Source organism: Clostridium sp. FP1, assembly GCF_011065975.2.
GTDB lineage: Bacteria > Bacillota > Clostridia > Clostridiales > Clostridiaceae > Clostridium_AD > Clostridium_AD tagluense.
Genome location: NZ_JAAMNJ020000001.1, coordinates 2,908,230 through 2,965,900 on the forward strand (window position 1 = coordinate 2,908,230; position 57,671 = coordinate 2,965,900).

The window sequence follows — 57,671 nt, forward strand, 5'->3', positions numbered from 1 at the left end:
ATAACCTTTTGCTGATTTCCACCACTTAAATTTTTAATTAATTGCTGGGCACTAGGCGTTTTTATAGAAAGCTTTTTTATATATTCTTGGACTTCTTTACCTTCTTCTACTTTATTTATACGTTTAGCTCCATTTTCATATTTTTTAAGATTAGCTAAGGTCATATTGCTTGCAACTGACATACCCAGAATAAGACCTTCTTTTTTTCTATCTTCTGAAAGATAGCAAATTCCATTTTTAATAGCATCTTTAGGTGAACAAATATTAACTTCGCAGCCATCAACAAATATTCTACCTGAAGATTTTTTATATTCTCCAAATATAGTTTTTGCCGTTTCTGTCCTACCTGAACCCATAAGTCCTGAGATTCCTAGAATTTCACCACTCTTTGCTTCAAAACTAACATTGCGAACCTTTTTAGCAAAGCACAAGTTCTCAACTTTAAGAATAGCTTGCCCCTTAGATGATTCCTTATATGGAAACTGTTCTTCTAGTTTTCTACCAACCATCATTGATATTAAATCTTCTTTAGTAATGTCTTTTGTCTTAACCTCGCCAATATATTTACCATCTCTTAGAACTGTTATCCTATCACAGATTTGAAATATTTCATCCATTCTATGAGAGATGTATACAATACACATGTTTTTACTTTTAAGATTGTTAATTACTTTAAAAAGATTATCTGTTTCAACATCAGTTAATGCAGTTGTAGGTTCATCCATTATTATTATTTTCGAGTTTTTGGAAAGAGCCTTTGCTATTTCTATTAGCTGCATTTCACCTACATTTAAATCTTTAACCAAAGTATCCACATCAATAGTGAACCCAATATCTTTAAGTAAAATTTCTGATTTTTCTTTTAGCTCTTTTTTATTTATTCTTCTTGTGATTCCACTAAATCCTTCATTTCCTAAAAATATATTTTCCCATATACTTAAATTAGAAAGAAGACTTAGTTCTTGATGAATAATCCCAATTCCATGTTTCTCCGCATCTTTTATACCTTTTAGATCTACTTCAGAACCTCCAATAATAATACTTCCTGTATCTTTATTATAGACTCCACTTAAAATTTTCATTAAAGTAGATTTTCCTGCCCCATTCTCTCCAAGTAGAGCAAGAACTTCTCCACTGTACGCTTCTATTTTAACATCTTCAAGAGCTTTTACTCCCGGAAAGTATTTTGAAACATTTTTCATCTGAAGTAGAGGCTGCATGTTATTCATTGAATCTCCTCCTCAAAACTTACTTATATTGAACTATAGTTAGAATACAACTCCTGATTTTAGTATTACATTTGCATAGGGTGTTTGTTCACCTGTTCTTACTACTGCTTTACACTCTTTTAACTGAGATTTTAGTTCTTCGTGAGTTATAAATGTAATTTTTACATCTCCAACTGCTATTTTTATATCATTAAATAATTGAGGACTAACTTCAAAGGTCTCTTTAGCAACTATTACTTCCTCTATCTGAAGTTCTGTTAGTATAGATGTTAAAGTTTCAAGAAAGCCTGGTATATTTTTAATTAATGCAATATCTATTCTTTTAGTTCCATCTGGTATTGGTAGACCGCAGTCCCCTATAGCTAAGGTATCAGTGTGTCCCATTTTAGATATTACTTCAGATATTTGTGAATTTAGTAATGCAGTTTTTCTCATGACTATACCTCCTTCTTGTAATTCCTTGATGCATAATTATACGGGAAGTCCAATTATTAATTGTACACTTCACCGTAAATATCTATTACCTCTTTATAGCTTGGTATTGAGGGTTGTGCTCCTGATCTTTGAACTACTATTGAAGAAACTTTATTAGCAAAAACTATAGCCTTTTTAAGATTTTCATAGTTTAATTCTTCAGACCCTAATTTACTTGCTACTGCCCCAATAAAACTATCACCTGCAGCCGTTGTATCAATAGCATTAACCAAAATTGCTGGAATTAATTCTGCCTTTTCTTTAGTTATTAATGCTGCACCTTTTGAACCTAGAGTTATTATTACGTAATTCACTCCCATTTTTATGAAATTTGCAGCAGCTTTTTTAGCACTTTCTAAGTCTTCAACTAAAATTCCTGTAAGTTCACAGGCTTCTGTTTCATTAGGAATTATTATATCTGTACATTTCAATAAATTCTCATCTATTTTTTTTGCTGGAGCTGGGTTTAGTATTGTTATAATTCCTTGAGATCTTGCATAATTGAAAGCAGCGATTGTAATCTCACTAGGCGTTTCAAATTGTGCTACTATTGCATCACAAGCCTTTATAATTGAATAGCTTTGCTTTATCTCATCTATATTAATACTCATATTAGCACCAGCTACTACAACTATTGAATTATTACCTTCACAGTTAACATTAATTATAGCTGTGCCCGTAGTTTCTTTATTATCTTTAAAAACGTAGTCGGTATTTATGCCATCGTTTTCAAGCTTGCCAACCAAAAATTCACCATTGCTATCTAAGCCAACCTTGCCTATCATGTAAACTTCTGAACCCATCCGTCTAGAAGCAACTGCTTGATTTGCTCCTTTTCCTCCAGGCATAGTTGTTAAACTTTTTGCAAAAATAGTTTCACCAATCTTAGGCATGTTTTCTACTTTTAATACTATATCTAGATTTAGACTTCCAAGTATGCATATTTTACTCATATACTACATCACCTCTTATTTACTTAACCGATTAACTGAACCGGTTAAACATATTGTATACGTTTAAATAATCTTTGTCAATAACTAATTCATTTTTTTTATTTCAATTGTTAAAGTTAAAATAACCACCTTAAATAAATTCATCCAATATGGATAGTTTTTATTTAAGATGGTTACTTTATACTTAATATTGCAGTACCGCAGGCAATTATTTAATGAAAATTCAATATAAGCGCTATTGAAACTGATAAAATGTGAACTATGTTAATTAGCGCAAAGTTTTTAACGGAATAAACAAAGGTTTTACTTTTAATGGGATTTTGGTAGAATATTTTTATATTTTTATTCAATGGTATTATAGTCAAAATTACCAGCAAAGAAATGGCTGGACAAATTTTCAATATAACTAAAATTATAATGTCTAGGTACCCAATATAATATAAGATTTTAAATAGCTTTAATGCATTTTTTACACCTAAATAGTGTGGCAATGTGTATCTATTATTTAATATATCCTCTTTAACATCACAAATGTTATTAGCAAGCATTATGTTTGCTATTCCGCACATTGTAGGTATGGAAATCAAGAAGATATAAAATACTTCCACTAGGTTTAGGCTTAAGGTTAACATATTATTAGCATACATGAAAGAAACTATATTTTTATCAAATATATGAATATATAGCGATAAAAATAAAATTATAAAGCCCATGAATACTCCTGAAAATATTTCGCCAAAAGGGGTACGTGAAATTGGAATAGGCCCATAGGTATATAATATTCCCGCTAAAAATGAAATAACTCCAATTAAGAGAACAATTACATTAGTATTTAAAGTTAATAAAATTCCAAAAGAAATTGCTATTAAAAGCAAAATGAAAATTATAGTTAAGGCTGTAGATTCACTGAAACCATATCCAGGAATTTCATTTTTATTTTCCTGACTTTTTAAAGCTTTCTTGTAATCAATATAATTGTTAATGGCTGTTGTCGCCATATCAAATGCTAATAGAGATATACTCATAATAATAAAATTTTTAGAATTAAAGCTTTTATACCGATATAGTGAATAAAGTGTTCCCAATATAAATGGTATCATACTGGCCAATTTTGTTTTAATCTCAATAAATTGAAAGAAACTAGTTAAAGACAATTTTAAACCCTCCTATTCAATAATAAACTTCTGAAATAAACATTTGTAATGCAAATTCCTTAGGAAGTTAATTATAGCATATTTAAAAAAGTATAATATATAAAGCTAGCTATACTTTGTTTGACTTTGGAAATAATCCATGATAATATATTTGTAAACCTTATTCAATATTAAGGTTTACAATGTCTAGCATAACATATCTACCTAGATAGATATTAGTATTAGGTTAATTTATAACTTTTTAAGGAGGAATTTATTTTGAAATTATCTACAAGAGATTTAATAATTACTGCATTATTTACATCACTAACAGCAGTGGGAGGCTTTATTTCAATGCCGATAGGCCCAATTCCTGTAACACTTCAAACTCTTTTTGTTGTTTTATCTGGACTTATATTAGGTGCTAAGCTCGGTGCACTATCTCAAATTAACTATGTTATTTTAGGCTTGATTGGAGTGCCTATTTTCGCATCTGGAACTGGAGGGCTAACTGCTGTAGTTAGCCCTACCTTTGGATTTCTATTGTCTTTTATTGTTGCAGCTTATGTAATTGGCAAGCTTACAGAAAAAAACAAGTCTCTTTCTAAAATAATATTTTCTGTTGTTTCAGGAAGTTTTGTAATCTATATTATAGGGGTACCTTACTTTTATTTTATTTTTACAAACTACTTAGGAAAAAGCATAAATTTTTATGCAGCTCTTAAATATGCTTGCATACCATTTATACCTGGGGATATTATAAAATCAATTATAGCTATAATCCTAGCAAAGCAATTAATTCCTAGGTTGTCAAAATATCTAAATTCAAAGTAATATGTATTACTATTCCCAGGTTGTCCATATCTCTGGTACATAACCCACTGTGGCTTCTTTACCATTCCTTACTATAGGAGTCTTAAAAAGTTGTGGGTTTTTCAACAGAATATCTTCTTTAGTTTCCTCTCCTCTAATTTGATCTAAATTTAATTTTTTATAATCCTTTGATTTTGTGTTAATTAAGTTATTTAAACCTATGGATTTTTTTACACTTTGCAGTTCACCCTTGCTCAGTCCTTTAATATTTAAATCTATGAATTGATATTTTATAGTTCTTTCCTTAAAATATCGTTCTGTTTTTTGTGTATCAAAACACTTTTTGGTTCCAAAACATTGAATATTCATTTGTTTAATCTCCTTAAAATGTATTTGTGTGTGTTTTATGCTACCATTAATTATAGCATTGATTTCAATTAATTATTAAGACACCCTAAAAAAACAACTATAATATTATTATAGCCATTATAACTGTTGCTACTATTCCAAAAGTAACAGGTATAAAATTTTTCCTAGCTACCTCATAGGCTTCAACCTTACATATTCCTGCTGCGGCAACCACGCTCCAAGGAATTATAGTTCCACCACCTATCCAAATAGTGATGATTTGACCAAAGGCTGCCACCTTTTCTTTGTCTATAACAATGGCGGTTGAAAAGGTGTTAGCTAAAGTTCCAACAAGAGGAAGGCCCGCAAAACCTGAACCACTAAGCCCAAGAAGTGTGCTTACTGCTGTTTGTATACCTATCACAGAATATTTGGATAGGGGCACCTTACTGGCTGCATATATTCCTATATCAGTTAAAATACCACTAGCACCATTACCCAGAATAGCAGTTGCTGTATTTTCACTTCCTAGAAAAAAGAAAGCACCGATAATAATAATTGGTGCAAATATACTTATGCCAAAAGTAAAACCACTTTTAACATATTTAGTAACCTCGCCTAAGGATGTTTTAATATCAGTATGAACTATAGATGAAATTATCATTATTATTGCGGCTGTTCCACCTATTAAAGCTGTAGATTCTGAGCCTATTAAGCCTAATCTGGTTATGAATATTATATCTATTATAAATGCTAAAGGAGTAGCTATTGCTATGACTTTTGGTCCAATGGACTGTTTTTGCACTAATCCTTTAGTTTCAGTTATTTTATCATTAACCACAATTTCTGTACTTTTGTCTTTTCTCATAAGTATAAATGCTGTAGTTATAGTAACTATACTCATTACCCCCCAAAAGGGAATACAATCTTTAATAATTCCTAATGGACTTGCCAAATTCGCAGTCTTGGCCGTTATGGATGGTGCTACTTGAAGAATGAAATCGCTAGATAAGGCAACTCCATTGCCAAATATACATAAAACTACCGCAGCCCATACAGGAGGTACTCCAGATTTTACTGCTACAGGTACCATTAAAGCACCTATAAAAACCACAGCAGGTGTTGGCCAAATAAACAATGAAACCATAGTCATAGTTATACCTAGAACAAAAAAAGACATAGTTTTGTTTATCATTAATTTCTTCAAAGGTTTTATAATTATCTCATCTGAACCAATGTCAGTTAAGGCACTAGACATTGCATTAACTAATGCAATAAGGACAACTACTTCAATAAATTCTTTTCCAGATACAACTATCGCCTTATATATAATCTGCAGAGCTTCTAAAACATCACCTGTAAAAATATACCCTATTATCCCAATGCCTAAAACACATGGAAGTATAACATCCTTTTTAAGTGTAATTATCACAATAATTATTACAATGATGATTATATATGCATAATGGATTGTACTTAAATTTACCATGTGTTTTTATTCCTCCTGTATATTTATAAAATAATCAATTTGTATTGTTTCCGAAAAGGGTTAAAAACATGCAATATATAATAAATCAACCTTTCAAATATATTTCATGACTTTAATTATTATTTATGATAGACTTATGACTAATAAAAAATATTTCACAATAAAATTATATTTTCAAAACGAGGAGGCAAAGATGTTAAAAATTTGGGGGAAATTAATTTATGATAATAGAATTATTGAAGATGAAGTGTCAGTATCGGAAATCCAAGACAGTTATCAAGAAAATTTAAAAGCGTGCATAACAGAGTTATGTTATAAATTTGATATATCAACACCTTACTGGCTAAAATCAAATGTTAATGAATATAATAAAAGACATAAAACTAGTTTTGATGAAAATAATTTTATAGAAGAAATTTATTTTGATAAATTTCTGATAGAAGAATTAAAAGAAAATGAAAAATAGTGCCCTCACAGGCACTATTTTAATTTTACTCATATCTGAGGGCATCAATTGGATCTAATTCTGCTGCTTTTTTAGCTGGATAGATACCAAAAAAAACACCTACTGCTGAAGAGAATAAAATAGAACCAACTATGGATGCCAAAGATATCACTGGCGTTATTCCTGTAAAACTTCCTATTATTTCAGCTCCAACAATGCCTAAAATCATTCCCATTATACCTCCTATTAAGGATAGAATAACTGACTCTATTAAAAACTGCATTAGTATTATTTTAGTTGTTGCTCCTACTGCTTTTCTTATGCCTATCTCCCTTGTTCTTTCAGTCACTGACACAAGCATTATGTTCATTACACCAATACCACCAACCAGTAGAGATATAGCTGCAACTGCGCTTATAAAAGCTGTGAATATTCCAAGGACACTGTTAATTTGCTCAAGAACTGCGAGTGCATTGTCTGCTGAATATATTTCCTTGCCGCGGTTATTGTGTCTTGATTCTAACATTTTTATTGTCCCATTTCCTACGGATTCACTATTATCTTGTGAATCTGCAACTACTGTTATTGAACTTATTTTAAATTCCTTGGACTGTAGGGTACTTAAGAAGGTTACTGGTGCCGTTATTATAATAGGTTTACCAGAATTTCCGCCTTTTCCAAAAGGAGAGGATATTCCTTTTTCAACACCTATAATAGTCATCTTTTTCATTAATGCATTTTGACCTATTTTTATACTTTGACCTACTACATCAGAATAACCAAACAATGTAATTGCATCAGCTTCGTCAATTATGCCTACTGTGGCTGCTTGCTCATATTCCTTTTCATTAAAATATCTTCCAAAAATAATTTCTGTGTTATTTATATATGCAAGATCTGGAGAGCCTCCCCTCATAAAAGCGTTTTTACTTTTCTTATCAGAAAAAACAGTACCTTGAAGTTGAAAGGCAGGACTTGCATATTTAATACTCTCAATTTTTTGTTTTATCTGTTTAACATCCTCTAAGGTTATATAATCTGTTGATTGAGGATTTTCTCCACTTACTTTAACTGTAAGTGAAGAGGCCCCCAATTTTTCGAATTCACCTGTGATAGCTTTTTGACCTCCTTGACCAAGAGATACAATTGTTATAACTGAACTTATACCAATTATTATTCCAAGCATGGTAAGGAAAGATCGCATTTTATTAGCCTTTATACTTTCTAATGCTGTTTTTACACTTTCAAATATATTCATACTTTCACTCCCTCTATAAAAGGATTCTATGCTTAACAATAGAATCGGATACAATTTCACCGTCTCTAAACCTTATTATTCTATTTGTATGCTCTGCAATATCAGTTTCATGGGTTACCATAAGGATTGTAGCTCCTTCATTATTTAAATCTTCAAATATCTTCATTATATCTTCTGAAGATTTAGAATCAAGGTTCCCAGTAGGCTCATCGGCCATGATCACCGCTGGAGAATTAACTATGGCCCTTGCGATAGCAGCTCTTTGCTTTTGTCCTCCTGATATTTGATTTGGCAAATGACGTGCTCTATCTGATAGCCCTACTTTTTCAAGTGCATAAAGAGCTTTCTCTTTACGCTCCCTCGCAGGTATACCCGCGTACATCATAGGAAGCTGAACATTGTCAAGCAAGCTAATTCTTGGAATAAGATTAAATGACTGGAATACAAATCCTATTTCTTTATTTCTTATATAGGCAAGTTCATCACCGCTGAGAATTGAAATATCACGTCCATTTAAAATATACTTACCACTATTCATTTTATCGAGACAGCCAAGTATATTCATCAAAGTAGATTTCCCAGAGCCAGAAGCCCCCATTATTGATGTAAACTCTCCCTTTTCAATTTTAAGACTAATATTTTTAAGGGCTGTGAATTCAAGATCTCCAGTTTTGTATATTTTTATAAGGTTTTTTACCTCTAACATTTATATTCCTCCTTGTATTCCCTGGGTACAAAACAATTGTCTTTTACTTTAATTCTTTGCCTCTTTTACAATTATGCCTCCCACAATTGAAGTTGAAGGATTCAATATAACTTTTTCATCTTTTTTTACCCCTTTATTTATTTGAACTTCAGTATCTGACTGGAATCCAATAGTTACCTGTCTTTCATGCACTATATTTTTTTCAACAACATATACTAAACTTTTACCACCTTTTTCTACCTTTAATGATTCTGAAGGTATTTTAACAGCGTTTGCAGCTTTACCTACTAATATGTCTATGTCTACATCAAAATCTATCTTTAAATCTGGAGCTTTATCTAGAATAGATATTTCTACTGCTAAGGTTGTTTCACTTCCGGTTACCCCCACTGTTTTAGTCGCTGCGGGGTCTATAAATGAAACACTACCTTTATAGGTTTTTTCTCCATTTTTAATTATTACTTCTTGACCAATTTTAACTTTACTTGCATCATATTTTCCAAGTGAGGCGATTGCTTTTAAGTTCTCTATATCTTGAACTACTACCACGGCTTCCATACCATTCCCTATGGCACCTTCTATAGCCGTAAGGGTTGTTACAACTCCGGCATTCGTAGATATAATCGTGCTTTTATTTTCTACTAGCTTTTGCTTAGCCGAATTCAAGGATAATTCTGCTAGCTTTACAGAATTATCTGTTTGCTTTAACTTCTCCGAGGAAAAGGGCGATAAGGCACTCTTTTGTTGTTTTAAACTTTCCAATTTTACTTTGTCCGTTGGATTTGTGCTTTTTTCTAATGTTGCAATTTCTTTAGACAAATTTGCAATTTTATTTTTAATATCATCATTTTGATTATACAAATCTTTTTTAGCAAGTAATGCATTATCATATTGAATTTGAGCTTGACTAACTGTGGAAGCTAAATCTATAGTATCATAAGTTACTAGGATATCACCTATTTTAACCTTGTCTCCTACTGATACATTAACTTTTCTAATTTTAGATTGAAGACCAAAATATTCTTTACTACTCTTTGAATTCACTTTTGCGGTGGTAGATATATAAGATTTAAGTTCGCCTACCGCAGCTATTGAAGTTTTTACAGTTACAATTTTACTAGCCTTCTTTTTTTCACTTATTAGAAAAACACCACTTAAAATACCTACTACAATTAATGCATAAATTACTGTTTTCTTTTTCATCATTAGTCCTCCTTATATGCTTCTGAATATAGATAAAATCTATTACTTATTATCTATCTTGTATTTATTTAGTACAGATAATACTCCTTAAATTTTATTTTTCTAAACCCACCCTAATATTTATATTATACAATACTGTTATAAACTCTTTCTAAAGCATTTCTTGAATTTTTCTAAGATATACATAAACGAAAAAATATATTTCAATTTAATAATAAACAGCAGTAGAACTTAATAATTGTTCCACTGCTGTTTATTATTCTTCATCTTTATCATAAAAATCTAAATACGAATAATTTTCTCCGCTTTTTTGCCAACCTAAAATAGAATCCATATTTACATTTTGTGCAGCTCTAAAAATAGATTTATCAACATCACTAAAATTTTTCTTTAAATCTTTAACTAAAGCTTTAATTTCATGGCGCTTGTTTCCTATCTTTTTAGCTGCAACCATGCAGGCACAATTAAGTGGCCAAATACCACTGTTTTGAGTGAAATCTTCAATATATTGTTCTTCAATATAATAAAGAGGACGAATCAATTCCATTCCCTTAAAATTTTGTGCTTTTAATTTTGGAAGCATAGTCTTAAAGTTTCCTGAATAAAGAATATTTAACATAGTAGTTTCAACAACATCATTAAAATGGTGTCCAAGGGCAAGTTTATTGCAACCTAGCTCTTCTGCCTTTGCATATAAAGCTCCACGACGCATTTTAGCGCACATATAACAAGGATAATCTTTTGCTATGTTATCAATTATATGGAAAACACTTGATTCAAATATTTTCACCGGGATATTTAAGTGCTTACAATTATCAATTAATAATTCTTTTATATTTTCATGATAACCAGGATCCATTGCAATAAACTCTAATTCAAAATTAACACCGCCGTAATGTTGTAACTCTTGAAATAATTTAGCCATTATTAGACTATCCTTACCGCCAGAGATAGCCACAGCGATTTTATCACCCTGGCAAACTAACTTATAATCCACTATAGCTTTAGTGAATTTTGACCAAATATTTTTTCTATAGGTTGTAATAAGACTACGTTCTATTTCAGCTATTGGTTTTCTTTCATTAAATGGAACTCTTATTTCACAACCTTCTCCTGCAATACTACTCATAAAATCACCCCTCTAATACATTAGAATATTATAGCATATTTAAGAAGAGTTTGTCTTTGAAAAGTGTAATGGAATTTATAGTATGTTTTTTTCTAATTTTTTAATGTGAATTCTGCATTTGTGATTTTGAATTTATCTTTTAACCCGGCGGTAGTGTATACCTGCTTATCCTTAGTTATAAAAATACCTTCTACTCCAGGCATGGTATTTATGAATTTCATACCGTCTTCTAATCCCAATGAAAACACACTAGTAGAAAGAGCATCTCCATCAATTGATTTTTCACTTACTATGGACACTCCTGCTATAGAATTATCACAAGGATATCCTGTGCTAGTACTTAAAATATGGTGATATTTCTTACCATCTTTCTCAAAATATCTTTCATAAATACCCGAAGTAACAATGGATTTATTTTCTACTTGGATCATTCCGATAATATCACCTCTTTGCGTAAAAGGATCTTGAATTCCTATTTTCCAAGGAGTTCCAGTAATATTTTTACCCATAGCAAATACGTTACCCCCAAGGTTTATAATAGCATGTTCTACGCCATTGTCTTTTAAAACCTTTGATACTTCATCAGCAGTATATCCCTTAGCTATAGCCCCTAAATCTATTATCATACCTTTATTTTTAAGAAATGCTGTTTTATTTTTTTCATCTAATATTAAGTTTTTATAATTTATCAGTGCTTTTTTTTCTTGAATTTCACCTTTTGAAGGCACCCTTGCTGCATCAGTACCTATTCCCCATAATTTTACAAGGGGGCCTACAGTTATATCCATTTTTCCACCTGTTAATCCTGCAAATTTCAAACCTTCTTTAAGAACCTCAACGGTTCCATCAGAAATTTTAATTGGCTTTTCTCCGGCTGCATTATTTATATCTATAACCTCACTAGCCTCTTTATTGATGCTCATTTTATCTTCAATTTCACGAATTCTTTTGAAAGCACTATCTAGTACTTTAGTAGAAGATTTATCATAGATTTTAATTGTACACACAGTTCCCATTAAAAACTCAGTACTAGAAATTGGTTCTACTGGCTTTGTAACTTTTTTAGAACAAGCAGATAGCGTTATTGCTAGTACAATAGATATTGCAATAATCTTGAATTTTTTATTCTTTGACGAAAAAATCATAATTATACACCTCTTTTTCCCATTTAATCAATTACATTTGGCTTAAAGTTTATTATAATATCAGTAATGTTTTTTTATCAATAAGAAGGACCTTAGACCTGAGTCTAAAGTCCTTCAAGATAAATTTAATAAATAATTAACTTATTATATAATTTTTATTAAAAATAGTCAATTTATTATCTTTAGATTATTCTACTGTCACTATATCTCTTATCGTAAACATCATTCTATAACCTTCAATAGTAGATTTATTTTGCCATTCAGCTGCAATATTTTTTGATACAAATAGATAATAGGTTTCCGAAGATTTATACTTTATAAGTGGTGTAACTTTCCCATACTTCTTATCATAACTTACACTTAATTCAACATCCACTTTATTTCCTAAACTATCTAAAACATATACTGTATCTCCATTAAAATTTAAATCTTTAATACTTATATTAAATTTAATTGTCCATTCTTTGTCTTCTAATACGTTAGTAAAATTTTTAAATTCCTTCCAATTTTTGTTTTGAATATTTGATGGAAGACTGTTTAGAGCAATATGATTTAAGGGCATTGCCATAGTATCTTTATATTTTAAAGGAGTACCTAGAACATATTTAATAAATACACTATCCGAAACCTTTAGATCCTTAACTATTTTAGGATTTGATGAATAATAATATTGATAGTTACCTTTTTCATCTAAAATAGTAACATAGGTGTTTTTGTCTATAGTTTCGATTTTTTTAAGAATTCCCCTCATAGAATCAATCCCTATAGGAGGCTGTACTTTTTCCATGGTAAGATTATTAAAATTTTCGTCTTTTTGGTTTTTAACGGTTATATTTGGTGTTATGCCTATTGCCTTTACAATTGTATAAGGCTGGGTTGTAACTTGTGTTACCATCGTTTCTTTTGTTGGAATTAATTCTTTAACAAATACATTAGTTTTCCCTTCATTATCTTCAATCCCTTTAACTTCAATAGAATATCCACCCGTAGGTTTAGTACCGCTCATTACTGCAATGTAAATATAACCAGTTGAATCATCTACGGTAAAAACAAAGCCTTTTGTATCTTTATTTTTATTAACCATTTCCATTAGAATCTGTGGGGAATCTTTTTCACTTATTACTTCAAAGTTTATTTTATTAACTGTAATACTTTGTTTAGGAACATCACTTATTACATTTGAATTTAATGCAGAAACAGGCAGTGATGTAAAAGTAAATGACATAGTCAATATTAGCCCAACTATTATTTTACTCTTCATAAATTTTACCTCCAATTTTATAAATATTCTTTATCTATTAGACGATAGTATAATACGTAATGTTTCATAATTTAATAATAAAGTGATAGTTTTATAAAAATTATAATAGTTGCATCAATATCTATTGTATATAAATATTGGACTATCTGTTTAACAAGGTATATCCTATATTTGTAACTACTAAAATTGTTAATTTATATGGTAGGTTTTACTAACTAATAGAGTTATGAGGGAGTGATTTATTTGGATTACGAAATTCTAAAAACAAGCACTCAAGAAACTAGAGATAACTGTTTAAAGAGTGAATTAGGAGAAGAAAAGAGCAAAGTACTAGATAAATATTGCCTTATATGTAATGAAAATTTGTATTGGCAAAGAGTCAAAGATAAGTACCCTACTCAGGAATATTTTAGCTATAAATTTACTAAAAAAGCTTCAACTTTAGGCATAATATTCCAGATTTATAGACTTTGTTATGCAAAAGTAAAGTATTTTGAAAAAAACTGGGATGATTATTGTGCCTGTGTCTATCATTGGAAAAAAGGTTTTATAGAAACCGAAATATACAACATGGAATTTATTAAGCATAGAAGTACTGGTATTGTTATTGATCTGAGAAATTTATGCAATATTAACAAAATAGAAGAATTTATTAAATTATGTAACTATTTAGAAGCCAGAGATGTTTTAGAAAAAGATTGTACTATTATTGGACTGGATTAAAGTAGTAATAAGTGCTAGAGTCTCTAGCACTTATTACATTTAGAAATTGTACCTCTAAATGAGAGACTTATCTATTTTAACTATTATTAATATATTTCTATCTATCGAATAAACCGCCAGTTTTTTTAGTGCTTCTTGCTGCTTTTTTTTGTTTTCCAATTACCTTATCTGGTCTTGAAATTCCACCTTGCTCAGAACTTTTCTTTTTCTTTTCCTCAATAATCTTTTTCATCATTTCAATATTATTACTTGACATAAATTTTTCCTCCTTTTGTAGCAAATCAAAGTATGTTAGATACTATAGAATTTATGTTTAAGTTTATAATTTATACATTTTTATTTTCTATATTTTTATTCACTACACAAACTCAACTTGTTGTTTTCCCTACTAATCAGTTTATCTTAATTCACTCAAGATTTCAATATAATATTTAAATGTAACAGTACTTATTTTATAAAAATGATGATTTACCTTCTCAAATACCTTTATCCTATCCTTGCCACAATGCTGCCTAACTTAATTAATACATTTTTATATTCCACTTTTATAATTTCATTATCAAATAACTCTTCATAACTTACTTTATCCATATCAAAGTCTAATGCTTTTGAGAAATTGGTTGCATAAAGTTTTTTAATAAACATCTCACAATCTTCTTTTATTAAAGTATAATGCCTATCATCAAAATGATACCCATTTGTATCATTTTTCAATTTTTCTATAATTCCATATAACTGATAGATATAGCTCATTTCTTTTAAATTAAAGATTTTAGTTAAAGCTACAATAGCCTCAGCATAATTAAAGTTCATAGGTACAGGATAAATACTAGTTTTATTATTACCATCAAATTCTTTTAACATTCTTAAACTTTGAAATAAGGAAGTACATATGTCTAATTGAATAATAGTGGCATACTCATTGAGTTTAAGCTCTTTATCTTGCTCTTGATATTCTCTTTTGGTTTTTTCAATTTTACTTTGTGTTTCAATTGATTTGCAAGTAGAATTTTTGGCTATAAACCAACTGAAAATTCCGCCTAAAATAGCACCAATTATAATAGAGATAGATGATATAAGATGAGCAGGTATAAATGGCAAAAATTCGTGCATTCCAATTTCTCCTTTTCAAAAAAATATTTTCTACATTATATTTTCCATATAAATATATTTTATTCTTATAGCCTTTGCTAATTTTTTTGACAAGACAATGATAATTAGAGTATTGTTTATATATAAAGCATAAACTTTATGGATAATTAAGTTTATGCTTTAAAGTAATTTTATTGAAGGAGACTAAAAGCACATGATTACACCAAATGATAATAGAGGACAAATAAGAAATAATATACCTATAGGAATTACTGTAGACGTTGTTTTAAAAAAAGACCAACGAACTAATACACTAACAAGAGGTGTAGTAAAGAGGCTTTTAACCAACTCTGCTGTGCATCATAGGGGGATAAAGGTTATGCTAGAAGATGGCCAGGTAGGTAGAGTGCAAGCTATTATATCAAAATAACAAGTAATGGTTTAAAGTTAAAAGCCAATTTACTATTGTAAATTTCTAATAGTAAATTGGCTTTTGCATTTTATTTTAAAATTGTACTTGCATTTTGGATTAAAATAATATATAATAATAAAGTTACCTAGTAGAAACAAGGAATTTTTTAAAACTATAAACTACTCCCCAATACGTAGTAAAAAAAACGGATCATTAAAACCCTTAACAAGAGAAGACATGAATTTTAAAATTTCAATTCTTACCCTCTTCATTTTAAAATCTCTTAATGAATCCCTTATTAAAAATTTTGTTGAATAATGTACTGATAACGCTTATAACATAACACAATTTGTTATAGCAAGATTTATGATTAAATTAAAGGGCAAAACAGTTATTAGTTGTTTTGTGACCTTGTATACCAGTAAGGAGGTATTTATATGAAAAAAGACGAATTATTTGAAATTACAGAAGAAGTAATTGATGAATGTTTAGAATGTTTAGACTAACAATAAAAAAGCAAATCTATCACTGTCCCAGTCTAGTGAAGGTTTCTTTTTTTTCTATAAAATTATTTGTAAAAATTTAGGTGTTTAATTTTTATAATAAATAATTTAAATAAATATTACTACAAATAGAGGAAATTTCTCTTTAGTATAGAATATGTCTAAGTATAGAATACTTACTTATAGGGAGGGCATAAAAATGTTAACGATTTCTTTTATTAGTGGTGACAAAGAATTACTTGATTTAAAACAATCCGAAGCTGATTTATTTAAAAGCTGGTTTTACAATTTTGAAAACTCCAGACCTCATGAGGTTAATACAATGGGTAAGAAATACTTGTTTAACAAAAAGGCAATAGCTTATATTGAAATAGAGCCTTAGAGTTTGGTATTATATCAAAGCAATTAATAATTTACAATATGAATTTGAATAAAGCAAAAAAACCTGCAAATCTTGTGATTGCAGGTTTTTCCATTTCTATATATTGTCACTTTAGGTACACTCTACTCCAAAAAATTCTTGATTAATCATTATCTACATAATATATAGGTAGAAATGGAAGGTATACTTACTTCATTAATACAAGTTTTTGTTCCCTTGCTTACGCCTGTTTTATCCACTTCATATTCATTGGCTAAAACTTTCCATTCATTAGAATCTGGTAACACTATTTTTATTTCTCCGTTATTAGAATTATGAATTATAATTAATTTACTAAAATCCTCTTTGAAGTTTGAAGTTAGTTGGTATGCCACAGAATTATAAGGTGATTCAAGGAATACCAAGGATTTTATTACCTCATAATCATTGTCTAAGGTCATAACCTTTTGGCTTTTTCTTAAAGAGATTAACCCCTTAATATATTCATAAGTTTCCATGTATTCAGCTTTTCTACTCCAGCCTATTTCATTCACAGCGTCACCAGAATTATAGCTATTGTGGTCTCCTTGTTTGGTCCTTAGTATTTCTGTTCCTCCTTGAATAAAAGGCACGCCTTGACAAGTAAGGATTATAGCTAGTGCCAATCTATTCATTTTTTCTCTTTCTAAAGGAGTATTATTAGGATTGCTTTTTTCAAATTTATCATATAAGCATAAATTGTCATGTGAACTTACATAGTTTATTGATTCTCCAGGTTCTTGCGCAAAATTACATATTTCGTTGCTATATCTAATGCCACCAACAATACCTTTCTTAATTTCTGACTCTAGACCACCTCCACCATTTACAAAGCCTGCCCAGTTGCCGTCATTATCTCCCTTTATTGCATTTCTCATATCATCATTAAATAAAGATACTTGCAGACCCCTTTGGCTTCCTTTTCTTACTTGTTTTGACAGGTCTAATGATGATTCTCCACCTGTCCATGGCTCGCCGTAGATAATAATATTCGGATTAATAATTTTTGCTTGCCTGACTACTTCTTTCATTGTATCAATATCATGTAGAGCCATTAAATCAAATCTAAATCCATCTATCTTGTATTCGCTGGCCCAAAACATAATACTATCTACTATAAATTTTCTTACCATTAATTTTTCTGAGGCTATTTCATTTCCGCACCCTGAACCATTAGTATAGTTTCCGTTCTCACTTCTATAATAATATCCCGGAACCAAAATATCCATTGGTGAATTATCAATAGCAACAGAGTGATTATATACAACATCCATAACTACACTAATACCATTTTCATGCAAAGCTTGAATCATAGTCTTAAATTCTCTAATTCGCATTGTGCCATCATTTGAATTCGAAGCATAAGAGCCCTCTGGAACATTATATAGATAAGGATCATATCCCCAGTTATATCCACCCACAGTTTCATCCACACTTGCAAAATCATAAACAGGCATTAAATGAACATGAGTTATTCCTAAATCTATAAGATGGGCAAGTCCTGTAACAATACCCTCAGGGGTTTTAGTATCTTTCTCAGCAAAACCCAAATATTGACCTTTATTTTTAATTCCTGAGTCCCCCCATACTGAAAAATCCCTAATATGAATTTCATATATTATTGCCTGGGTTCTATTAATCGGTAATGCTCTTAAATGATTTTCCCAATTCACGGGATTTATAGAACTAAAATCAACAATCATCCCTTTTTTACCATTGGCACTGCATCCTTTAGTATAGATATCCGGTGTTTCTTTTTCGACACCATTATTTAATACTAAATAATTATAATATTTATTTTTAAAATCGCCCTGAAGATTAAGTTCCCAAACGCCTTTTTGTCCTTTAGTCATGACATGTCTTTGTCCCAGGTTATCACTAAAAGTTTCATACAGGACTACTGTGATTTTTTCCACAGTAGGTGCCCAAACCTTAAAGATTGTATACTGAGGAGTATAAACTGCACCTAAATCGTTTCCATCGTAAGTGAATTCTATGTTTTCTAATACATTTTCCATTAGTTAATCTCTCTCCTTAAAAAATAATAAAAGAACTATATTCTAAATAATATGTATATATTTAAAAAATAACCCCAGAAGTCTAGAGTTATTTAGTTGATTCTCTTTCAACTAATTTTGTATCAATGATATAATTGGTTATATATTCTTTCTCATTCTCTAATTTGTTTATTAATAGCTTAACTGCAAAATAACCTAATTCTTCAGAATTAATATCAACTGAAGATAGAGCAGGATTCCTGTAGGCAGTCAATGGAGTATTATTAAACCCAACAATTGAAATGTGCTCTTGCGACATCTCGTTTATAGCTTTTGAGGCACCAAATGCTATTAAATCATCAGTGGTAACAACAGCTGTAGGACTTGAGTTCTCCAAAATTCTTTTCATAGCATCATAACCACTAGTTTCTGTAAATTCTGCTACTTGTATCATATTTTCATCTATTTTTACGCCAATATTCTCCATAGCTTTCCTATAACCTTCTAACCTATTTATAGTTACATTAAGTGTAGGTGAACCTCCTATAAATGCAATTTTTCTTTCACCCTTTTGTATTAGATAATTAACAACACTGTACATGGCGTGAAAGTTATCATTATCAACCCATAAAAGCCCTTCTGTATCTTCAGGTTTACCTATTACTACAAAAGGATAATCAGCTTCTTTTAAATAAGCAATGCATTTGTCATTTTTCCTTACTACTGGTAAAATAATGCCATCAACTCTTCTACTGTTCATTAAACTTGCTATATACTCTACTTCTTGATCTTCATTACTACTGTAAGTATACATAATATAATATCCTTTTTTTTGCGCATAATGGCTTATGCCTCTCATAATTTGAATGAAAAATGGGTTAACAAATAAATCTTCATCCGTGTTAGGTAAAATAAGTCCTATAGTCTTTGTTGTTTTACTAACTAGGCTCCTAGCTATGGCATTAGGATGATAATTCATTTCCTTCATTGCTTTATAAACTTTTTGCTTTGTTACATCACTAATTTTAGGATTATCTGCAATTACTCTTGAAACTGTGGAGGGTGATACATTTGCAAGCTTTGCTACTTCTCTTATAGTTACCGACATGAAAACTTCACTTCCTAATTTATAAAAATATTCTATGTTGATTATATTATTAAATGTAATATTGTGCAAGGCTCGCTTGAATAAGTGTTAGACATTATATGAATTACATTAATATATTAGTTTCATATAAATGAATCACAATTATAGTTAAGTGCTACGCCATTTTATGCAATCGGTTGCAAATTATTTACCCTGATTATAATCTTTTAGCTTAACTCCTGTCAATAATAATATTATTTTACTTTTGTTGGTATAACTACTTTACCTATACTTAGTTTGTTACACCATTGAATTTGTTGAATGTATACTATTTCATTATTCCACTCACAATGTTTTGACGTATAAAAAATAATACAAATTATTTTATGCAAACGCATTCACAAATCCATCATTTTATATTATTATATAACTATAGACATTAACATATTAAAGTAAATACTCTCATTGATATAATAATTTACATAAAATAAAGGAGGAAACTATGCACAATATTAAAGCAGTTATATTTGATTTAGATGGAGTATTGGTTGATACTGCTAAATATCATTATTTAGCTTGGAAGAGACTAGCACAGGAATTAAACATTCAGTTTTCATTGCAAGACAATGAAAGATTAAAAGGTGTAAGCAGAATGCGGTCATTGGATATCATATTAGAGATAGGAAATATTACACTAGACTCTGATACAAAAATTCAACTAGCCCAAAAAAAGAACATCTGGTATGTGGATTATATTTCCAATTTAACTCCAAAGGATATTTTACCTGGGGTTATTGGTTTCTTAGAAAGTCTTAAAGTAGATAGCATAAAAGTTGCATTAGGTTCTGCAAGTAAGAATTCTATGCTTATTCTTGATAAGTTAAATTTAACGAATTATTTTGATGCTATAATTGATGGTACAAAAGTTTCTAAAGCAAAACCTGACCCTGAAGTTTTCTTAAAAGGCGCTGAGGCACTTAAGGTATTGCCTAGTGAGTGTATTGTCTTTGAAGATGCGGAAGCTGGAGTGCAAGCTGCCATTAATGCTGGAATGTATTGCATTGGAATAGGTTCTAAAAATATATTAAAAATGGCTCATTTAGTCCTAGCAGGGTTTTCTGATATGACTTTTGATAAATTAAAACTATAAGGCTAAACAATTGAGAATTGTTTAATGCCCCTGAGAATAACTAGGAGGATTTTAATGAAACACTATTATAAATTAGACGAATGGAATATTATTGAACAAGGATTTAATGCAGATAACAATGAAATATCTGAGAGTATTTTTAGTTTAGGTAATGGATATATGGGACAAAGGGCAAATTTTGAAGAAGATTATAGTGGTACATCTCTTCAAGGCAATTATATAGCAGGCGTCTATTATCCTGACAAAACAAGAGTTGGATGGTGGAAAAACGGCTATCCAGAATATTTTGCTAAGGTTTTAAATTCAACAAATTGGATTGGTATAAACATTAAAATTAATGATATTTCACTAGACCTTGCTAAGTGCACTGTAAAACAATTTGAGAGAGTTTTGAACATGAAACAAGGATATTTACAAAGAAGCTTTGTGGCTGTACTTTCAAACGGTAATGAGATTGAAGTAAACAGTAAACGATTTATAAGTATGACGCGAGGTGAAATAGGCACAATAAAGTATTCTATAAAACCATTGAACTTTAAAGGCAAACTAGAGATTACACCTTACCTTGATGGAGATATTATGAATTCTGATTCCAATTATGATGAGAAGTTCTGGGATGAGATTTCTAGTGAAGTTAAACCTTATGAAGGATATATGATGCTTAAAACCAAGAAATTAGATTTTCACATCTGCACATATATGACTTATGAAATAACTAAAAACGGTGAAATTATTAAACCAATTGCAGAATTTAAGCAAAGTGAAAAATACATTTCTAATAATGTGTTAGTTCATTGCAATGAAAATGATGAAGTGGTAATTTATAAATATGTTGCAAATACCTCCTCCAGATATTATGAAAAAGATGAGCTAATTGGGATAACTAAAAAACTTTGCAGTAAATCTAAAGTGGATGGATTTGAAACATTACTAAAAGAGCAGGCTTATGCTTGGGAAGAAAAGTGGAAGGAAAGCGATATAGTTATTGAAGGCGATATTCCTGCACAGCAAGGAATTAGATTCAATATATTCCAATTAAATCAGACCTATACGGGAGAAGATTATAGGCTAAATATAGGACCAAAAGGCTTCACTGGTGAAAAATATGGTGGAAGCACTTACTGGGATACCGAAGCATATTGCATACCATTTTATCTAAGTACTTCACAGGAAAAAGTATCAAAGAACCTTTTATTATATAGGTACAAGCAGTTAGACAAAGCCATAGAAAATGCTGAGAAATTAGGTTTTACAAATGGAGCAGCCCTTTATCCAATGGTAACAATGAATGGTGAGGAATGCCATAATGAGTGGGAAATAACCTTTGAGGAAATACACAGAAATGGAGCCATAGCTTATGCTAATTATAATTATGTGAATTATACTGGAGATAAATCTTGCCTTGGTGAATTTAGTTTTGAGGTACTTACAGCTATATCAAGATTTTGGGCTCAAAGAGCTACTTTCTCAAAAAGTAAAAATAAATATGTGATTCTAGGTGTTACTGGACCTAATGAATATGAAAATAATGTAAATAATAATTGGTATACAAATAAAATTGCCTGCTGGACTTTAAATTATACAATTGAGGTCTTAAATTACCTAATCCAAAATGAACCTGAAAGATTAAGTGAACTTAAGAAAAAGCTTAATTTTAAGGATTCAGAAATTATTACTTGGAATAATATCATTGAAAATATGTACTATCCTTGTGATGAAGAACTTGGAATTTTTCTTCAACAAGATGGATATATGGATAAAGAGCAGATATTAGTTAGTGAATTAGATAAAAAGCATCTACCAATAAATCAAAACTGGTCATGGGATAGAATACTACGTTCATGCTTTATAAAACAAGCTGATGTACTTCAAGGTATTTACTTATTTGAAGGGGAATACGATACTGATACAATTAAAAGAAATTTTGATTTTTATGAACCTAGAACTGTACATGAGTCCTCTTTGTCCCCTTGCATTCATACTATATTAGCTACAAAAATCGGAAATTATGATAAAGCTTATGAAATGTATTTAAGGACTTCTAGACTTGATCTTGATAATTATAACAACGACACAAAGGATGGTTGTCACTCTACTAGTATGGCAGGAACATGGATGGCAGTAGTTCATGGTTTCGGAGGGCTCAGAGTTTGCGATAATAAATTAATATTAAATCCATTTATCCCTAAACACTGGCACTCATGTTCTTTTAAAATAACCTTTAGAGGTGCACTTTTAAACATTAAATTTAATGATAGCATTCTTCAAATACAAAATGAAAATGACATATCAGTTAACTTATCAATTTATAACAGTGATTACACTTTAAATGGAAATGCTTTATTAGAAATTCCAATACAATAAACGCAAAACGTTTAAATAAACGCAAAACGTTTAAATAAACGCAAAACGTTTAAATAAAAGCAAGACGTTTAAATAAACAATAAGCCTCAGCATATATTTTTAGTGCTAAGGTTTTTTTGTTTACTCATGGCACTTATTTTGATAAGATTATATGGGGTTAAATTATAATTAATTTCAAACAATCAAAAGAAAAATTAAACGCTGGAGGAAAATTATGAATTTTAAGAATATAAAAATTAAAGCAATAGCAGATAGAGTTATGAATAGAGCGGTTAAAAGCGGCTTTAAGAAGGATGATATAGAGGATTTTTATATAGAATCATTATTAAAACAAACCAGCTCACTTAGAACTCGCGATTTTATTGAGCTATCCTATTATAAGGGAATATTTAAAGGCTTTCAGTATTCTGAAACATTAATTAATTCAAATATAGTTCAATGCAATTCTGACACTTATGCTGATGAACTCCAAAAACAAAATACTAGCCTAATTAAAAGGCTAGAAGATCTCAATGATATGGTTTTTAAAATTAAAGAACCTCCCAAAAACACAGGCAAAATAATTCAAGATGGGAGAAATTTTGTTTCTTATAGGAATAAATTTACAAATAATATTAATGATGCAATAAAAATGGCATGTGATAACAAAAATTATCTAGATAAAAAATAATTATATTATTTTTATTCATATCTAAGAAATACTTACAAACTTCTATCATATAATATAGTAATATAATTATAAAGAAGATGATAATATGAATGAAAAGGCCGATTATTATATTCAATTAAATAGTAGAGTAGAAAAAATGCTTAGAACATCAGAATTTTTAGGATCTGGTCATAATGGAATAGTGTATTCCCTTCCTAACCAAAGAGTAATCAAAATTTTTAAAAATAAAAGAATTTGTGGCAAGGAATATGATATTTTTATGAAAACTAGAAGGAGTAAATTTTTCCCTAAAGTTTATGAACATGGAGATTACTATATTGTACGAGATTATGCAAGTGGAGAGCGGCTAGACAAATATATAAAAAAGCATGGTATAAATAAAGAAATCTCACATAACATTATAAGGCTTATTGAAGAATTCAAGAAGCTAAATTTTAAGAGACTAGATATTAGGTGTAAAGACTTGTACTTAAAAGAAGATTTTTCAATTACTGTCATTGATCCTAAAAATAATTATTCCAAAAAAGTAATCTATCCTAGACATCTAATGAAAGGCCTAAATAACTTAGGCGTGCTAGATGAATTTTTATCAGCAGTTAATGATGAAAATTCTAAAATTTATGAGTTATGGAATTTTAACTTCAAACAATATTTAGAAAAAACATCAAATAAATTCCAATAATTTAAAATAGCATAAAAGGCTTCAATTCACTAAATTGCAGCCTTTTATGCTGCGTCATTATAATACATTTAATTCTTTTAAATCATCCACGAATTGATCAAAGTTTAATACCCTTGAAGTATCTAATATAATTTTTGCACTTCTGAGCATTTTTTTATCTTCAGTCACAAGGGTATAATCTTTATTCCTTTCGCAAATATGGATTAGGCTATAGTCATTTATAGAAATTTTATCTCCATTAACAAAATATATATTTTTATTCTTCTCATATTTAATTGGATTACCACCTATGCAATCTTCAGTAAAACTAGGGCAATTATTAGTAATAATATGCCCTAATAATTTTAAAAATTTATTTGACAGTACAAAGTCTTCGTTGAATTTTGCATATTCTTTTACGGATAACTCTCCAGCAATTTCCTCAGAGATTTTAAAATCAACCCATTCTACATTTTCAATAGTATCTAATAAGGTAGGATATTTATTCCACACTTTTATAACTATATTAGCATCTAATAAATATTCTTTACAAATCATTTTCTTATCTCCTTTTAGAAATAAATCTATATTAGATTTTCAGTAAAAAGATATCTGCATTTTAACTTTATCTTAGAACAAATCCATACTAAAATATCTTTCCGCTCTATCTGGCAAAATAGTCACTATATTTTTATCCTTCCCATATTTCTCTGCCATTTTTTTTGCTGCCCATATATTTGCTCCAGAAGAAATTCCAACTAAAGCACCTGCTACCCTTGCTATTTTTTTAGAAGTTTCAATAGCATCTTCATCAGTAACCATTATTATATCATCAATCAATGAAACATCTAATACTTTTGGAATAAATCCATCTCCTATTCCTTGTATCTTGTGGAATCCGGGAGTATGCCCTAAAAGAGCGGAAACATTCTTTGGTTCTACAGCAGCAATTATGCATTTCGGGTTCTTGTCTTTTAAAAATGAACCGATGCCTTGAAGTGTTCCTCCACTACCTATTCCGGATATGAAAATATCTACATTGCCCTGAAGTTCACTCCATATTTCAACAGCAGTTGTATTATAATGAATTAGTGGATTATTAATGTTAGTAAATTGATTAGGCACGAAAATATTGGAATTAGCCTCTATTTGCCTTTTAACTTCATTTAAAGCTCCTTTTACATTTTCTGACCTAGGTGTTAATATAAGTTCTCCTCCTAGTAACCTAATTATCTTCTTCCTCTCCTCACTCATATTTTCAGGCATTACAATAACAACTCTATAGCCCTTTTGAATTCCTACTAATGTTATCCCTATACCCGTATTTCCTGATGTAGCTTCCATTATTGTCATTCCATGTGTAAGCAGTCCTTCCTTTTCTGCTTGCTCAATCATAAATTTTGCAATTCTGTCCTTTATGCTTCCACCTGGATTAAGAAATTCAGCCTTAGCAAATATATTTGAATCATATAGCTTTTTCAAGCTTATAAGTGGTGTATTTCCAATTAAATTTAAAATACTATTAGTATACATTTTAATCACCTACTACGATTGTTTTATTAATATTATATTCACTAATAAATAAATGGTTAACTATTATTAAATTCTTTGCTTGTTTCACCTTGATAAATGTAGGTAATGGCACTATAATTTAAATAGTAACATATGATTTTTTTTACCATTAAACAATGAAAGGAGTAGCTGCACTGCAGCTAATAAATAAAACTATGGAAGTACATGTATTTTTAAAAGGTAGTAAAGAACCTGTTATTTATAAAGGCGACAGAATAGATGTTTTAGATTTTGAGATGAATAAAATTAAATATAAACAAATTAGATATTTTAGAAAGGGTTTAAGTAAAAGCGAACTAGTAGAAGAAGAGAGTATAAACAAAATAGTTAAATCATCTCCTGCGGAGCTGTAATTAACGACTTCAGAAGAAAATTTAAAATCCCACTGCAGTTTTATTTTTGTTGTAGTATGTGACCCCCACTTATAGAAGTGGAAGCTTTCCTTCTGAAATGTCGTTAAAGTTGAGTTATAAAAAACGCCTACATCCATTTTATGGATATAGGCGTTTTTTATAACTCACTATTTTCTTTTGTTACTTCTTGCCTTATTTTTATTATCTTGTCTACTTCCATGATTGGTCTTATTTTCAGTTATTGTAGGCTTATTTTTCTTTTTAAAGTTTTTATCTATAGGTTTATCTCTGGTGCTACTTTTTATATTGCTTCCTTTAGCTTTGCCTCTTATTTCTTTTGATTTTGGTTTTATGTTTGTGTTGCTTAAGTGCTCTTTATTTTTTTGCCCACGTGGTTTTATTAAACATTTAGGGCCATAACCAATAAGATCTTCTCTATTTGCTTCTATTAAAGCTGAATATACTAAATCGTATTTCATAGGATCTTTATATTGAAGTAATGCCCTTTGCATGGCTTTTTCATGCTTGGTTTTAGGTATATGAACTTCTTCAAGGGTATTTGGATCAAGTCCAGTATAAAACATAGTTGTTGATGGTGTTCCTGGAGTTGGATAAAAATCTTGAACTTGTTCAGGTTGATAATTAGTATCCCTAAGATATTCTGCAAGTTCTACCGCTGAACTCATTGGACACCCTGGGTGACTAGACATTAAATAAGGAATAAGATATTGTTTTTTTTCTATTTTCTCAGTAGCCTTATAAAACTTTTCCCTAAATTTATCATAAGTTTTACCCGCTGGTTTACCCATAAATTTTAAAACTTTATGAGAAACATGCTCAGGTGCAACCTTTAGTTGCCCACTTACATGATGCTTAATAAGTTCATTAAAAAAGGTTTCATTTTTATCTGCCATAATATAATCATAACGCAGACCTGAACGTATAAAAACTTTTTTAATATCTGGCAATTCTCGAAGTTTCCTAAGCAAATTTAAATATTCCATATGATCAACATTTAAACTCTTACAAGGAGCAGGATGCAAGCATTGCTTATCTCTGCAAGCACCTACTTTTAATTGTTTAGCACATGCAGGTTGTCTAAAATTGGCGGTTGGACCTCCTACATCATGAATATATCCTTTAAAACCCTTTAATTTTGTAATTTCTATTGCTTCCTCTATTAGTGAATTTTCACTCCTACTTTGCACAATTCTACCTTGATGAAATGTTATTGCGCAGAACGCGCAGCTACCAAAACATCCTCTTGAACTAACTAAACTGAACTGAACTTCCTCTATAGCTGGAATTCCACCCATCTTTTCGTACATAGGATGATAATTTCTTTGATAAGGCAAGCCATAAACAACATCTAATTCTTCTCTAGTAAGTGGCATTTCCGGTTTATTTTGCACAAGATACTTATTAGTATGCTTTTGTACTATAACGCCACCACGAATAGGGTCTTGTTCATCATATTGTATTTTAAAAGCCTGTGCATATTTTTTCATATCATTACAGACTTCCTTATAGGATGCTATTTCAACGTGGTCACCAATATTTTCTATGTTCTCTGATACATAACAGGTTCCAAGCTCTCGCGTTATGTCTTTTATATCTATACCTTCATTTAATTTATTTGCAATGTTAACAACTTGTTTTTCACCCATACCAAATATTAGTAGATCTGCCCCACTATCGATTAGCATGGACTTTCTTACCTTGTCACTCCAATAATCATAATGTGCAAACCGCCTTAGACTTGCTTCTATTCCTCCAATAATAAGAGGAATACCTTTGTATGCTTCCCTTATTTTATTGCAGTAGACTATTGTTGCTCTATCCGGCCGAAGTCCCATCTTTGCACCAGGAGAATACAAATCTTTTTCTCTTATTTTTTTACTTACTGTATAATGGTTAACCATAGAATCCATATTACCAGCATTAACTAAAAATCCTAGCCTTGGTTTGCCGAGTTTCTTAAAATCTTCTGTATCTTTCCATTCAGGTTGAGCTATTATTCCTACTTTATAGCCTTCATTTTCTAGAACCCTTGAAATAATTGCTGTTCCAAAACTATGATGATCTACATATGCATCACCAGTTACTATAATAAAATCTAGTTCAGTCCAACCTCTATCTAAAATATCACTTTTACTAATAGGTAAATATTTATTATCTTTAATTACTTCCACCTTCTTTTGCTTTAATCGTAAATCACAATATATAATTCAAAATACAATTATAGCATTCTTTACGCTTTAATTCCTTAAAATAATAAATAAAAGAATTTCTTATTATGTTTTCATTTATTCATGAATTTCAATGTCAAAAGAGTTTTTGTTAGAAAGTAAGATAGTAAACCCTAATGCATGAGCAACCTTAAATATTAAGTATATTTCCTTCTTTAATATTATTAAATACACCTGCTTTAGATTCTATGACTATCTTAGATCCCATTACCTTAGCAACAATTTGTCCTGGCCTTAAATTTTCTATTTTTATAATAACTTGCATGTCTTCATTGAGAAATAAAACATCAATGTTAAACTTCATAAAAAATGTGTGAATACCATTACAGGGCGTTAGCATAATAGCATCATGATGCGGTTTCTCTCTAAACATATACCCAAATAGCCTTTTAGTATAGGAATCAGCTACAAATACATTAATTATTTTATCGTCATTACATTTTAAATTTTTAATCATATCATCACCCCTAAATCATATTTAAAATTTTGATAACAGTTGAATCTAATATTATAAAAAATATTGATAATACTTCATTTTGGTCCGAGATATCATACAATTAAGCTCATTATATTCCTAAATAGAAAGACATATAAGATACTAAAAGTCACATTCTATAGGTATAAAAATCAATAAAAAATAGGGACCTTAGTCCCTATTTGAATTATTCTTGAAACTTAGATTCATAATACAGCTGAATGTGCTCCTCTAGTGCAAAAATAGTGGCATGAACACGATCATGTGCTCCTATTTTTCTAAACAAAGTTGTGGCATAGTTCTTTATTGTTTTCTCTGATAAAAATAGATTTTCTCCAATATCTTTATTACTTAATCCTTTCGAAATATATAATAAAACTTCAATTTCTCTTTTTGATAAGGAATCTAAGACACACTGCTTTTTTTTATCTTTTATTTTAAACTCCGAGAACAGAACAGAAACTAGTGATTTATCTATATATTTATCTCCATAATAGACTGTTCTGATTGCATCCACAATTTCTGTGCCTGCAGACTCTTTAAGTACATATCCATCTACTCCCTTGTTAATAGCGTCTAGAATAAAAGTCCTGTCATTTTCAACTGTGAGCATGATTATTTTTATACTCTTTAATTTTTTCTTTGACCTTTGGAGCACTTCAATCCCATCCATTAAAGGCATTTTCATATCTAATAATATGACATCAGGTTCATAACTATTTAACATATCAAGCACCTTCTCACCATTCGCAGCCTCTCCAACGATAATTATATCATCTTCAAAACTGATTATTCTCTTTAACCCTTGTCTAATGAGATCGTGGTCGTCTGCTATTAATACTTTAATGTCCTCTTTTTTCATCTCTAATCACCTCTCGATTAACTGGAAGCAAAACATTATAAACGCAGCCTGCTCCCGCCCAGGATTTTATATGAATTTGACCTTGTAATTGGTTTACCCTATCCAATATACCAATAAGTCCATAAGAAGTTCCTTTGATTTTTACTCTTTTTAAAGTTTCTTCCACATCAAAACCAATACCGTCATCTGATATGATTAGGCTTAAATATTTTGCACCAAAATCTAATTTGACCTCCAAATGTTTTGCTTTGGAATGTTTTTTTATATTATTGAGAATTTCCTGAAAAATACGAAATACTGCTACTTGAATAATGGATTCTACTTCTGTCTCCATAGGTTTCAATTTTAACTTAATATCCATACTAAAATCTTCTGAAATAGATTTTACAGCTTGTTCAATTGTTTGGTTTAACCCTAAATCATCTAATGTCATAGGTCTTAAATCAAAAATAATACTTCTAACTTCTTTTAAAGCCACTTTTGCACTTTCTTTTAAATCTGATAGTTCTTTTAGTCCTTCATCTAAATCCTTTTGAATAACCTTTTTACAAATATCTGCTTTCATAATAATATTAGCAATATGTTGTGCAGGTCCATCATGAATATCCCTTGATATTCTTTTTCGTTCATTTTCTTGTGCTTCTAATATTTTTATTCCTATAAACATCTCAGAGTTTTTATCAGCACCTTCTAAAACTGAAAGAATGTCTCCCTCTAAGTATCCCATAGCGATACTTATTTGGTTAATTATTTTTTCTGAATTATCTATATTCTTTATAGATTTTTTTAAAACTATTTCTAAGGTATTTCTTCTTTCTTTAAGTTGTCTTTCATCATTTTGCTTGATAATAAATTTTACTCTAATATCCGAAGCACTTTCATATACAGATTTAATTTCATCTTCATTATATGAGTTAAATTTTTTTGAAATTTCCACTAGTTTTTTTCGCATAAGTTTATCCTGCGCCTCAAGTGTGTCAACTTCCTTAATAACTTTATCTATATTGGCTCTGATTAATAAAAGCTCTAATTTTTGATTTTCATACTCTATTCTTACATTATCAACTATTTCAAGAATTTGCTTACGGCTATTACTTATTTGCTGAATTATTTTTTTTATAATATCATTAATATTACCAATATCTATGGTTAAATTATTCATTATTATATCACCTTCTTTTATTGATTTTTTAATAATAAATAAAAATTTTTATTGTATCCTTGTAGTAATTTTAAAAAAATTACAAAAGATATTTTATCTACAACACATATATCGTCTAATATATACATTTCCTAAGGGTATTTACTACTTTACCTATTTTTAATTAAAAAGCTCAAATTTACTTTGAAATTATTGGAGTATCTATAGTTTTTTTTGCAGGAATGCTTTTTAGAGGAGCATTATATATATAACTACATATAATAAAATGATAACGAAATTTTCTTTGAATCCCACATTCCTTTAAAATAATTAATAAGGAGATAGGTATGATAGGATTAATAAATAATGAGAAAAGCGAAAAAATAGAAATGGATGAAGAAGCAGTAACAAGTACTAGAAATAATATTCTACAAGCTTTTAAAATAAATATTCATGATGGAAAAGGATTTTATGAAACGGGAATCAAGAATACCTTTTGGTCAACACTAATTATTACCGCTAAAATATTCCAGCCTAAAAATGGAATTTGGACAATTATAATTAAAGATAAAGCCAATAAAAATCTAGTAGTTTACAAAAATTATCATATGCTACATGATAGTGAGATTTTATTTAATTATAAAACAGGCTTAAATATAAATTTTTTAATTGAAGCTACTTGGACACAACCTAAAGACACAATTCTAAGTGGAGAATTATCCATTAGGTACTAGTTTAACTATATCTCAGTATATGATGATTTAATTGAATTCTGTTATTTTTTATAATATAATTAATTGAATTAGAATAAAGGGGGATATTAGCTTTATGGAGAGTGAAAAAAAACTTAGTGAGATGGGTGTAGTAAAAAAACAAAAGATAAAAGAAAAATTCTCATGCCTAGTGAGTAAGTTCAATAACGATAGAGACTTTAAGTTATTTTTAATAGTAGGACTATTTACTGGAATAGCAAGTGGAATAAACTCAACTGTATTTAATAATTTTTTAAGCGATACATATAAATTAACAGCTGCTGCTAGAGGTATTGTAGAGTTTCCCCGTGAACTACCAGGAGTTCTAATAGTTATAGTACTCGGAGTACTGGCATTCCTTGGGGACATAAGAATAGCAATAATTGGGATGATATTTGCAGCACTGGGAATGCTAGGACTAGGTTTGTTTTCCCCATCTTTTGCCACTATGCTTTTATGGATGATGTTACTTAGCCTAGGTACACATATTTTTATGCCACTATCTGCAGGAATAGGTATGAACCTTTCTGCAAATGGAAATTATGGTGCAAGACTAGGGAGGTATAGCGCATATAACCTAATTGCAACTATTGTGGGCTATGCAATTGTATGGGTTGGATTTAAATACTTTAACCTTACCTATCAAATAGCTTTTGTGCTTGCCTCAGTTTTTTATATTTTTGCGGCATTTTTTCTTGGTCTAATGAAATCTAAAAAGCCTAAGAAAAAAAAAGTAACCCTTGTTTTCAAAAAAAAATATACTCTATATTATTGCCTTAGTGTAGTTAATGGTGCAAGAAAGCAGATTTTTTTAACCTTTGCACCCTGGGTACTTATTCAAGTGTACCATGTTAAGCCTCCTACTTTTGCAATGCTCGGATTTATAATTGCTATATTAAGCATTTTTACAAGAACCATTGTTGGCAATGCTATAGACAAAAAAGGTGAAAGATTTGTGCTTTCACTAGAAGCTATAGTTCTTATAGTAATTTGTATGGGCTATTCTTTTGCAGATTATTTACTTTCACCAAGTGCAGCTGTGGTTATTATTGCGGCCTGCTACGTTATAGATAATTCACTAAGTGTAGTTGAAATGGCAAGATCCACTTATGTAAAAAAGATTGCTATATGTCCAGAAGATGTTATCCCCACTCTTTCTGCTGGTACGAGCTTTGATCATGTAATTGCTATGTCAATACCTTTTATAGGCGGTATATTATGGACAACTATGGGATATCAATATGTTTTCATTGTTGCTGCATTTATTGCTGTTATAAATTTGTTTTTATCTTTAAAAATTAAAATTAATTAATAAAAAAACATTAAATCTTGTGATTTAATGTTTTTTTATAGAAACTAAAAAAAAATGATCGCAAAATTAAACTTCTTCATTAACCTTTCCTAATAACACAAAAAAATCTTCTTCATTTTTTCGTTCTAAATATGTGTCTATAAGTGCCTGAGTAGACATTTTACTTAGGCCTTTATATCCATTATCTAATATATCAGATAAAACCTTCATAAAATAATCTTTGCTTTTATCTATATCCTTAAGCATCTTGTAGGATATATCCTGTATCAATTCTTCTTTTATACTTTCTCGTAGTTTTTCTGTATATTCCCTCATAAATATTTGTGTTTCTTCAGGGTATGCAGAAAAATCTCCTGACATTATATCTTGAATATTCATTATGGGCACTCCCTTGCAATTTCTGTTTTTTTAGCATATTTGTATTATACAGCAGATATTGTTTATTTTTTAGTAGGCGCTTCTTTTACTATAATAATTCCAAGTAATCCAGGCCCTGTATGAACCCCGGCTACTGGACTTATTTCTCCAAAGGATAATCTCGTAATGTTTGGGAGGGATGCAACTGTTTCAGAAAAGGACTTTACTTCTTCATAAGCGCCACCATGCATAACCCAAATTTTACAAGGGGTAATTTCAAGAGCTTCTCTTGCTATATCTACAAGCTTGCTTATGGCTTTCTTTTTCCCCTTTGGCTTTGCATAAGTATAGTACACGCCATCACTATTAATTGAAATTATCGGTTTTATATTTAATATTTCACCTATAGTACCAGAAACTTTTCCGATTCTACCGCCCTTGATTAGATATTTAAGCGTATCCACTGCGTAATAAACAGTAATTCTACTTTGTATTTCAGGAAGAGCTGCTACAATTTGATCAAAATTTTTTCCGTTTTTTATCATCTCACCACATTCTTCAACAATTGCTGCTTCACCAATAGTTAGTGATTTAGAATCAAAAACGCAGGTTTCTATAGATGGATGATTTTCACTTGCCAATCTCAATGTATTATATGTGCCTGACAAACCTGCAGATATTATTACTGCTATAGCATGTGTATATCCTTCTTCTTCAAGCTTTACATACATGTCTTCCATGTCTTGCATTGAAGGTAGTGAAGTTGAGGGAATTTCATATATAAAATTATCATAAACCTCTTTTGGAGTAATAGTTATTCTGTCAATATACTCTCTGTCTTTATATATTATTCTTAGAGGAAGTACTTTTAAGTCGTACTTTTCAATCATTTCTCTATCAACATCGGAAGTACTGTCAGTAATAAGTGCAATCTTACTCATTTTAACTTCACCTTTCTATAATGAAAAATTTTATTATTTTCAACTAACAATAGCCATTGATCTTTCAATAAATTGCTAGTTAACAATATTATATCCTTATATACCTATAATTAAAACATTTTTCTATTTCTGCAGGGTAATTTTATTACAGCTTAAATTTTTGAATCATACCATTTAGTTTTTCTGCTAAGATGGCTTGATTTTGAGAGGCTTTTGTTATTTCTTGGATTGCCATAACAGATTCATTAATTTTCACCCCTCAAATAAAATTGTCACATAATAATATATGAATTTCATATTTAATCATATTTATTTAAATCTGGCTAAAATATGTCACAGATAATTCTATAGAGAATCTATAAATCATCTACCACAAAAATACCTAGCATACTGGCTAGTTATTTTTTTTTGAAGCTGCATAACTACATAATTAAAAAATCACAAACATATACTTCTTATAAGAATAGAACAACTAAACATTTGATTCATATATAACTTAGCAGCTAGTATTCTTAAAATGTAACCGCTGTGCAAAAATATCTAATGATATTTAAGTCTTTAATATATTAATTTTGGAGGATTAAATAAAAATGGAAAATAATTTCATTAAAACTCAGAAACGAATTGGGTATTCCCTTCTTAAGCAGACTGATTCTAATGTCTATAAAGAACTTGGGTTTATGTGTGGTCTAGAGGTCCACCAACAACTAAAGACAGAAAAAAAACTCTTTTGCCGCTGCCCAGCTGGTGTTTTTCAAAAGCATGGGCAATATGATGCTGAGATTGCACGGCATATGAGGCCAACCTTAAGCGAGATGGGTGGATATGATGGTACCGCACTTATGGAATTTAAGACAAGAAAAAGCATAGTGTATCATATTTCCAATTTAACCACTTGCACCTATGATATTGATGATACTCCCCCTTTCAAGATAAACAAACAGGCTCTAGGAATTGCATTAGAAGTTGCCTTGCTTCTTAAAACGAATATTGTGGGTGAGCTACACATCACACGTAAACAATACCTAGATGGTAGTATACCTGCTGGCTTTCAACGTACAGGTATAATAAGCATTGAAGGACAGATTCCTCTAAAAAATAAAATAGTTAGAATCATTCAGCTAAGTATTGAGGAAGATTCTTGTCGTGAGATTTCAGACATTGGCCATGTTAGGATGTATACTACTGATCGTTTGGGTATGCCACTTATAGAGACAGTTACTTATCCTGACATGAAAACACCAGATGAAGTGGCTGAAGCTGCTAACTATATTCGCTTTTTAAACCGTAGTACTGGTAAAGTAAGGACAGGGATTGGAGCTGCACGCCAGGATGTTAATGTTAGTATCTATGGTGGAACTCGGGTAGAAATTAAAGGTGTAGATCATATAAGCTACATCCCTGAATTAGTTCACAATGAAGCTTTTCGTCAAAAGAGTCTTTTAGAAATCCGTAATGATCTTATAGAAAGGATGCCAAACTTTGAGTATTGGCAAATTAGTCATGTAATTCTTAAGGGCGAAAGCATTACGCCTGTATCTAGAAGCATTAGAAACAATTTAAATATACAACATAGACTAGTTGTAGTTAACCTACCAGGATTTAAAGACATTCTCTCATTTTTCACTGGTCCTTGCCGAATGTTTTCCGATGAGATTTCTGACAGATTGAAGGTTATTGCTTGTATAGAAAAACCAAATATGACGCATTCTGAGGAATTCAGAAATGAAAATCAGGATATTAATTTTGAATACCTCCGTAAATTACTTAATTCAAAAGTCGATGATGCCCAAATTCTCTTTTGGGGTCCGGAAGATGATATTAGCACAGCTTTAGAGTCTATTGAAGAACGCTGTAAACTGGCCTTTATTGGAGTACCAAATGAAACTCGTAAATCCTTTGTAAGTGGCACCACTATGTTTGAGCGAGTACTTCCAGGTGCCGATCGTATGTATCCTGACACAGATTCAGCACCAGTTTCAATTAGTCAAGAGCTTATAGATATTGCAGGCAGGAATTTGCCTATTGATCTTAAGACGCAAATAACAAAGTTAAATAATTGGAATATACCAGCTGATACTTTTTCCTACATTCTAAGGTACAATCTAGTTCCTCTTATACAAAGAATTTGTGACGATTTTAATACTCAGCCTAAATTTGTAGCCACTCTATTGGGACACAAGCTTAAATCACTCCAGAGAAAATCCAAAGCAAATTTACCATTCGATTTTGAAAGGATATATGAACTCTTTGCCTTTGTAAAAGAGCAAGAAATAGAACTTGAGCTTATATATAAGATGCTAACGGTTGTCTATAAACAACCTAAGATGGAAATGAAGTATGTGTTAAAAGCTATATATTTTTCTAAGTGTAGCGCTTCCAGTATCCTTTCGCTTATCCCAATTATGCAGGAAAGATTTAAAAGGCTAAAAGGTTCGAAAAATGTAGAATCAGAACTTAACTGGATTATGAAAAATTTACAAGAAAAAGCCATTGGAAATATGCCTCTCCATGAACTTGCAATGGTAATTCGTAAAGGAGGCCTAGGCAAATGAGTGATATCTTAAAAGGTTACAAGGGCACGTCACTAGAAGTTCTAAAAAGTTTTAATATGCGCATCTGGAGTGAAGCTACAATAAGAACTACTAGAGGTGATTTTAAAGGAGTTTTACTTCCTCGCTCTGAAAATGATGATGATGGTCACATAGTAATAAAGCTTGCCACTGGCTATAATATAGGAATAGCAGTGGATACTATACAAGATATGAAAGAATATAATTTCAAAGAGATACAATATAAAATTCCAGAAAGGGAGTTTCCCACATCTAAAAACAAGCATAATATCAAGCTCCTAGGCACAGGAGGTACAATTGCATCACGTCTTGATTACCGAACGGGAGCAGTTATTCCAGCCTTTTCTCCTGGTGAATTGTATGGAGCTGTTCCTGAGCTTGCAGATATATGTAACCTAAGCACTGAGAAGCTTTTTGCAGTTTTCTCTGAAAATATGGGGCCCAATGAGTATAAAGTCTTAGCAAAAGCTATTGGAGATGAAATCAAAAAAGGCACCCATGGAATCATGATTGGTCATGGCACTGATACTATGAGTCATACAGCTGCTGCACTGTCATTTATGGTGCAAAACTCACCTATTCCAATTGTTATGGTAGGTTCTCAACGTTCTTCAGATAGGCCCTCTTCAGACGCTGCACTAAACCTAATTCATGCTGCTAAAACTGCTACGGATTCAGACATTGCTGAGGTGATGGTGTGTATGTTTGGGCCAACCTCTGATGAATATGGCTTGTTACACCGTGGTACAAGAGTGCGTAAAATGCACTCTTCCTACCGTTCTACTTTCCGTACCATTGGAGACATACCACTTGCAGTGGTAGATAGACAGAAAATAACTCCCCTGAGGCAGGACTACAACCACCGGCGTAGTGACCAAAAAGTAACTATAAATCCTGTATTTGAGGAGCGCGTATCGCTATTGTACTATTATCCCAATATGAACCCTGATATAATCGATGCCATGGTTAATCTTGGTTACAAAGGGATTGTTATTGCTGGTACAGGTCTTGGCCATGTAAATAAACTGTTATATCCAGCAATTAATCGCGCTGTGCTAAAGGGAGTTGCCATTTATATGACAGTGCAGACACTTTGGGGATATGTGAACATGTTTGTATACGATACCGGACGGGATCTCATGACCATGGGAATGATACCAACAGAAAACATGCTACCAGAAGTGGCATACATTAAACTAGGTTGGGCACTTGGACAAACTACTGACTTGTCTAAAGTTAAAGACATTATGCTAACTCCCATCTGTAGTGAGATCACTGAAAGAGAGCCTTATAACGGTTATCTAATCTACCAAGGAGGAATTCCTGAGGTAGAGGAATTCATTAAAAAATTTCATAAATAGTTAGCATCTATATTTTAAAAACCTAATTATCCCATAAAAATTAATATTAAAATCACTTTGCATATTTCAACTAAATTTAGGTCATTATAATATATAAAGAGATTTAGAAAATAAATATATGTGAAAGGTAGTGTATTATATGGGATTTTTACGTTGGTTAGGCGGAATAGTAATATTCTTTTGGGCCTTGGGACTTATATTCAGAATTGGTGGTAGTATGATACATCTGTTACTTGTGGTGGCTGCAATAGTTTTCGTGGTGGATATGATCTTCGCAAGAAAAAAAACCTCCTAAACCGTTATAACGACAATATATTGCAATTAAAACTAACTATTTCTTCGAAAATTAGAGCAAAGACTAACGTATTGTAAATATATGAGTTTATTGATATAATGTTCAAACATATATATTAAATAGATTTATATGTGAAAGGTAGTGTTTTATATGGGATTTTTACGTTGGTTAGGGGGAATAGTAGTATTCTTTTGGGCTTTGGGACTTATATTTAAAATTGGTGGCGGTATGATTAATACATTACTTATAGTCGCCGCAATAGTTTTCATAGTAGATAAGATTTCAGGAAAAAAAATAAGATAGAAAACTATTTTACTAACAATACTTTTTGATTAAATCTAATAACTTTAAAAAAAGACATAAAGTTAACGCTATAATAGAAAAATAGAGTAAGTGTATTTAATCAAATACACTTACTCTATTTTAATTTTGCTTTTTTTGCTATTCCAATATATAAATGCTCCAGGTATGAACTATCAACGTCTTGGCTTTTTAACATATCTATTCTACTTTTAGCCTTATTTAGACTTTCATTTGCTTCCTCAAAGTCCTTTTGCTTTATGCATGAACTTGCATATTCTAGTAAATAATCAACTTTTATCACTATTTGCGCTAAATCTTCTCTATCTTCGTTGACTAGTTTAATCAATAAGGAGTATATTTTAGCGGAACCCTTTGCATTAAAATTATATAAAAGATCATTAGTTCTACTATTCTTTTTTGCCATATTTAATACCTCGCTATATTGTGTCAATATCATAATTAGTATTATATAATAAGTTCACGTTAAATAACAGAGCTATTTATTTTAACTACATATATATATATGCCTTTTAAAGGTTCCTTTAGACACTGTACATTTATCATCTATGTGAAATCCTACAGATGCTATTTGCTTATCCATCTCATCAAAAGTAATGATTACCATTCTCGCGGCTATTCGCCGGGTACTCTCCATAATAGCTAACTGCTCCCCAGGCGTAATTTGTGTGAATATTCCATAAGGAAGATCAACGATGGCCACATCAAATTTATTTTGGATGTCATTCATGTCACCAATAGTTATTACATCTTCATATCCAAAATACCGGAGGTTTGTCTTGGCATTTTTACCTATGTAGGGGTTTATCTCATAACCTTTAATATTAATTCCAATTGAGATAGCTTCAATTAGCACCGTTCCGATGCCACAACAAGGGTCTACAACAGTACAGTCTAGATTATTACCTACGGCTATATTAACTAGCGCTCTACAAACATTTACCTTTAGAGCATTAGAATAGGAAAAAGGTTTTTTATTATGAAATAGCCAATCTGAAGTATTGCTTTCACATTCACCAAATATCCATTTATTATCTACTTTTGTAATACCAAAAGTAATTTCAGGATTTTTCATTTCAGCTTCTCCTAGTATATTAAAGCCTATTTCAAATTCAATGCTACGTCCTTTATGAAAACCCATGGGTTCATCAGTGGAATTGATATAAGCAACCTTATAATTTACACTGGTCAGTTTGTCCATAACAATTTGATTAATAATTTGCTGCATTGTTTCTCCAGTATACATTATAGAAATGCATTTTTTTATAAAAGGACTTCTGGAGGGATCTACATAAATGTCAGAGAATAAGTGCTTTTCATGGAGGTGTTTATTAAAGAGGCACTTTATTTCCATTTTGCATAGACTTTCTTCATCACTGGAATAATTTGTTGTGTATAAATATCTGTTATCCTTTTGTGCTAGCTGAAACATTAAAGCACACATCCTTTCTAGAATATAAAAACCACCTTAATAAAGGTGGTACGTTATTTATGGCTTTACTTATAGTATCAGTATATCACAATACTTAGATTATGTTTATAGCTTTTAAAAATCCATCAACTCTTTTTTCATACTCATCTTTGTTTTTCCAATATGCCGCTGCGTGACCGGCATTGGGAGCAATATAGATTTCTTTGTAGCCCTTCTTTACTGAATACATTTTATTACACATAAAAGTAGGTACATAATCATCCTTTTCACCATGAATAAATAATATTGGAATGTCTACTTCAGGTAAAGTAGTTATAGGTGAAACATCTTTGAATTTCCAGCCAATTCGAATTTTACTTATTATACTTGCTAATTTTACTAAAGGCATTTTTTTTATATTATAATCTTTTTCTAATCTATATTTAAACAACTCTTGTGCATCAGAGTATCCGCAGTCATCTATACAAAACACAATTCGTGGGTCTATTGCTATATTTTGAAGAACTATTCCAGCACCCATGGATTCCCCATGCAAGCCAACTATTGTATCTTTACCTAATTTATCGAATATCCAATCTGTGCATTTTTTCAAATCATATTTTTCGTAATAACCATAGGAAGTGTTTTTTCCACCACTTAAGCCATGATTTCTATGATCATAAATAAAGACGGAAAAGCCTCTTTTTAAAAACATGTCCATGTATTTAACAGAGCCATATAAACTCCAAGTTATTCCATGGCATAATATTATAATTTTCTTTGAATCCTTATTGGGAAAGAAGAAACCATGAATTTTATAGCCATAATTAGAATCTAGATATACCTCTTGTTTTTCCAAGTTATTAAATACTTCTACTTCTATTTTCCCTTTTTCTACTTCATAATCGTAGGTGTAATTATATTTAGCAACTTTAGGAGCTATAATAATACTAGAAAAATGCCAACCTACAATAATAACAGTAACAATAATCAAAATTGATATAAAAAATAATATTTTTATCATCTTAAAATCTCCCTTTCAAATGCGATGTACATTCTTATTATAGACATGTCCCCAAATAAAGTAAATAACAACAAAGTGAATTCTGTATAATCTTATTGATAACCTAAAAAAGCCCTTATATTTTACAATAAGGACTTTCTAAAAATATATAATATTTTGTTATTCTAGGCTTTGTTTCTCCCCTTTAAAAACAATATTAGGTAAGTAACTCCACATAAAATTAATACAGTATAAATCCAAAAGGGTAAGGTCGTAAATATATTCTCTGATCCATCATAAATTACAATAGAGCTTAGTGCAGGAACTACTAATGAGTCGCCTTTAAACTGTTTTATAGTTTTAACTCCTGATTTTTCACCATCTACTACAATATTCCAGGTACAACTTTTAGATAATTTAATAGTTACATCTTCTCTATTTGCATTGAAAGCTACTACGATGTCAGACCAAGTATCCATGTTAGCATTATGAGATATTTCATAGGCTACAACGTTTTGCGGGGATTTTAAAAATTTTAAATTTTGCTTGATCATCTCTGCTGAATTCATTTTGAAGGCAGGATGTTCCTTTCTTAACTTTATTAAACCTTTAAAATAATTAACAGTGTCAATGTTTTTAGATTTTAGTGTCCAATCAAGCTTATTTACAGTATCATTAGACTTATAGGAGTTGCTATTTCCACCTTTTGTTCTTAAAAATTCCTGTCCTGCTTGAAAGAATGGAATACCCTGGGAAGTAAGAATGATAGAATCTGCCAATTTGTGCATTTTCAATCTTATTTCATTATCATCCTTTGGGTTTGTTAAAAGAAGTTTATCCCATAACGTATTATTATCGTGAGTTTCGACATAATTCATAGATTGAAGAGGGGATATCTTTCCCCAGGTTTTTATATCATTTGAGTAATCTATTCCTCCAACTATTCCTTTTTTTATTTGGATTTCTTCATAAGATTTACCATTTACAAAGCCCTTGGCTTTTGCATCTAATACGCTACCTTTTATTCCATCTCTTATTATATCGTTGAAAAGTGATATCCCAGGCATTTTACTGGCATTTTTTTGTGTTGCTTTCGCATCTGATAAAAGAGTAGTCCCCATATCCAAACCTTCTCCCATAATAAGAATGGAGGGATCTAAACTACTTAATTTTTTTCTGATTTCAGTCATAGTATTTATATCAAGTAGACCCATAAGATCGAATCTAAATCCATCTAAATTATATTCCTTTGCCCAATACATCACAGAGTCTACAATGAATTTTCTTGCCATTGCATTTTCGCAGGCAATTGTATTTCCAAAACCACTTTCATTTGTAGCAGTACCATCTTTATCGTATCTAAAATAATACCCAGGTACTAATTTATTAAAATTAGAATCATTACTGCTATACATGTGATTATAAACTACATCCATATTTACCCTTAACCCATTATCATGAAGAGATTGCACTGCTTGTTTTAATTCTTTAACTCTTACACTCGGATTGTATGGATCAGTTGAATAACTTCCTTCAGGAGCATTATAGTTTTTAGGATTGTACCCCCAGTTATATTGTGCCTTACTTGAAGTCTCATCCACACTAGCGTAATCAAATATTGGCATGAGCTCAACATGTGTTACTCCTAAATCCTTTATATAATCAACACCTGTCCGCTTACCATCAGTTCCTTTTGTGCCTTTTTCAGTAAAAGCCAAAAATTTACCTTTATTTTCCATACCGCTGTTTTTGTCTATAGAAAAGTCTCTAACATGTAGTTCGTATATAATTGCATCATTTAAATTTGTGAAATTAGGCTTTTCACCTGGATTCCATATTTCAGGATCCGTCCCTTTTAAGTCTATTACCGCACCTTTGTCTCCATTTGCGGACACAGAGCGAGCATAGGGATCTACAGCTTCAGTCCAAACCCCTTCAATATTAACTTTATATGTATAAAACACATCCTTTTGATCTCCATTCAAGTCAAAAGTCCAGGTTCCCTTTTCACCTTTTTTCATACTAGAGTCAATACCAATTTTATCATTCCATTTTTTATAAGTTACAAGCTTTACCTCAGTTGCTGTTGGCGCCCACAGCCTAAAGCTTGTTTTACTTTTAGAATAAGTATTGCCTAAATCAGTTCCTTCATAATAAAACATTTTTTCGAAACTAGCACTTTTCATTACATCTCCAAGCACTACTTCTTTTTCAGGGAAACCTAACTTTGAAACCGTAATTTTTTTGCCTAGGTTCACATTTTCGCTAAGCTCTATTTTAGCAACTGTAGTAATACCAGTTATTACTTCATCACTTGTTACTTTTTTTACGGTTAAGATTTGACCATCTGACTTAACTATAATGCCTTCATTTCCTTTCGCAGTAAATGGAAACGCTATGTTTGTTTCTATGCTTATGCTATTCATTTCATCTAATTTTGCAAATATAAATTCACCTGTTTTGCCTATAGCAATTGGAGGAACTACTGCTAATTTAGAATCGGATGCACTAGCTTCAGCTAAAGAATAGTATACTTTCGTATCTCCTCCTTTAAGCCAAACTTCTCCAACACCATTATTAAATTTTTCAATAAATCTATCATCCACAGTGTCTTTTCTCCACTCATCCGTACGCACTATAAATCCTAGTTTATTAAGGGCTCCATCAAATTCAGCTACGCAAACCTTACCGAATTCGTCCTTGCCAGTAAATTCGAACTTACTTTCATCATTTTTATCAGTCCATAACCACATATTCCATTTTAAATCACTATTTGGAGTTTTAGCATAATGGATAATTATCTTTGTTTTGCCACTTTGGGCAAAAGTTTGAACATTGGGCATTAATAAAAGCAATTCTGTAATAACTAAAACTGCCGCAAGAAAAATGCTCAATGTTTTACTTTTGTTCTTCCCTATCTTGAAGTTCATAAATTTCCTCCTCTAAAAAAAAATAAGATTATGATGCTACAATCTATATTTCTCTAGTTTTCTAGTTTTCTAGTTTTCTAGTTTTCTAGTTTTCTAGTAAAGTATTCTACGTAAAATTAATAAACCCTTCATTCATTGCAAATTATTATATAAATATAAAACAATAATTGGAATTTATCATATGCTAGTTTATGGATTAATTTGATTTATCTATACTTTATGTAATAATTTTAAATTGATGGTAATAATTTAACTAGTTCACTTATAAGAATAATTTAAACATGATATAATGGATAATATGCTTACTATTATATCACTTTTTATGAAATTGGGGGATTAATTTATGGACATGAAGGAAAGAAAAAATCTTATACTACAAGGATCAATGTACAAGGTAATAATAACCTTGGCAGCACCAATAATGCTTAGTAATTTAATTCAGACTTTATATAGTTTAATTGATGGGATTTGGGTAAGTAAATTAGGTTCAATACAATTTGCAGCTATATCCTTTGTATGGCCAGTTATGTTTCTATTTATATCTATAGGAATTGGATTATTTATTGCAGGAACATCCATTTTATCTCAATTTATTGGCGCATCAAAATATGATAAAGCATCCCAGTACTCCTCTCAGCTTATTGCAATTGCAGTTGTTTGTGCTGTTTGTTTTTCATTTGTAGGCTATTTAATGAGCCCGGTTATAATAAATATTATGGGAGCCAAAGGTGATTTAGCTCATTATAGTGAGATTTTCTTAAAGATAACATTTTTAGATATGCCCTTTACATTTTTGTTTTTTTGCTTTAATGCCATTATGAGCTCACAAGGAAACACTCTAACCCCTACTATATTAAGCTCTATAAGTGTTATTATAAATGCTATTTTAGACCCTATATTTATATTTAAATTTAATATGGGGGTTGCGGGAGCTCCTGTAGCTACTATTATATCAAAAGCCCTTCTTGCAGGTGCTGGATTATATATACTTCATAAATCCACTTCAAAAATAAAACCTAGCTTTAAAAACTTTAGTTTTGATAGAAACATATTAAATAAACTATTTAAGGTTGCCATACCATCTGCTATTGGGCAAAGTGGTTCAGCTCTTGGTTTTATAATACTTAATGGATTTATTGTATCTTATGGAACTTCAACACTTGCTGCCTTTGGTATGGTGAACAGAATTACTTCCCTTATTATGCAACCAGCCATGGGAATCGGGGCCTCACTAACAGCTATTGTGGGACAAAATCTTGGCTCCGGTCAATTAGAACGTGTTAAAGAAGCTTTTGTTAAGGCATTAAAACTAACCATAAGCATTTCAATTTTAGGATGCATTGTGCTGATTTGGCAAGACAATGAAGTAGTGAATTTTTTTATACGCTCTAAGGATGATAATTTAGTAATATCTGAGGCTGTTATTTATTTAATGTATATTTCTTTTTCAATGCCATTAATGGGAATATTTAGTGTATTCCAAGGAATATTTCAAGGATCTGGTCACACTAAATACTCCATGAATATGGAAATAGGTAGACTATGGTTTGTAAGACTTCCTATGATATTGCTTTTTAAATATCTTACAACCATTGGCTCCACTGGAATATGGATTTCTATGAGCTCTAGTAATTTAATTATCTGTTTATATGGGTATTATATTTATAAAAAAGGGGGATGGCAAGAAAGAATTATTAGGACTAATGATTAAATCATCATCTGGGATGCTGAAATGCTATTTAAAAAAAGGTAACAAGTAACTTTAAGTCAGTTACTTGTTACCCTTTTTTAATTACAACTTAAATATTTACTTATATTTATTTCCCCCTAGAGTTACCTCTTATGGCCTTCTTTGGTGTTGGCACGGGAGTTTTATTATCACCTTTAGATTCTTGACCATTTGAAGACTTATTATTACTTGAAGGAAATACCGGTTTATTTTTAGCCATTATAACACTCCTTACTAATTAATGATTTTTACTTTTAACTAAGGTTTAGCTTTGTCTTTCTGAAAATACCTTATTTATAAGGTCTACTCCAGAACTGCCTACTATATTAGATATTCTTAAAGATAAATTTCCATCCTTATAAATCCTATCTTCGTTTGCATTAATTAAGATATTTAATTTTTCTTCTAGCTTCTCATACGTTATAACACCGTCTAAATAAAAATCCACTAAATCCTTTAAACATGCAGCTAACGCTTTTGGGTCCTTATAAACTTTTCTCATAATGCACTCCTTACTATTCATTTTAATATATATTTATTCTATGGTATCTTCTTATATTATATCCTAATAAATTTATTTATCAAAGATATCTTTGATAAATAAATTTTAGACTATCAAACTTTCCTTCAATATTTTATTTTAATTATAAATTCATCGCTATATTAGTAATTTTTTATAATATAGTACTTTATTATTGTACTTTTTTAAGTAATACCATATAATTAGGCTTGTGCGCTTTAATACATATTTTAATTTTTAATAATTTTTAGAAAAAAAAAATACTTTTATTCATTAAAGGAGGAACAATATGTTTAATTTCAAACCAAAAGACAATGTATTTTTCGAACTTTTCTCAAAGGGAGCTGAAATTTTTAATACTTCCGCAAAAGAGTTAAAATTGCTGATAAATGAACTTGATAATCCAGGGGTACGATTGGATAAACTAACACAGCTTGAGCATGAAGGAGACCTAGTAACTCATGAATTAATTGAATATACTAAAAAGATGTTTATAACTCCACTAGACAGGGAAGATATATTTAATATAACAAAGGGAATAGACAATATTACTGATGGTATTGAATCAACAGCTCATTTAGTGTACATGTATAATCTGACTTCTGTTACACCAGAGGCTGTTGAACTTATTGACAAACTTGTTGATGTTACGACTGAGCTTGTTCATGTAATTTCAGAATTAAAACATCTTAGTAAAAGCACTTTATTAGTAGAAAAAATTATCTACGTAAACACCTTAGAAAATGAAGCTGATTTGATTTATAGAAAAGCTATGAGAAATCTTTTTGAAAACCCTAAAGATCTTCTATCTGTAATGAAATTGAAAGATTTATATCATCATTTAGAAGATAGTATTGATGCTTGCGAAAAACTTGCAAATGAAATACGAGGAGTTGTTATGAAATATGCTTAGTTCTACAATTATAATTCTTGTTATAATATTAGCGCTCGGCTTTGATTTTATAAATGGATTTCACGACACAGCTAATTCTATCGCTACTTCAATTGGTACTAAAGTACTTACCCCTATGCAAGCATTGGGAATGGCTGCGGTGCTGAATTTTGTAGGCGCTTTGTTACATACTGAAGTTGCAAAAACTATAGGAACAGGAATAATTAATAATGGCATAGCTACTCCAGAGATTGTAGCTATAGCCTTAGTAGGTGCTATTATTTGGAATCTAGTAACATGGTATTTAGCTATACCCAGTTCTTCTTCCCATGCACTTATTGGTGGACTTTTAGGTGCTTCCATAACTTCACATAAATTTGATTTTTCTGTTGTAAATTGGGTTGGTTTTTTTAAGAAAATAATAATTCCACTTATATCTTCACCAATATTAGGACTTGTATTCGGATTTTCATTTATGTTTTTACTTACATGGTTATTCCATAAAGCAACACATAAAAAGGTTAATGGATTGTTTAAAAAATTACAAATTTGTTCTGCTGCTTTTATGGCATATAGTCACGGTTCAAATGATGCTCAAAAATCTATGGGTGTTATAACTATGGCACTAATTGCTGGAGGATTTTTAGATGCAAAGAACTTTGCTATACCATTGTGGGTAAAAATCGCCTGTGCATTAGCAATGTCATTAGGTACAATGTCTGGTGGATGGAAAATAATAAAAACCATGGGTGTTAATATGATAAAATTAGAGCCTATAGATGGCTTTGCCGCTGAAACTGCTGCTGCGATTACTATTCAAGCTGCTACAGCATTAGGTGCTCCAGTAAGTACAACTCACGTAATAACTAGTTCAATAATGGGAGTAGGGTCTTGTAAAAGGCTTTCAGCCGTTAGATGGAGCCTTGCTAAAACTATACTAGTAGCATGGGTCTTAACTATTCCGTGCAGTGCAATTATATCCGGAGTAATTGCACTTGTGTTTTATAGATAGCTACATAAAATTTTTATATTTTCTTATTAAAAGCCCAGCACATTATATTAATTTAGAGTGGTGGGCTTTTAATATATTAATTAGTATCAAAAAAATTTCTTTAGCACTCTATTATACTAATATTAGGTAATTATTTTTAATTACTAATTGGAGGCCATTTATGATATTTTATTTTTCAGGCACTGGTAATTCTCTTTATGTTGGTAAAAGTATAGCAAAAGAAAACAATGAAAATCTAATTTCCATATCAGCTACTATGAGGGATAATAAGGAGCACTATGAATACACATTAAAACCTAATGAGGTTATAGGCATTGTTTATCCTGTTTATGCCTGGTCACCACCAAAACAAGTTATTGAATTCATTAATAAGTTGAAGTTAATGAACTATAATAATAACTATATATTTACTGTAGCCACTTGTGGAGCAAGCATTGGTAATACTGTTCAGGTTATTGATAAAGCTTTGAAGAAAAAAAATTTACATCTCAATAGTGGATTTTCAGTAGTAATGCCCAATAATTATATTTTCTTTGGGGATGTTGATACTGTGGAAGTTGAAAATAAAAAACTTTTAGAATCCAAACAAGTAATAGCTACTATAAATAATACAATAAAACATAGTGTGGATAATGTTTATCAACTTGAAAAAGGTATGCTACCTAAAGTGATGACTTATATAGTAAATCCGTTATTTAATAAGAATGCTCACAATACAAAGAATTTTCATGTCAATGAAAAGTGTAATGGTTGTGGATTATGCGAGAAAGTATGTAATAGTGGAACAATTACAGTTAAGGAGAAGCCAATATGGAAAAATGATTGTACCCAATGTTTAGCTTGCATCCATTTATGTCCAACCAAGGCAATTCAATATGGTAAAGGTACGGAAAAGAAAGGTAGATATAGGCATCCTAAAATTACAGTTAATGAACTGATAATAAAAAAATTAAATACCTAGACTAAAGGTTTATGTTTAAGATACTCAAAAAACCCCTCAATAATTTTTCGTTGAGGGGTTTTTTATAATAATTCCAATATTTTCTTTTAAATGTGCCACTTGACAGGTAGATGGCACTTTTTTGTTATTATTCAGCCATCTCTAAAGCTATTTTCATCATATTAGTAAAGGCTTCTTGTCTTTCTTCAGAGGTAGTTAATTCATGAGTTACTAAATTATCTGAAACTGTTAATAAACAAGCTGCTTTCTTACCCAATACATTTGCATTATGAAATAGTGCGAAGGATTCCATTTCTACTGAAGTACAACCATGAGTTTCATAAATATCCTTATAATCATCGAAATTTTCGCGATAAAATACATCAGATGAGTGAACTCTATTTTTATGAACTTTGATTCCTAAATCCTCTGCAATTTTCTCTAACTTATTATTTAGATCAACTGATGCAGCAATTGTATCATCTTCACATCCACTTTGAACTTTTGCATAAGTGGATTCACTCCAAGCATCAGTGGTAAGTATTACATCATATAAGTTTAAATCAGCAGTGTAAGCACCACATGAACCGATTCTTATAATGTTTTCTACCCCATAGAAATTAAATAATTCATATGAGTAGATACCAATACTAGGCATACCCATACCACTAGCCATTACAGAAATCTTACGTCCTTTATATGTACCCGTGTATCCAAATACATTGCGGACATTATTAAATTTTTCCACATTTTCTAAAAATGTTTCTGCAATAAATTGGGCACGTAATGGATCTCCCGGCATTAATACTGTTTTTGCAATAATTCCTTCTTCTTTTACTTCAATATGTGCTGTTGGTATCATATTGAAACCTCCTTATAATTATATTTAGTTTGAAAAATATAGTGAATTAATTAAGTTCCTATTGTATTTAATCATACATTATCCATTATAGCAAAAATAACAATAAAAAAAATGACATTTGTCACTTTTTCATATTAATATTTTTACATAATTAAATATTTTTTTCTATTCTATATGTTTTATTTTTAATACCTAAGATTATATACACAATCAGTTTTACAATTTGATTTATGTATTTGATATTGCTATAGTTCAACTGTTTTCTATATGAATTATCTATTAGATATACTTAATACTTTATTGTACACTTAATAAGGCTAATAATAGTTTTAAGCTACTTAAGGTTGCTACAAGGAGGTTTTTATGAATAAAAAAATCACAAATATTTTAAAAATAATATCTCTTATAATAATTGTTGCAATTATTATATGTGCCTTTTGCAATACAAAAACTCTGCGTCATTGTACTCCAGAAAATATGAAAGCTTTTATAGATTCTTATGGAATGTTCTCACCAATAATCTATATAATTTTATTTACGTTTGTCCCACTTACACTTTTTCCAGATTCAATTCTTGCTATTGCTGGAGGCATGTGTTTTGGAATGATGGGTGGATTTATTTACACAATGATTGGGGCTATTTTAGGAGGCACTCTTTCTTTTTTTCTAGCCAGTATATTAGGCCATAAGGTATTCAACAAATTTATAAAAAAAGACTTATCAAATTTAGAAGATGCCATTAAAAATAGAGGCTTTTTATTGGTGTTTGTATTAAGACTAATTCCACTTTTCCCCTTTGATATAATTAGCTATGCAGCAGGGTTTTCAGGGGTCAAATTTAAGGATTTTGCCTTAGCTACTCTTTTGGGTATAATACCTGGTATCTTTGTTTTTGTGAACATTGGAGATAAAGCAACGGATATTGGATCTTCTAGCTTCTATATGTCTATAGCACTTTTAGTAGGACTTATTGTACTATCTTATGTTCTAAAAAAGAAAATTTCATTACAAAAAATTAAGAGCTAGTATTATAGTAATACATATAAAAACTATTACAATAAAAGCTAAATTATTCTTTTATTATAATAGTCTTTTATATGTATTTTTATTTTTAAGGATATTCTAGAAGGAAAGTCTCCTACTTATATAAGTGGGAATTACATTTACCTAAACCCTTGATTTATTTAGCAGTTCTTTTATACCTTTAGTGGCATCAAGTAGTGGTGCTATAGATCTATCATAATTTAGATTGTTTATTATGCTGGCGACAAATCCCGACATATCAACTTCACGGAACCATTTAGCCTCTTTAACCTCTTTAGGAATATAGGTTAAATTTGTTGAATATATTCTTTCAATTAACCCATCTTCATAAAATTTATTGAATTTTTCTATTCCTTCAGTAAATAATGCAAAAGTTGCTGTAACAAATATTCTTTTTGCTTTACGTTTTTTTAATTCCAACACTATATCGAATATTGACTCGCCAGAAGCTATCATATCGTCAACTATCAAAATATCCTGTCCTTCTACTTCTCTTCCCATATATTCATGTTGTACTATGGGATTTTTACCATTTACTACTTTTGAATGGTCTCTTCTTTTATAGAAAAGTCCAATATCAAGACCAATTACACTAGAGTAATAAACAGCTCTATCCATTGCACCTGTATCTGGGCTTATCACGAGCACTTTTGCCTTGTCTACTAATAACTCAGGCTCCTCTTGTAAAATCGTTTTCACTATTTCATAAGTGGGATATAAATTATCAAAGGATATAAGTGGTATTGCATTTTGAACGTTTGGATCATGTACATCAAAAGTTATAATATCATTAACCCCTAATCTTTCTAATTCCTGAAGAGCAATTGCACAATCAAGAGATTCTCTATGTTTTCGTCTATGCTGTCTGCTTGCATATAATAATGGCATTATTACAGTTATTCTCCTTGCCTTACCACCTAAGGCGGACAAAACCCTCTTTATATCTTGGAAATGATCATCTGGACTTTTGTGATTCACATAACCATACATTGTGTAGGTACAACTATAATTTCCTACATCGCATAATATAAATATGTCTTTACCCCTAACCGAATCTTCTATAATAATTTTACCTTCACCATTTGAAAATCGAGTATCCGTCATATTTATAAGAAAGGTTTTTTCATCACTCAAGTCATGGTTTATAGGTTCACCGTCATATTCTTTACGTTTTTTTATTAAAAGCTCATTAATTCTATTCCCTAGTTCCGAGCTACTCTCTAGTGCCATAATACCTAGACTACAGTAGGGAATGCTAGGTAATTCTTTAATATCCATAATAATACCTCCTTGATATCCACAAAAGTGGCTTAAAAACTTCAAATGCATATAGTATTTTATATTTTCTCCTATTTATTCTTTAAATATATGAGTATTTATAATTTTAACATATATATAAATGCAAATGAACCCTAAAATATAAGATTCGACTTTTTTTCACAAGATTCTATTGATAATTTTACTGAGACAAGTATTCTTTATATCAAATAATATATAAATTTAGAATATTAAACATTTTAAGTATATGATATAATTATACCACGTTGATAAATTTTTAGATAAACGCCAATTGCCTATTAATTAGGCTTATTAATTATATAAATGTAGATTGGAGATATGATACTAATGCGTAATGAAGACAATATGACAAATTTTATACCGTCAGTAGATATGGTTTTGCCTAAAACAAATAAGGATATATATTTTTTATTTTATAATGATGAATTATTAGTTAAATCTGAAAACGATAAAGCAGTAATACCCGCTATTTGCGATCTAGAAAATTTAGAATTAATTAATACTCAATATCTTGGATCTATAGATGGACAAAATTGCTTTTGCGGAGAATTAAATAGTGATACTGTCATACCAAGCGATATGTATTTTAGCAAACTTAAAGCACTAACTCACCAATTATCTAAAGACATGTTTTGGATAGGTGGGAGAGCTATTCAAATAGTAAACTGGAATAATGATCATAAATATTGTGGCAGGTGTGGTACATTAGCTCAGAGCGTGGATGGAGAAAGAGCTAAAAAGTGTCCCAAATGTGGCCTGGTAAATTACCCTAGAATTTCTCCTGCCATAATTGTGGCTGTTGTACGAGATGGAAAATTGTTGCTTGCACATAATAATCAATCTGCTAAGGAGTTATATAGTGTAGTTGCTGGCTTTGTAGAAGTTGGTGAGACTTTTGAGGAATGTGTTGTTCGCGAGGTCCAAGAGGAGACTGGGATTACTGTAAAAAATATAAAATATTTTGGAAATCAACCTTGGCCTTTTCCTAATTCTCTTATGATAGGATTTACAGCAGAATATGCAAGCGGTGAAATACAAGTAGATGGAAAAGAAATTGGTGACGCTAACTGGTATAGTTCTACCGAAATGCCTTTAACACCCGATAGTATAAGCATAGCTAAAAAGTTAATCAGTTGGTTTACTGAAAATTATTAATATTTAACGACATTTCAGAAGAAAAGTCTCCCACTTATATAAGTTGGGGGCATATAATACAACAAAAATAAATAGAAGTTAGAATACTTAATTCACAGCGAATTAGATTCTAACTTCTATCTTTTCTTAATATATTTAACAATATTTTATCTCCTTAAACTATATATTGACCTTTTTATCTTAATGTTTAAATTAATATTGTGTTGGAACTTAAACTTAAATTATTATGGTAAGCTATCTCTTGTATTCCTAAGCAATTACTTTAATGGCTTCTTAGCCGATTGCAATGGCAATCATCATTGAATTCTTAGTCTACGTATAGTTTTTATATATTTTTATGATCTCACCCCACTCTCTTATTTTTCGATTTATTGGGGGTATCAAGTTTCGTTTAAAGATTTTACTAAATATACGATAAGTTGCGCTTCTTATATTTATAATATAACACGCTAATAATACTTTGTCAATAGTTATTATTAATTAATATAGGAAATTTTATAATATCATTCCATAATTTTGTGTTATAATTTTAGCATATAAAAGAAAATAACAATGAAAAGAGGTTTTATGATGAATAAAAAAGAGCTTGCAGACATAAGAAAAGAATTTAAATTAGATAGTGGTATGATGAAAATCCAGGAAATTTATAGCGTTTATCTAAAAAAAGATAATGTGCAAATAGATTATGAGCCAGTTATTCATTCAGAATTTGATTTTTTTGATAGAATGGATATGGATAAAAAAGAATTGTTTCTAGGTAATTTTAAGAAAGTACTCACTGGAGCTATAGATACAAAAATTTTCGAATTAGATTTTCAGAATATCGAAGAAGAAAATAGCACTCAAAAGATTTTAGGCAGCGCACTAAAGACAAGTGATAAAAACGAAATTCAAAGCTCCCTTAATGAGCTTATTAAAAAAATTACAGCTAATTATAAATATGAAACTGATGTAGTGGTTACTTTTATTAAAGCTGAATATTGGCTAGGTTCTAGCCATAGAAATATGGAAGCAGATGAGAGCATTGATGATGCGGTACAAGCCTTTAATTTCATTCTTTCAAGTGTAAATAAAATAGATATACCAAAGAGAACTCTAAAATTTGATTATACGGATAAGGAATTCAAAGCAAATTCGGCTTTAGATTCAGTCATTAATCTTAATTCTCCCTTGGAGGGCTTCATGTTCCCTACTCTTAACAATGGATATTCAGATATTAATAAAATTTTATATTATGCTTCAAAACCTAAAGAATTAAACGCTGATTTCATTGAGAAAGTTCTTAACTGTGATTTTAAGTTTACTGCTGAAGACGAGAAAAATTGCTTTGGTGATATATTGAAATCCATAATCGGCGAAAAAATCAAACCTGAACTTATGCAGGACATTTATGTGAATATACATGAACTCGCCGAGCAAGCTGAAGGTGGTGAAAGCCCCACTATTGGAATTGTGGATATTAAAAATATTCTGAGTAATTGTGGCGCAGAGATTATATCTGATATAGACACTGCCTTCATTGAAACTTGTGGTATAAAGTATAATTTTAAGATAAACAATATTGTACCTGAATTCAATTCAAAATCCATTAAGATTACTAGTGAAATTGCAAATATTACATTAACACCTAAGGATCTAAATTCAGTTAAGCAGGTAAAAAATAGTGATGGTAGAAGATGTCTACTTATTGAAATTGATGAGGATGTTGTAATAGAAGGATTTATATTAGAAACAGAGGAATTTTAGTAGGTATCATTACTCAGTGACGTTACTTCTTATATTGATATTAAAAGGAGAATATTAGTGCATATTAAATTGCACTAATATTCTCCTTTTATTCTATATTTGTTTTTAGGTCTACCCACTTTACCGTATTCCATTTCAACCACAAGCTTTTGCTCTTTTTCTAAATAGTCTAGGTATCTTCTAGCAGTTATTCTAGAAACTCCGATGTTTTTTGCAATTTGCTCAGATGTAAATGGTTTATCTTTCATATCAGATATACCCATTATAACTTTTTCATAAGTGTACTGATTAAATCCCTTAATATCACCAATATTTTCATAATATTCTATGACGTGTTTATTTTCTTTTATAGTATATCTATCAATAATTTCTTGCTCCATACTATCAACATTTTTAAAACTATTCTTTCTACTTTTAAATTGAAGCAATGCCTCCTTAAACCTATTGAATATAAAAGGTTTTACTAAATAATCTACTACTCCATATCGAAATGCTTCTTCAACAGTTTCTGTATTCCTATCTGCAGTAATTAATATAACATCACATTTTAAATTTTCCAGTCGTATCCACTTTAATAAATCTGTACCTAGACCCTGCGGAAAAAAAACATCTAATAATATTAGGTCAGGTTTTCCACTTATTATAACGTCTTTTGCTTTTTCAATAGAGTTAACGCTGTCATATAGTGTAAACCCTTCTATTTTTTTTAGAAATTTTTCATTTATTTCTCTCACCATAGGGTCGTCTTCAACAATAAGAACCTTAATCATATGATCTACCCCTTTTCATTGGTATAAATATATCCCATATAGTTCCATTATCTTGTAGAATATTTATGTCACCGCCTGCATAATCTACTATTTGTTTTATAATACTAAGGCCAAATCCTCTGTTACCAGGTTTGGTTGTAAATCCACGCTCAAAAACTTTATCTATTATATTCTCACTAATTCCAGTACCATTATCTTGAATTCTTATTCTAAGTGATTCACTATTGGATATTAATCTTATGGATATCTTACCATTTTCAAATTTTACTAATTCTTCTATAGAATTTTCTATTAAGTTTCCAATTACAGAGCAAATTTCATCTACTGTTATATTTTTAGGAATATCATCTAGATAAGAATTTGCATCAATTTCTACAGAAATTTTAGCTTCTGTTGCTTTATTATATTTGGCAAGTAAGAGCCCTGCTATGTGGGTATTTTTAATTCTTTTGCTAAGAATTTCAGAAACCTCTCCCCGAAGCTTGGATATATGTGAAATATATTCAATAGCCTCATTATACTCTTCTAATTGTATTAGTCCTGAAATAGTGTGAAGTTTATTCATAAACTCATGATTTTGCGCTCTTAAAGCAGAAGTCATTTTTTTAATTCCAGTTAATTCTTCTGCCATATTCACAACCTCAGTTAAGTCCTGGAAACTAGAAACAACACCTATAATCTCTTCTTTATGATTTTTTAATAGGGTGTGACTGCACATAAGTGTTTTACCCGGGCGCATTTTAATTTCTTGATTATATACCGCTTCCTTATTCCTCAATACTTCCATCATTTCATCTGTATAATTTAAGTTCAAAGTAGCAACACTTTTGCCTATATTTTCATCTTCTAGTTTTAAGATTTCCTTAGCTATTTTATTAAAGAGTATTATTTTACCATCACTATCAATAGCTATAATTCCATTTTTTAGATTCTGCAAAATTAAATCCCTCTGTCCCAGTAGTAGTGCAATTTCCTTTGGCTCCAGCCCAAATATGCTTTTTTTTATTGTATTTGATAAAAAAACTGCACCTACTATGCCCATTAAAAGACCAACTACTAAAGCTATTTTCAAACAAAATAAATGGAAATCAAGTTCAGCATATACTGTATCTGTTAAAAGGCCCACTAAAACTGCACCTACTTGTTCTC

57 protein-coding genes (2 of these 57 cut by a window edge) are annotated in these 57,671 nt (G+C 30.4%); 23 read left to right on the plus strand and 34 right to left on the minus strand.

Features of this window, described 5'->3' with window-relative positions; translation table 11 throughout:
* The 4 genes from G9F70_RS14045 to menA all read right to left on the minus strand — a co-directional run.
* A protein-coding gene (locus tag G9F70_RS14045) for a sugar ABC transporter ATP-binding protein (RefSeq protein WP_164943581.1) crosses the window boundary here: on the minus strand, positions 1–1,229 show its 5' portion. The gene continues 277 nt to the left of window position 1, outside the view; only the first 1,229 of its 1,506 coding nucleotides appear in the window; the start codon lies at positions 1,227–1,229; its stop codon lies beyond the left edge, outside the window.
* A gap of 39 nt (positions 1,230–1,268) precedes the next feature.
* Positions 1,269–1,664, minus strand: coding sequence for a D-ribose pyranase (gene rbsD, locus G9F70_RS14050; RefSeq protein ID WP_125001796.1), 396 nt, complete (start codon positions 1,662–1,664; stop codon positions 1,269–1,271).
* 56 nt (positions 1,665–1,720) lie between these two features.
* Positions 1,721–2,656 (minus strand): ribokinase, encoded by a 936-nt coding sequence (rbsK, locus tag G9F70_RS14055; protein WP_164943582.1) that lies wholly within the window; start codon positions 2,654–2,656, stop codon positions 1,721–1,723.
* 212 nt (positions 2,657–2,868) lie between these two features.
* Complete coding sequence (gene menA / locus G9F70_RS14060) at positions 2,869–3,810, minus strand: 1,4-dihydroxy-2-naphthoate polyprenyltransferase (RefSeq protein WP_164943583.1); 942 nt, start codon at positions 3,808–3,810, stop codon at positions 2,869–2,871.
* 258 nt (positions 3,811–4,068) lie between these two features.
* On the opposite strand from menA, the gene G9F70_RS14065 reads away from it, so the two are divergent.
* Positions 4,069–4,623, plus strand: a complete 555-nt coding sequence (locus tag G9F70_RS14065; RefSeq protein WP_164943584.1) for a biotin transporter BioY — start codon at positions 4,069–4,071, stop codon at positions 4,621–4,623.
* Between the two features lie 9 nt (positions 4,624–4,632).
* On the opposite strand, the gene G9F70_RS14070 is transcribed toward G9F70_RS14065, so the two are convergent.
* Entirely contained in the window at positions 4,633–4,971 is a 339-nt protein-coding gene (locus G9F70_RS14070; protein WP_125001784.1) for an arsenate reductase family protein, read from the minus strand.
* Positions 4,972–5,068: 97 nt separating this feature from the next.
* Positions 5,069–6,439, minus strand: coding sequence for a TRAP transporter large permease subunit (locus G9F70_RS14075; RefSeq protein ID WP_164943585.1), 1,371 nt, complete (start codon positions 6,437–6,439; stop codon positions 5,069–5,071).
* A gap of 193 nt (positions 6,440–6,632) precedes the next feature.
* Here G9F70_RS14075 and G9F70_RS14080 point away from each other — a divergent pair, with 193 nt between their 5' ends.
* Positions 6,633–6,905, plus strand: a complete 273-nt coding sequence (locus G9F70_RS14080; RefSeq protein ID WP_164943586.1) for a hypothetical protein — start codon at positions 6,633–6,635, stop codon at positions 6,903–6,905.
* 25 nt (positions 6,906–6,930) lie between these two features.
* On the opposite strand, the gene G9F70_RS14085 is transcribed toward G9F70_RS14080, so the two are convergent.
* The 6 genes from G9F70_RS14085 to G9F70_RS14110 form a co-directional block, all read right to left on the minus strand.
* On the minus strand, positions 6,931–8,142 hold the full coding sequence (locus tag G9F70_RS14085; protein ID WP_164943587.1) for an ABC transporter permease: 1,212 nt from the start codon (positions 8,140–8,142) through the stop codon (positions 6,931–6,933).
* Positions 8,143–8,155: 13 nt separating this feature from the next.
* Positions 8,156–8,848, minus strand: coding sequence for an ABC transporter ATP-binding protein (locus tag G9F70_RS14090; RefSeq protein WP_164943588.1), 693 nt, complete (start codon positions 8,846–8,848; stop codon positions 8,156–8,158).
* 48 nt (positions 8,849–8,896) lie between these two features.
* A complete protein-coding gene (locus G9F70_RS14095; RefSeq protein WP_224617582.1) occupies positions 8,897–10,054 on the minus strand; it encodes an efflux RND transporter periplasmic adaptor subunit in 1,158 nt (385 codons plus the stop codon).
* Between the two features lie 253 nt (positions 10,055–10,307).
* Entirely contained in the window at positions 10,308–11,180 is an 873-nt protein-coding gene (locus tag G9F70_RS14100) for a tRNA 2-thiocytidine biosynthesis TtcA family protein (RefSeq protein WP_164943590.1), read from the minus strand.
* A gap of 92 nt (positions 11,181–11,272) precedes the next feature.
* Positions 11,273–12,325, minus strand: coding sequence for an FAD:protein FMN transferase (locus tag G9F70_RS14105; protein WP_164943591.1), 1,053 nt, complete (start codon positions 12,323–12,325; stop codon positions 11,273–11,275).
* 187 nt (positions 12,326–12,512) lie between these two features.
* A complete protein-coding gene (locus G9F70_RS14110; RefSeq protein WP_164943592.1) occupies positions 12,513–13,586 on the minus strand; it encodes a protease complex subunit PrcB family protein in 1,074 nt (357 codons plus the stop codon).
* A 234-nt stretch (positions 13,587–13,820) separates the two neighbouring features.
* Here G9F70_RS14110 and G9F70_RS14115 point away from each other — a divergent pair, with 234 nt between their 5' ends.
* Positions 13,821–14,309, plus strand: a complete 489-nt coding sequence (locus tag G9F70_RS14115; protein WP_318010995.1) for a hypothetical protein — start codon at positions 13,821–13,823, stop codon at positions 14,307–14,309.
* A 97-nt stretch (positions 14,310–14,406) separates the two neighbouring features.
* Here the strand turns inward: G9F70_RS14115 and G9F70_RS14120 are convergent, their stop codons facing one another.
* Both G9F70_RS14120 and G9F70_RS14125 read right to left on the minus strand, forming a co-directional pair.
* Positions 14,407–14,565, minus strand: coding sequence for a hypothetical protein (locus G9F70_RS14120; RefSeq protein WP_164943594.1), 159 nt, complete (start codon positions 14,563–14,565; stop codon positions 14,407–14,409).
* A gap of 230 nt (positions 14,566–14,795) precedes the next feature.
* On the minus strand, positions 14,796–15,422 hold the full coding sequence (locus G9F70_RS14125; RefSeq protein WP_164943595.1) for a hypothetical protein: 627 nt from the start codon (positions 15,420–15,422) through the stop codon (positions 14,796–14,798).
* Positions 15,423–15,615: 193 nt separating this feature from the next.
* On the opposite strand from G9F70_RS14125, the gene G9F70_RS14130 reads away from it, so the two are divergent.
* A complete protein-coding gene (locus G9F70_RS14130) occupies positions 15,616–15,831 on the plus strand; it encodes a YwbE family protein (protein ID WP_164943596.1) in 216 nt (71 codons plus the stop codon).
* A 684-nt stretch (positions 15,832–16,515) separates the two neighbouring features.
* Entirely contained in the window at positions 16,516–16,698 is a 183-nt protein-coding gene (locus tag G9F70_RS14135) for a hypothetical protein (RefSeq protein WP_125001750.1), read from the plus strand.
* 149 nt (positions 16,699–16,847) lie between these two features.
* Here G9F70_RS14135 and pulA (G9F70_RS14140) read toward each other — a convergent pair whose 3' ends face one another.
* Together pulA (G9F70_RS14140) and G9F70_RS14145 are read right to left on the minus strand one after the other, a co-directional pair.
* Positions 16,848–18,734, minus strand: a complete 1,887-nt coding sequence (gene pulA / locus G9F70_RS14140; RefSeq protein WP_164943597.1) for a type I pullulanase — start codon at positions 18,732–18,734, stop codon at positions 16,848–16,850.
* Positions 18,735–18,822: 88 nt separating this feature from the next.
* Positions 18,823–19,821: a LacI family DNA-binding transcriptional regulator gene (locus G9F70_RS14145; RefSeq protein ID WP_164943598.1), complete on the minus strand. Its 999-nt coding sequence runs from the start codon at positions 19,819–19,821 to the stop codon at positions 18,823–18,825.
* 481 nt (positions 19,822–20,302) lie between these two features.
* On the opposite strand from G9F70_RS14145, the gene pgmB reads away from it, so the two are divergent.
* The 4 genes from pgmB (at position 20,303) to G9F70_RS14165 (ending at position 24,666) form a co-directional block, all read left to right on the plus strand.
* Positions 20,303–20,950, plus strand: coding sequence for a beta-phosphoglucomutase (pgmB, locus tag G9F70_RS14150; protein WP_164943599.1), 648 nt, complete (start codon positions 20,303–20,305; stop codon positions 20,948–20,950).
* A 54-nt stretch (positions 20,951–21,004) separates the two neighbouring features.
* Positions 21,005–23,314 carry a family 65 glycosyl hydrolase domain-containing protein gene (locus tag G9F70_RS14155; RefSeq protein WP_164943600.1) on the plus strand — a complete coding sequence of 770 codons (2,310 nt, stop codon included), beginning with the start codon at positions 21,005–21,007 and terminating at the stop codon, positions 23,312–23,314.
* 214 nt (positions 23,315–23,528) lie between these two features.
* Positions 23,529–23,984, plus strand: a complete 456-nt coding sequence (locus G9F70_RS14160; protein WP_164943601.1) for a hypothetical protein — start codon at positions 23,529–23,531, stop codon at positions 23,982–23,984.
* Between the two features lie 85 nt (positions 23,985–24,069).
* Positions 24,070–24,666, plus strand: a complete 597-nt coding sequence (locus G9F70_RS14165) for a protein kinase (RefSeq protein WP_164943602.1) — start codon at positions 24,070–24,072, stop codon at positions 24,664–24,666.
* Positions 24,667–24,723: 57 nt separating this feature from the next.
* Here the strand turns inward: G9F70_RS14165 and G9F70_RS14170 are convergent, their stop codons facing one another.
* Both G9F70_RS14170 and cysK read right to left on the minus strand, forming a co-directional pair.
* A complete protein-coding gene (locus tag G9F70_RS14170; protein ID WP_164943603.1) occupies positions 24,724–25,203 on the minus strand; it encodes a hypothetical protein in 480 nt (159 codons plus the stop codon).
* Positions 25,204–25,275: 72 nt separating this feature from the next.
* A complete protein-coding gene (gene cysK / locus G9F70_RS14175; RefSeq protein WP_411956004.1) occupies positions 25,276–26,187 on the minus strand; it encodes a cysteine synthase A in 912 nt (303 codons plus the stop codon).
* A gap of 185 nt (positions 26,188–26,372) precedes the next feature.
* On the opposite strand from cysK, the gene G9F70_RS14180 reads away from it, so the two are divergent.
* A complete protein-coding gene (locus G9F70_RS14180) occupies positions 26,373–26,570 on the plus strand; it encodes a hypothetical protein (RefSeq protein WP_164943918.1) in 198 nt (65 codons plus the stop codon).
* 167 nt (positions 26,571–26,737) lie between these two features.
* Here G9F70_RS14180 and G9F70_RS14185 read toward each other — a convergent pair whose 3' ends face one another.
* The 4 genes from G9F70_RS14185 to G9F70_RS14200 all read right to left on the minus strand — a co-directional run bounded on the left by G9F70_RS14185 (position 26,738) and on the right by G9F70_RS14200 (position 31,318).
* Positions 26,738–28,753: a YgiQ family radical SAM protein gene (locus G9F70_RS14185; protein WP_164943919.1), complete on the minus strand. Its 2,016-nt coding sequence runs from the start codon at positions 28,751–28,753 to the stop codon at positions 26,738–26,740.
* 196 nt (positions 28,754–28,949) lie between these two features.
* The gene (locus G9F70_RS14190) at positions 28,950–29,276 is read right to left on the minus strand and encodes a DUF192 domain-containing protein (protein ID WP_164943605.1); all 327 of its coding nucleotides are present in this window, start codon (positions 29,274–29,276) and stop codon (positions 28,950–28,952) included.
* Between the two features lie 205 nt (positions 29,277–29,481).
* Positions 29,482–30,156: a response regulator gene (locus G9F70_RS14195; RefSeq protein ID WP_164943606.1), complete on the minus strand. Its 675-nt coding sequence runs from the start codon at positions 30,154–30,156 to the stop codon at positions 29,482–29,484.
* The gene (locus tag G9F70_RS14200) at positions 30,137–31,318 is read right to left on the minus strand and encodes a sensor histidine kinase (protein WP_164943607.1); all 1,182 of its coding nucleotides are present in this window, start codon (positions 31,316–31,318) and stop codon (positions 30,137–30,139) included. Before G9F70_RS14200 ends, G9F70_RS14195 begins: the two co-directional genes overlap by 20 nt.
* 326 nt (positions 31,319–31,644) lie before the next feature.
* On the opposite strand from G9F70_RS14200, the gene G9F70_RS14205 reads away from it, so the two are divergent.
* Both G9F70_RS14205 and G9F70_RS14210 read left to right on the plus strand, forming a co-directional pair.
* Positions 31,645–32,031: a hypothetical protein gene (locus tag G9F70_RS14205; protein ID WP_164943608.1), complete on the plus strand. Its 387-nt coding sequence runs from the start codon at positions 31,645–31,647 to the stop codon at positions 32,029–32,031.
* Positions 32,032–32,125: 94 nt separating this feature from the next.
* The gene (locus tag G9F70_RS14210) at positions 32,126–33,361 is read left to right on the plus strand and encodes an MFS transporter (RefSeq protein ID WP_318010996.1); all 1,236 of its coding nucleotides are present in this window, start codon (positions 32,126–32,128) and stop codon (positions 33,359–33,361) included.
* A gap of 66 nt (positions 33,362–33,427) precedes the next feature.
* Here G9F70_RS14210 and G9F70_RS14215 read toward each other — a convergent pair whose 3' ends face one another.
* Together G9F70_RS14215 and G9F70_RS14220 are read right to left on the minus strand one after the other, a co-directional pair.
* Positions 33,428–33,739 carry a hypothetical protein gene (locus G9F70_RS14215; RefSeq protein ID WP_224617583.1) on the minus strand — a complete coding sequence of 104 codons (312 nt, stop codon included), beginning with the start codon at positions 33,737–33,739 and terminating at the stop codon, positions 33,428–33,430.
* 62 nt (positions 33,740–33,801) lie between these two features.
* The gene (locus G9F70_RS14220) at positions 33,802–34,659 is read right to left on the minus strand and encodes a DegV family protein (protein WP_164943609.1); all 858 of its coding nucleotides are present in this window, start codon (positions 34,657–34,659) and stop codon (positions 33,802–33,804) included.
* Positions 34,660–35,249: 590 nt separating this feature from the next.
* Between G9F70_RS14220 and gatE the strand changes: the two genes are divergently transcribed.
* The 4 genes from gatE to G9F70_RS14240 all read left to right on the plus strand — a co-directional run bounded on the left by gatE (position 35,250) and on the right by G9F70_RS14240 (position 39,191).
* On the plus strand, positions 35,250–37,214 hold the full coding sequence (gene gatE, locus G9F70_RS14225) for a Glu-tRNA(Gln) amidotransferase subunit GatE (RefSeq protein WP_164943610.1): 1,965 nt from the start codon (positions 35,250–35,252) through the stop codon (positions 37,212–37,214).
* Between the two features lie 56 nt (positions 37,215–37,270).
* The gene (gatD, locus tag G9F70_RS14230) at positions 37,271–38,593 is read left to right on the plus strand and encodes a Glu-tRNA(Gln) amidotransferase subunit GatD (protein ID WP_202882607.1); all 1,323 of its coding nucleotides are present in this window, start codon (positions 37,271–37,273) and stop codon (positions 38,591–38,593) included.
* Positions 38,594–38,732: 139 nt separating this feature from the next.
* Complete coding sequence (locus G9F70_RS14235; protein ID WP_164943612.1) at positions 38,733–38,888, plus strand: lmo0937 family membrane protein; 156 nt, start codon at positions 38,733–38,735, stop codon at positions 38,886–38,888.
* A gap of 150 nt (positions 38,889–39,038) precedes the next feature.
* Positions 39,039–39,191 (plus strand): lmo0937 family membrane protein, encoded by a 153-nt coding sequence (locus G9F70_RS14240; RefSeq protein ID WP_164943613.1) that lies wholly within the window; start codon positions 39,039–39,041, stop codon positions 39,189–39,191.
* 115 nt (positions 39,192–39,306) lie between these two features.
* On the opposite strand, the gene G9F70_RS14245 is transcribed toward G9F70_RS14240, so the two are convergent.
* The 4 genes from G9F70_RS14245 to pulA (G9F70_RS14260) form a co-directional block, all read right to left on the minus strand.
* Complete coding sequence (locus tag G9F70_RS14245; protein ID WP_164943614.1) at positions 39,307–39,615, minus strand: hypothetical protein; 309 nt, start codon at positions 39,613–39,615, stop codon at positions 39,307–39,309.
* An 81-nt stretch (positions 39,616–39,696) separates the two neighbouring features.
* Entirely contained in the window at positions 39,697–40,641 is a 945-nt protein-coding gene (locus tag G9F70_RS14250) for a TRM11 family SAM-dependent methyltransferase (protein WP_164943615.1), read from the minus strand.
* 94 nt (positions 40,642–40,735) lie between these two features.
* The gene (locus G9F70_RS14255) at positions 40,736–41,644 is read right to left on the minus strand and encodes an alpha/beta hydrolase (protein WP_164943616.1); all 909 of its coding nucleotides are present in this window, start codon (positions 41,642–41,644) and stop codon (positions 40,736–40,738) included.
* A 164-nt stretch (positions 41,645–41,808) separates the two neighbouring features.
* A complete protein-coding gene (gene pulA / locus G9F70_RS14260) occupies positions 41,809–44,553 on the minus strand; it encodes a type I pullulanase (protein ID WP_164943617.1) in 2,745 nt (914 codons plus the stop codon).
* Between the two features lie 343 nt (positions 44,554–44,896).
* Between pulA (G9F70_RS14260) and G9F70_RS14265 the strand changes: the two genes are divergently transcribed.
* The gene (locus G9F70_RS14265) at positions 44,897–46,264 is read left to right on the plus strand and encodes an MATE family efflux transporter (RefSeq protein WP_164943618.1); all 1,368 of its coding nucleotides are present in this window, start codon (positions 44,897–44,899) and stop codon (positions 46,262–46,264) included.
* 106 nt (positions 46,265–46,370) lie between these two features.
* Here the strand turns inward: G9F70_RS14265 and G9F70_RS27045 are convergent, their stop codons facing one another.
* On the minus strand, positions 46,371–46,502 hold the full coding sequence (locus G9F70_RS27045) for a hypothetical protein (protein ID WP_258880984.1): 132 nt from the start codon (positions 46,500–46,502) through the stop codon (positions 46,371–46,373).
* 45 nt (positions 46,503–46,547) lie between these two features.
* A complete protein-coding gene (locus tag G9F70_RS14270) occupies positions 46,548–46,784 on the minus strand; it encodes a TIGR04540 family protein (RefSeq protein ID WP_164943619.1) in 237 nt (78 codons plus the stop codon).
* Between the two features lie 307 nt (positions 46,785–47,091).
* Between G9F70_RS14270 and G9F70_RS14275 the strand changes: the two genes are divergently transcribed.
* From G9F70_RS14275 to G9F70_RS14285, 3 genes are all read left to right on the plus strand, one after another.
* Positions 47,092–47,715, plus strand: a complete 624-nt coding sequence (locus G9F70_RS14275) for a DUF47 domain-containing protein (RefSeq protein WP_125001680.1) — start codon at positions 47,092–47,094, stop codon at positions 47,713–47,715.
* A complete protein-coding gene (locus G9F70_RS14280; protein WP_164943620.1) occupies positions 47,708–48,706 on the plus strand; it encodes an inorganic phosphate transporter in 999 nt (332 codons plus the stop codon). The genes G9F70_RS14275 and G9F70_RS14280 overlap by 8 nt, the downstream gene beginning before the upstream one ends.
* A 160-nt stretch (positions 48,707–48,866) precedes the next feature.
* Positions 48,867–49,667 carry an EFR1 family ferrodoxin gene (locus tag G9F70_RS14285; RefSeq protein ID WP_164943621.1) on the plus strand — a complete coding sequence of 267 codons (801 nt, stop codon included), beginning with the start codon at positions 48,867–48,869 and terminating at the stop codon, positions 49,665–49,667.
* A gap of 127 nt (positions 49,668–49,794) precedes the next feature.
* On the opposite strand, the gene deoD is transcribed toward G9F70_RS14285, so the two are convergent.
* Positions 49,795–50,508, minus strand: a complete 714-nt coding sequence (gene deoD, locus G9F70_RS14290; RefSeq protein WP_164943622.1) for a purine-nucleoside phosphorylase — start codon at positions 50,506–50,508, stop codon at positions 49,795–49,797.
* Between the two features lie 363 nt (positions 50,509–50,871).
* Between deoD and G9F70_RS14295 the strand changes: the two genes are divergently transcribed.
* A complete protein-coding gene (locus G9F70_RS14295; protein ID WP_164943623.1) occupies positions 50,872–51,534 on the plus strand; it encodes a TVP38/TMEM64 family protein in 663 nt (220 codons plus the stop codon).
* Positions 51,535–51,675: 141 nt separating this feature from the next.
* Here G9F70_RS14295 and G9F70_RS14300 read toward each other — a convergent pair whose 3' ends face one another.
* The gene (locus tag G9F70_RS14300; protein WP_164943624.1) at positions 51,676–52,830 is read right to left on the minus strand and encodes a ribose-phosphate pyrophosphokinase; all 1,155 of its coding nucleotides are present in this window, start codon (positions 52,828–52,830) and stop codon (positions 51,676–51,678) included.
* 348 nt (positions 52,831–53,178) lie between these two features.
* Between G9F70_RS14300 and nudC the strand changes: the two genes are divergently transcribed.
* Positions 53,179–54,006 (plus strand): NAD(+) diphosphatase, encoded by an 828-nt coding sequence (gene nudC / locus G9F70_RS14305; protein ID WP_224617584.1) that lies wholly within the window; start codon positions 53,179–53,181, stop codon positions 54,004–54,006.
* Between the two features lie 567 nt (positions 54,007–54,573).
* Positions 54,574–55,752 (plus strand): DUF4317 family protein, encoded by a 1,179-nt coding sequence (locus G9F70_RS14310; RefSeq protein WP_318010997.1) that lies wholly within the window; start codon positions 54,574–54,576, stop codon positions 55,750–55,752.
* A gap of 74 nt (positions 55,753–55,826) precedes the next feature.
* Here G9F70_RS14310 and G9F70_RS14315 read toward each other — a convergent pair whose 3' ends face one another.
* Entirely contained in the window at positions 55,827–56,522 is a 696-nt protein-coding gene (locus tag G9F70_RS14315; protein ID WP_164943625.1) for a response regulator, read from the minus strand.
* Positions 56,515–57,671 carry the 3' portion of a sensor histidine kinase gene (locus G9F70_RS14320; protein WP_164943626.1) on the minus strand. 427 nt of this gene lie beyond the right edge of the window, so only the last 1,157 of its 1,584 coding nucleotides appear in the window; its start codon lies beyond the right edge, outside the window; it ends in the stop codon at positions 56,515–56,517. Before G9F70_RS14320 ends, G9F70_RS14315 begins: the two co-directional genes overlap by 8 nt.

Bases quoted from the DNA above. Each gene is read 5' to 3' on its own strand.
- G9F70_RS14270 (WP_164943619.1), bottom strand. From the start codon at position 46,784: ATGAGAAAAGTTTATAAGGACCCAAAAGCGTTAGCTGCATGTTTAAAG.
- G9F70_RS14075 (WP_164943585.1), bottom strand. From the start codon at position 6,439: ATGGTAAATTTAAGTACAATCCATTATGCATATATAATCATCATTGTA.
- G9F70_RS14165 (WP_164943602.1), top strand. From the start codon at position 24,070: ATGAATGAAAAGGCCGATTATTATATTCAATTAAATAGTAGAGTAGAA.
- G9F70_RS14190 (WP_164943605.1), bottom strand. From the start codon at position 29,276: ATGATTAAAAATTTAAAATGTAATGACGATAAAATAATTAATGTATTT.
- G9F70_RS14280 (WP_164943620.1), top strand. From the start codon at position 47,708: ATGCTTAGTTCTACAATTATAATTCTTGTTATAATATTAGCGCTCGGC.
- pgmB (WP_164943599.1), top strand. From the start codon at position 20,303: ATGCACAATATTAAAGCAGTTATATTTGATTTAGATGGAGTATTGGTT.
- G9F70_RS14145 (WP_164943598.1), bottom strand. From the start codon at position 19,821: ATGTCGGTAACTATAAGAGAAGTAGCAAAGCTTGCAAATGTATCACCC.
- G9F70_RS14250 (WP_164943615.1), bottom strand. From the start codon at position 40,641: ATGTTTCAGCTAGCACAAAAGGATAACAGATATTTATACACAACAAAT.
- G9F70_RS14085 (WP_164943587.1), bottom strand. From the start codon at position 8,142: ATGAATATATTTGAAAGTGTAAAAACAGCATTAGAAAGTATAAAGGCT.
- G9F70_RS14120 (WP_164943594.1), bottom strand. From the start codon at position 14,565: ATGTCAAGTAATAATATTGAAATGATGAAAAAGATTATTGAGGAAAAG.
- G9F70_RS14090 (WP_164943588.1), bottom strand. From the start codon at position 8,848: ATGTTAGAGGTAAAAAACCTTATAAAAATATACAAAACTGGAGATCTT.
- G9F70_RS14310 (WP_318010997.1), top strand. From the start codon at position 54,574: ATGATGAATAAAAAAGAGCTTGCAGACATAAGAAAAGAATTTAAATTA.
- G9F70_RS14155 (WP_164943600.1), top strand. From the start codon at position 21,005: ATGAAACACTATTATAAATTAGACGAATGGAATATTATTGAACAAGGA.
- rbsD (WP_125001796.1), bottom strand. From the start codon at position 1,664: ATGAGAAAAACTGCATTACTAAATTCACAAATATCTGAAGTAATATCT.
- G9F70_RS14210 (WP_318010996.1), top strand. From the start codon at position 32,126: ATGGAGAGTGAAAAAAAACTTAGTGAGATGGGTGTAGTAAAAAAACAA.
- G9F70_RS14130 (WP_164943596.1), top strand. From the start codon at position 15,616: ATGATTACACCAAATGATAATAGAGGACAAATAAGAAATAATATACCT.
- G9F70_RS14275 (WP_125001680.1), top strand. From the start codon at position 47,092: ATGTTTAATTTCAAACCAAAAGACAATGTATTTTTCGAACTTTTCTCA.
- G9F70_RS14295 (WP_164943623.1), top strand. From the start codon at position 50,872: ATGAATAAAAAAATCACAAATATTTTAAAAATAATATCTCTTATAATA.
- G9F70_RS14180 (WP_164943918.1), top strand. From the start codon at position 26,373: ATGGAAGTACATGTATTTTTAAAAGGTAGTAAAGAACCTGTTATTTAT.
- G9F70_RS14160 (WP_164943601.1), top strand. From the start codon at position 23,529: ATGAATTTTAAGAATATAAAAATTAAAGCAATAGCAGATAGAGTTATG.
- G9F70_RS14195 (WP_164943606.1), bottom strand. From the start codon at position 30,156: ATGAAAAAAGAGGACATTAAAGTATTAATAGCAGACGACCACGATCTC.
- G9F70_RS14105 (WP_164943591.1), bottom strand. From the start codon at position 12,325: ATGATTTTTTCGTCAAAGAATAAAAAATTCAAGATTATTGCAATATCT.
- G9F70_RS14315 (WP_164943625.1), bottom strand. From the start codon at position 56,522: ATGATTAAGGTTCTTATTGTTGAAGACGACCCTATGGTGAGAGAAATA.
- G9F70_RS27045 (WP_258880984.1), bottom strand. From the start codon at position 46,502: ATGGCTAAAAATAAACCGGTATTTCCTTCAAGTAATAATAAGTCTTCA.
- rbsK (WP_164943582.1), bottom strand. From the start codon at position 2,656: ATGAGTAAAATATGCATACTTGGAAGTCTAAATCTAGATATAGTATTA.
- G9F70_RS14200 (WP_164943607.1), bottom strand. From the start codon at position 31,318: ATGAATAATTTAACCATAGATATTGGTAATATTAATGATATTATAAAA.
- G9F70_RS14235 (WP_164943612.1), top strand. From the start codon at position 38,733: ATGGGATTTTTACGTTGGTTAGGCGGAATAGTAATATTCTTTTGGGCC.
- G9F70_RS14255 (WP_164943616.1), bottom strand. From the start codon at position 41,644: ATGATAAAAATATTATTTTTTATATCAATTTTGATTATTGTTACTGTT.
- G9F70_RS14265 (WP_164943618.1), top strand. From the start codon at position 44,897: ATGGACATGAAGGAAAGAAAAAATCTTATACTACAAGGATCAATGTAC.
- G9F70_RS14215 (WP_224617583.1), bottom strand. From the start codon at position 33,739: ATGAATATTCAAGATATAATGTCAGGAGATTTTTCTGCATACCCTGAA.
- G9F70_RS14285 (WP_164943621.1), top strand. From the start codon at position 48,867: ATGATATTTTATTTTTCAGGCACTGGTAATTCTCTTTATGTTGGTAAA.
- G9F70_RS14220 (WP_164943609.1), bottom strand. From the start codon at position 34,659: ATGAGTAAGATTGCACTTATTACTGACAGTACTTCCGATGTTGATAGA.
- G9F70_RS14205 (WP_164943608.1), top strand. From the start codon at position 31,645: ATGATAGGATTAATAAATAATGAGAAAAGCGAAAAAATAGAAATGGAT.
- deoD (WP_164943622.1), bottom strand. From the start codon at position 50,508: ATGATACCAACAGCACATATTGAAGTAAAAGAAGAAGGAATTATTGCA.
- pulA (WP_164943617.1), bottom strand. From the start codon at position 44,553: ATGAACTTCAAGATAGGGAAGAACAAAAGTAAAACATTGAGCATTTTT.
- G9F70_RS14095 (WP_224617582.1), bottom strand. From the start codon at position 10,054: ATGATGAAAAAGAAAACAGTAATTTATGCATTAATTGTAGTAGGTATT.
- nudC (WP_224617584.1), top strand. From the start codon at position 53,179: ATGCGTAATGAAGACAATATGACAAATTTTATACCGTCAGTAGATATG.
- G9F70_RS14110 (WP_164943592.1), bottom strand. From the start codon at position 13,586: ATGAAGAGTAAAATAATAGTTGGGCTAATATTGACTATGTCATTTACT.
- G9F70_RS14245 (WP_164943614.1), bottom strand. From the start codon at position 39,615: ATGGCAAAAAAGAATAGTAGAACTAATGATCTTTTATATAATTTTAAT.
- gatE (WP_164943610.1), top strand. From the start codon at position 35,250: ATGGAAAATAATTTCATTAAAACTCAGAAACGAATTGGGTATTCCCTT.
- G9F70_RS14170 (WP_164943603.1), bottom strand. From the start codon at position 25,203: ATGATTTGTAAAGAATATTTATTAGATGCTAATATAGTTATAAAAGTG.
- G9F70_RS14100 (WP_164943590.1), bottom strand. From the start codon at position 11,180: ATGAGTAGTATTGCAGGAGAAGGTTGTGAAATAAGAGTTCCATTTAAT.
- pulA (WP_164943597.1), bottom strand. From the start codon at position 18,734: ATGGAAAATGTATTAGAAAACATAGAATTCACTTACGATGGAAACGAT.
- G9F70_RS14125 (WP_164943595.1), bottom strand. From the start codon at position 15,422: ATGCACGAATTTTTGCCATTTATACCTGCTCATCTTATATCATCTATC.
- G9F70_RS14300 (WP_164943624.1), bottom strand. From the start codon at position 52,830: ATGGATATTAAAGAATTACCTAGCATTCCCTACTGTAGTCTAGGTATT.
- gatD (WP_202882607.1), top strand. From the start codon at position 37,271: ATGCGCATCTGGAGTGAAGCTACAATAAGAACTACTAGAGGTGATTTT.
- G9F70_RS14070 (WP_125001784.1), bottom strand. From the start codon at position 4,971: ATGAATATTCAATGTTTTGGAACCAAAAAGTGTTTTGATACACAAAAA.
- G9F70_RS14240 (WP_164943613.1), top strand. From the start codon at position 39,039: ATGGGATTTTTACGTTGGTTAGGGGGAATAGTAGTATTCTTTTGGGCT.
- G9F70_RS14135 (WP_125001750.1), top strand. From the start codon at position 16,516: ATGTTAACGATTTCTTTTATTAGTGGTGACAAAGAATTACTTGATTTA.
- G9F70_RS14080 (WP_164943586.1), top strand. From the start codon at position 6,633: ATGTTAAAAATTTGGGGGAAATTAATTTATGATAATAGAATTATTGAA.